This window comes from Nostoc sp. DedQUE09 (genome assembly GCF_034530915.1).
Classification (GTDB): domain Bacteria; phylum Cyanobacteriota; class Cyanobacteriia; order Cyanobacteriales; family Nostocaceae; genus Nostoc.
The window spans coordinates 1-45,442 of record NZ_JAVRCE010000065.1 but is presented as its reverse complement, the minus strand read 5'-3'; the positions used below and the strand labels follow the sequence as shown (position 1 = coordinate 45,442).

At 40.6% G+C, this 45,442-nt stretch carries 42 protein-coding genes and 1 pseudogene; 17 read left to right on the top strand and 26 right to left on the bottom strand.

Annotation, left to right across the window (positions count from 1 at the left end):
* The first annotated feature begins 130 nt into the window (after positions 1-130).
* The 5 genes from RMY27_RS28965 to RMY27_RS28945 all read left to right on the top strand — a co-directional run bounded on the left by RMY27_RS28965 (position 131) and on the right by RMY27_RS28945 (position 8,608).
* A complete protein-coding gene (locus tag RMY27_RS28965) occupies positions 131-301 on the top strand; it encodes a hypothetical protein (protein WP_322668291.1) in 171 nt (56 codons plus the stop codon).
* Between the two features lie 54 nt (positions 302-355).
* Positions 356-952 (top strand): tRNA-(ms[2]io[6]A)-hydroxylase, encoded by a 597-nt coding sequence (locus RMY27_RS28960; RefSeq protein WP_322668290.1) that lies wholly within the window; start codon positions 356-358, stop codon positions 950-952.
* An 18-nt stretch (positions 953-970) separates the two neighbouring features.
* On the top strand, positions 971-1,375 hold the full coding sequence (locus RMY27_RS28955; RefSeq protein ID WP_094353017.1) for a VOC family protein: 405 nt from the start codon (positions 971-973) through the stop codon (positions 1,373-1,375).
* Between the two features lie 46 nt (positions 1,376-1,421).
* Positions 1,422-2,633 (top strand): precorrin-6y C5,15-methyltransferase (decarboxylating) subunit CbiE, encoded by a 1,212-nt coding sequence (cbiE, locus tag RMY27_RS28950; protein WP_322668289.1) that lies wholly within the window; start codon positions 1,422-1,424, stop codon positions 2,631-2,633.
* Positions 2,634-2,989: 356 nt separating this feature from the next.
* Positions 2,990-8,608, top strand: coding sequence for an AAA family ATPase (locus RMY27_RS28945; RefSeq protein WP_322668288.1), 5,619 nt, complete (start codon positions 2,990-2,992; stop codon positions 8,606-8,608).
* A 92-nt stretch (positions 8,609-8,700) separates the two neighbouring features.
* Here the strand turns inward: RMY27_RS28945 and RMY27_RS28940 are convergent, their stop codons facing one another.
* The 4 genes and pseudogenes from RMY27_RS28940 to RMY27_RS35645 form a co-directional block, all read right to left on the bottom strand.
* Positions 8,701-10,248, bottom strand: a complete 1,548-nt coding sequence (locus RMY27_RS28940; protein ID WP_322668287.1) for an NAD(P)/FAD-dependent oxidoreductase — start codon at positions 10,246-10,248, stop codon at positions 8,701-8,703.
* A gap of 121 nt (positions 10,249-10,369) precedes the next feature.
* Positions 10,370-12,034: a tryptophan halogenase family protein gene (locus RMY27_RS28935; RefSeq protein WP_322668286.1), complete on the bottom strand. Its 1,665-nt coding sequence runs from the start codon at positions 12,032-12,034 to the stop codon at positions 10,370-10,372.
* 33 nt (positions 12,035-12,067) lie between these two features.
* The gene (locus RMY27_RS28930) at positions 12,068-12,781 is read right to left on the bottom strand and encodes a hypothetical protein (RefSeq protein WP_322668285.1); all 714 of its coding nucleotides are present in this window, start codon (positions 12,779-12,781) and stop codon (positions 12,068-12,070) included.
* Between the two features lie 503 nt (positions 12,782-13,284).
* Positions 13,285-13,464 (bottom strand): annotated as a pseudogene (locus RMY27_RS35645) (hypothetical protein); the annotation flags it as partial.
* 994 nt (positions 13,465-14,458) lie between these two features.
* Between RMY27_RS35645 and chlP the strand changes: the two are divergent.
* The 3 genes from chlP to RMY27_RS28915 all read left to right on the top strand — a co-directional run bounded on the left by chlP (position 14,459) and on the right by RMY27_RS28915 (position 18,519).
* Positions 14,459-15,679 carry a geranylgeranyl reductase gene (gene chlP / locus RMY27_RS28925; RefSeq protein ID WP_322668284.1) on the top strand — a complete coding sequence of 407 codons (1,221 nt, stop codon included), beginning with the start codon at positions 14,459-14,461 and terminating at the stop codon, positions 15,677-15,679.
* 467 nt (positions 15,680-16,146) lie between these two features.
* A complete protein-coding gene (locus tag RMY27_RS28920) occupies positions 16,147-16,713 on the top strand; it encodes a hypothetical protein (protein ID WP_322668283.1) in 567 nt (188 codons plus the stop codon).
* A gap of 453 nt (positions 16,714-17,166) precedes the next feature.
* Positions 17,167-18,519 carry a pentapeptide repeat-containing protein gene (locus RMY27_RS28915; protein ID WP_322668282.1) on the top strand — a complete coding sequence of 451 codons (1,353 nt, stop codon included), beginning with the start codon at positions 17,167-17,169 and terminating at the stop codon, positions 18,517-18,519.
* Positions 18,520-18,529: 10 nt separating this feature from the next.
* On the opposite strand, the gene RMY27_RS28910 is transcribed toward RMY27_RS28915, so the two are convergent.
* From RMY27_RS28910 to RMY27_RS28900, 3 genes are all read right to left on the bottom strand, one after another.
* Positions 18,530-19,144: a Uma2 family endonuclease gene (locus RMY27_RS28910; RefSeq protein WP_322668281.1), complete on the bottom strand. Its 615-nt coding sequence runs from the start codon at positions 19,142-19,144 to the stop codon at positions 18,530-18,532.
* Between the two features lie 348 nt (positions 19,145-19,492).
* A complete protein-coding gene (gene map, locus RMY27_RS28905; protein WP_322668280.1) occupies positions 19,493-20,278 on the bottom strand; it encodes a type I methionyl aminopeptidase in 786 nt (261 codons plus the stop codon).
* Positions 20,278-21,294, bottom strand: coding sequence for a Gfo/Idh/MocA family oxidoreductase (locus RMY27_RS28900; RefSeq protein ID WP_322668279.1), 1,017 nt, complete (start codon positions 21,292-21,294; stop codon positions 20,278-20,280). Before RMY27_RS28900 ends, map begins: the two co-directional genes overlap by 1 nt.
* A 768-nt stretch (positions 21,295-22,062) precedes the next feature.
* Between RMY27_RS28900 and RMY27_RS28895 the strand changes: the two genes are divergently transcribed.
* Positions 22,063-22,362, top strand: coding sequence for a ferredoxin (locus tag RMY27_RS28895; protein WP_194043152.1), 300 nt, complete (start codon positions 22,063-22,065; stop codon positions 22,360-22,362).
* A 276-nt stretch (positions 22,363-22,638) separates the two neighbouring features.
* On the opposite strand, the gene RMY27_RS28890 is transcribed toward RMY27_RS28895, so the two are convergent.
* A complete protein-coding gene (locus RMY27_RS28890) occupies positions 22,639-24,366 on the bottom strand; it encodes a SpoIID/LytB domain-containing protein (protein ID WP_416212376.1) in 1,728 nt (575 codons plus the stop codon).
* Between the two features lie 115 nt (positions 24,367-24,481).
* Here RMY27_RS28890 and RMY27_RS28885 point away from each other — a divergent pair, with 115 nt between their 5' ends.
* The 4 genes from RMY27_RS28885 (at position 24,482) to RMY27_RS28870 (ending at position 27,346) form a co-directional block, all read left to right on the top strand.
* The gene (locus tag RMY27_RS28885) at positions 24,482-24,745 is read left to right on the top strand and encodes a ParB N-terminal domain-containing protein (RefSeq protein WP_194043156.1); all 264 of its coding nucleotides are present in this window, start codon (positions 24,482-24,484) and stop codon (positions 24,743-24,745) included.
* 172 nt (positions 24,746-24,917) lie between these two features.
* Positions 24,918-25,409, top strand: coding sequence for a Dps family protein (locus RMY27_RS28880; protein ID WP_289799395.1), 492 nt, complete (start codon positions 24,918-24,920; stop codon positions 25,407-25,409).
* A 96-nt stretch (positions 25,410-25,505) separates the two neighbouring features.
* A complete protein-coding gene (gene grpE, locus RMY27_RS28875; RefSeq protein WP_322668278.1) occupies positions 25,506-26,171 on the top strand; it encodes a nucleotide exchange factor GrpE in 666 nt (221 codons plus the stop codon).
* Between the two features lie 848 nt (positions 26,172-27,019).
* Positions 27,020-27,346 (top strand): STAS domain-containing protein, encoded by a 327-nt coding sequence (locus tag RMY27_RS28870; protein WP_322668277.1) that lies wholly within the window; start codon positions 27,020-27,022, stop codon positions 27,344-27,346.
* Here the strand turns inward: RMY27_RS28870 and RMY27_RS28865 are convergent, their stop codons facing one another.
* From RMY27_RS28865 to psaK, 8 genes are all read right to left on the bottom strand, one after another.
* Positions 27,347-28,483 carry a PP2C family protein-serine/threonine phosphatase gene (locus RMY27_RS28865; RefSeq protein ID WP_322668276.1) on the bottom strand — a complete coding sequence of 379 codons (1,137 nt, stop codon included), beginning with the start codon at positions 28,481-28,483 and terminating at the stop codon, positions 27,347-27,349.
* A 361-nt stretch (positions 28,484-28,844) separates the two neighbouring features.
* Entirely contained in the window at positions 28,845-29,612 is a 768-nt protein-coding gene (locus RMY27_RS28860) for a DUF1350 family protein (RefSeq protein WP_322668275.1), read from the bottom strand.
* Positions 29,593-29,730, bottom strand: a complete 138-nt coding sequence (locus tag RMY27_RS28855; protein ID WP_322668274.1) for a hypothetical protein — start codon at positions 29,728-29,730, stop codon at positions 29,593-29,595. Before RMY27_RS28855 ends, RMY27_RS28860 begins: the two co-directional genes overlap by 20 nt.
* A gap of 353 nt (positions 29,731-30,083) precedes the next feature.
* Positions 30,084-30,803 carry a hypothetical protein gene (locus tag RMY27_RS28850; RefSeq protein ID WP_322668273.1) on the bottom strand — a complete coding sequence of 240 codons (720 nt, stop codon included), beginning with the start codon at positions 30,801-30,803 and terminating at the stop codon, positions 30,084-30,086.
* A 368-nt stretch (positions 30,804-31,171) separates the two neighbouring features.
* The gene (locus RMY27_RS28845; protein ID WP_322668272.1) at positions 31,172-33,103 is read right to left on the bottom strand and encodes a M48 family metallopeptidase; all 1,932 of its coding nucleotides are present in this window, start codon (positions 33,101-33,103) and stop codon (positions 31,172-31,174) included.
* A 6-nt stretch (positions 33,104-33,109) separates the two neighbouring features.
* Complete coding sequence (locus RMY27_RS28840; RefSeq protein WP_322668271.1) at positions 33,110-33,697, bottom strand: LemA family protein; 588 nt, start codon at positions 33,695-33,697, stop codon at positions 33,110-33,112.
* Positions 33,698-34,028: 331 nt separating this feature from the next.
* Complete coding sequence (locus RMY27_RS28835) at positions 34,029-34,280, bottom strand: hypothetical protein (protein ID WP_322668270.1); 252 nt, start codon at positions 34,278-34,280, stop codon at positions 34,029-34,031.
* A 116-nt stretch (positions 34,281-34,396) separates the two neighbouring features.
* Positions 34,397-34,657 (bottom strand): photosystem I reaction center subunit PsaK, encoded by a 261-nt coding sequence (psaK, locus tag RMY27_RS28830; protein WP_322668269.1) that lies wholly within the window; start codon positions 34,655-34,657, stop codon positions 34,397-34,399.
* Positions 34,658-35,340: 683 nt separating this feature from the next.
* Between psaK and RMY27_RS28825 the strand changes: the two genes are divergently transcribed.
* From RMY27_RS28825 to RMY27_RS28810, 4 genes are all read left to right on the top strand, one after another.
* Entirely contained in the window at positions 35,341-36,648 is a 1,308-nt protein-coding gene (locus RMY27_RS28825) for an efflux RND transporter periplasmic adaptor subunit (protein ID WP_322668268.1), read from the top strand.
* A 100-nt stretch (positions 36,649-36,748) separates the two neighbouring features.
* Complete coding sequence (locus RMY27_RS28820) at positions 36,749-37,489, top strand: SDR family oxidoreductase (RefSeq protein WP_322668267.1); 741 nt, start codon at positions 36,749-36,751, stop codon at positions 37,487-37,489.
* A gap of 235 nt (positions 37,490-37,724) precedes the next feature.
* The gene (locus tag RMY27_RS28815; RefSeq protein ID WP_322668266.1) at positions 37,725-38,438 is read left to right on the top strand and encodes a rubrerythrin family protein; all 714 of its coding nucleotides are present in this window, start codon (positions 37,725-37,727) and stop codon (positions 38,436-38,438) included.
* A gap of 247 nt (positions 38,439-38,685) precedes the next feature.
* The gene (locus tag RMY27_RS28810) at positions 38,686-39,879 is read left to right on the top strand and encodes an MFS transporter (protein WP_322668265.1); all 1,194 of its coding nucleotides are present in this window, start codon (positions 38,686-38,688) and stop codon (positions 39,877-39,879) included.
* A gap of 12 nt (positions 39,880-39,891) precedes the next feature.
* Here RMY27_RS28810 and RMY27_RS28805 read toward each other — a convergent pair whose 3' ends face one another.
* The 10 genes from RMY27_RS28805 to RMY27_RS28760 all read right to left on the bottom strand — a co-directional run.
* Positions 39,892-40,467, bottom strand: a complete 576-nt coding sequence (locus RMY27_RS28805; protein WP_322668264.1) for a TMEM175 family protein — start codon at positions 40,465-40,467, stop codon at positions 39,892-39,894.
* A 132-nt stretch (positions 40,468-40,599) separates the two neighbouring features.
* Positions 40,600-41,238: a Uma2 family endonuclease gene (locus tag RMY27_RS28800; protein WP_322668263.1), complete on the bottom strand. Its 639-nt coding sequence runs from the start codon at positions 41,236-41,238 to the stop codon at positions 40,600-40,602.
* 311 nt (positions 41,239-41,549) lie between these two features.
* Complete coding sequence (hisS, locus tag RMY27_RS28795) at positions 41,550-42,938, bottom strand: histidine--tRNA ligase (protein ID WP_322668262.1); 1,389 nt, start codon at positions 42,936-42,938, stop codon at positions 41,550-41,552.
* 336 nt (positions 42,939-43,274) lie between these two features.
* Entirely contained in the window at positions 43,275-43,481 is a 207-nt protein-coding gene (locus tag RMY27_RS28790) for a hypothetical protein (RefSeq protein WP_322653561.1), read from the bottom strand.
* A 58-nt stretch (positions 43,482-43,539) separates the two neighbouring features.
* On the bottom strand, positions 43,540-43,914 hold the full coding sequence (locus RMY27_RS28785) for a type II toxin-antitoxin system RelE/ParE family toxin (protein ID WP_322668261.1): 375 nt from the start codon (positions 43,912-43,914) through the stop codon (positions 43,540-43,542).
* Positions 43,907-44,146, bottom strand: a complete 240-nt coding sequence (locus tag RMY27_RS28780) for a hypothetical protein (protein WP_322668260.1) — start codon at positions 44,144-44,146, stop codon at positions 43,907-43,909. The genes RMY27_RS28785 and RMY27_RS28780 overlap by 8 nt, the downstream gene beginning before the upstream one ends.
* A 66-nt stretch (positions 44,147-44,212) precedes the next feature.
* Positions 44,213-44,380, bottom strand: coding sequence for a hypothetical protein (locus RMY27_RS28775; RefSeq protein ID WP_322668259.1), 168 nt, complete (start codon positions 44,378-44,380; stop codon positions 44,213-44,215).
* Positions 44,381-44,437: 57 nt separating this feature from the next.
* On the bottom strand, positions 44,438-44,890 hold the full coding sequence (locus RMY27_RS28770) for a hypothetical protein (RefSeq protein WP_322668258.1): 453 nt from the start codon (positions 44,888-44,890) through the stop codon (positions 44,438-44,440).
* Positions 44,890-45,156 (bottom strand): hypothetical protein, encoded by a 267-nt coding sequence (locus tag RMY27_RS28765; RefSeq protein ID WP_322668257.1) that lies wholly within the window; start codon positions 45,154-45,156, stop codon positions 44,890-44,892. Before RMY27_RS28765 ends, RMY27_RS28770 begins: the two co-directional genes overlap by 1 nt.
* Before the next feature lie 106 nt (positions 45,157-45,262).
* The coding region (locus RMY27_RS28760) for a hypothetical protein (RefSeq protein WP_322668256.1) at positions 45,263-45,442 on the bottom strand (180 nt) is incomplete at its 5' end.

Below are 45,442 nucleotides of genomic sequence, written 5' to 3'. Positions count from 1 at the left end.
AGGGGAGCAGGGGAGCAGGGGAGCAGGGGAGCAGGGGAGCAGGGGAGCAGAGGAGAAGTTACAGTAGGTTTTTCTTTTTTGCTCTTGCTCTTTTTGTTGCTTTACTGAAGCAGAGGTAAGTTTTACTTTTGTGTTTCTCGATCAAGGCAATCATCGGAAAAGACTGCAAATTATTGCCATGAGTGGGTTAGCTATGACTGAGGCATTAGTCCAAAATACGGGTATTGGTATCCAAGGCTTTTTAGCTAAACTCTTCACCGTCGAGCAGTTATTGAACTTTGTTCAAAGGATATTCCGTTAAAATCAATTTGCTACGATACTTAACCAAATTTAAATTCTGGAGTTTTGTGACTCTGTGCTTACTCAGTTATCGACTATCAACGCCCTGAAACAGCCTACTAGTTCTGCTTGGTTAGAACAAGCGATCGCTAATTTAGATATCATCTTACTCGACCACTCCCACTGCGAACGCAAAGCAGCAGGCGTGGCTTTGAACATGATGTTTCGCTACCCTTCCAATACTAAAATGGTACGGGAGTTAACTGCGATCGCTCGCGAAGAACTAGAACACTTTGAACTAGTAAACCAATGGTTAGAACGCCGGAATATTCCCCTAGCTCCCCTACCACCGCCTCCCTACGGCGCGGGTTTAAAAGCTCAAGTACGCCCCAAAGAACCTGAGCGATTTCTAGATTCCTTACTAGTCACTGGTTTAATTGAAGCTCGCTCTCACGAACGCTTGGGACTATTAGCTGCTCACTGTCCAGAGCCAGAGTTAGCAAAATTTTATCGTGGGCTAATGGCATCCGAAGCGCGTCACTACGGTATATATTGGGTTTTAGCTGCTACTTATTTCGACAAAGAAATTGTCATGCAACGGCTTGATGAATTAGCAATTGTCGAAAGCGAGTTGCTGGCGACTTTGCACCCAGAACCTAGAATTCACAGTTAGTAGACTAACCCAATAGATATGAAGCTTCAGCTAACACACCTGAGACTGCTTGTCTCCAATTATAAAGATTCTTTTCTGTTCTACCGGGATCTGCTGAAATTTGATGTCGATTGGGGCGATGAAGATAGCGGATATGCTGAGTTTAATACTGGATATCTCAAGCTAGGTTTACTCAAACAAGAATTAATGGCTGAAGTAGTCCCAAGAATTGAACAGCCTTCATACATTGTCAATCGAGATAAAGTTGTCTTGATTTTGGCAGTCGATAACGTGGATGAGGTCTATGAGCAAGTAAAGGATCAAAATGCGCTCGTTGTGACTCAACCACAAGATCGCCCAAGCTGGGGAATCCGCACAGCTCATTTGCGCGATCCTGATGGCAATCTGATCGAAATCTACAACAATCTCGGAATTATCAGTTAAAAGTTCGCTACCAACAAGGTTATAAAGTAATTAATCATGAATTAGCATGATACAGAAATGGCTTTCTATTGTTGGTATTGGGGAAGATGGATTACAAGGGTTAAGTGCGATCGCTCGTTCTCTAGTCGAGCAAGCTCAAGTAATTGTGGGAGGCGATCGCCATTTAGCAATGCTGCCTACAGACGATCAGCGTGAGAAACTAGTTTGGACATCTCCCATTAGCACTTCTGTAGACGAAATCATCCAGCGTCGCGGCCAGTCAATCTGCGTACTCGCAAGCGGCGATCCGATGTGTTATGGCATTGGTGTCACCTTGATGCGGCGAATTCCCATCTCTGAAATGACGATTATCCCTGCACCTTCAGCCTTCAGCCTCGCCTGTGCCAGGGTGGGATGGTCTTTAACTGAGGTAGAAACCTTGAGTTTGAATGGTCGTCCATCCTCCCTACTTCAGTCTTACATTTATCCGGGAGCGCGGCTGTTGATTTTGAGTGAGGGCAAAGAGACACCAGCGATCGTTGCTCAAATTTTGACAAATCGCGGCTATAGTGGCAGTAAAATCACTGTATTGGAGCGTATGGGCGGCGCTCATGAAAGAATTGTGGAAGGTACGGCTGCATCCTGGAGTGAAACTGAAGTTGCAGTGTTGAATGCGATCGCAGTTAATTGTATTGCTGATGCTGGGGTTATCCCATTACCAAGATTACCAGGATTACCAGATAACGCCTACCACCACGATGGACAGTTAACGAAGCGTGAAGTTAGGGCAATTACCCTTGCAGCTTTAGCACCGACACCAGGAGAATTATTGTGGGATGTGGGCGCGGGTTGCGGCTCAATTTCAATTGAATGGATGCGGAGTAATGCTCGGTGTCGAGCGATCGCGATCGAACAAAATTCTTCTAGACTACTATGTATTGCCGATAATGCCGCGACTCTCGGTACTCCAAGTCTGCAAATCATTGAAGGTAAAGCGCCCCATACCCTGAAAGACTTGCCAGTACCAGATGCGATTTTTATTGGTGGTGGGGTGACAGCAACGGGACTTTTTGATATTTGCTGGGAAGCACTGCGCCCAGGTGGACGTTTAGTAGCAAATGTTGTCACGGTAGAGGGTGAGCAAACTTTATTTCAATGGTATGAACGAGTCGGTGGCAATTTAACTCGTATTGCCATTCAGCGGGCGGAACCTATTGGTAAATTTTTAGGTTGGCGAGCAATGGCAGCTGTGACGCAATGGGTAGTAGTGAAGTCTTAAAAATTGAATAGTTAAAGTTACAAGTGCGTAGACGCTTCTCCTGTCGGAGACGCTATGCGAACGTATTGTCGCAGACATCGCTTTGGTAATTTTGTTATAACTTACATAACTTATTGCCTTGTTATACGCTGTATAGTTTGTAAAATGTACTTTGCTAAGAGCATAAAGAATTGTAAGTATATTCTCTAGCTCTACATACAGCAAAATAAATATCTGCTATACCTAAAATCTGCTGTAAATTGGTGATTAACACACTTGATTCATAGCACATCACAAAATCGCCCTGCTCACTGATAGTAGGAACTATCTCCTGGGTATACTAAACCAGAGAAAGAAAATTATCATAACTAGATGCAATGTTAATAGAATCAAATGAACTATTTCTCATACTTGGCTATCGCATTATTAAGCAATTATATTCAGGTAAAAAAACCTTAGTTTATCGAGCTATAAGAGAAGCAGATCAGCAATCAGTTATTTTAAAATTGATGCGTAATGAAAATCCTAGTTTTGCTGAAATTAATCAGTTTCATAATCAATACGCCATTACCAAAAATATTGAGATTCCAGGCATAGTCAAAGCAATAAGCCTAGAGAAATATGACAATAGATATATTATAGTAATGGAAGATTTTGGGAGTATTGCCCTTAATCTCTGGCAACAAGAAGAGCATAAAAAAGGAAAAAATTCTGTTTCATTGAGTGAGTTTTTCGATATTGCCATTGAAATTAGTGCAACTTTGGAACAGCTACATCACCATCGCATTATTCACAAAGATATTAAACCTGCTAATATTTTGATTCATCCAATAACAGGTAAAACCAGGATCATCGATTTTAGTATTGCTACTTTATTACCAAAAGAAATTCAATTTCTCACAAATCCCAACGTCCTAGAAGGAACTCTAGCTTATATTTCCCCTGAACAAACAGGACGCATGAATCGAGGTATAGACTACCGTACCGACTTTTATTCCTTGGGTATCACCTTCTTTGAACTCCTAACAGGACAGTTACCCTTTAGTACCGCTGAACCGATGGAGTTAGTCTACTCTCATATTGCCAAAGAGCCGCCAAAAGCTAGCTATATTAACTCCAATATTCCCACAATTTTATCTGATATTATCAGCAAGCTGATGGCAAAAAATGCCGAAGACCGATATCAGAGTGCTCATGGACTTAGGTATGACTTGGAGAGATGTCAAAATCAATGGCAAGAGAAAGGAAATATTACAGCCTTTGAATTAAAAAGTCGGGATATCTCAAATCATTTTGCTATTCCTGAAAAACTTTATGGTCGTCAAAGAGAGATTGAAATCCTACTCACTACTTTTGACCGAGTGGCCAAGGGAAACACGGAAATGATTTTAGTCTCTGGTTACTCAGGGATTGGTAAAACTGCTGTGGTGAATGAAGTCCAAAAACCTATTGCTAGACAGCGTAGTTACTTCATCAAAGGAAAATTTGACCAATTCCAACGTGATATCCCGTTGTCAGGATTGGTGCAAGCTTTGCGGGATTTAATTGAGCAAATACTCTCCGAAACAGATGCCCAAATTCAACAGTGGAAAACCAAAATTTTATCGGCATTGAGTACGCAATCTCAAGTAATCATTAATGTAATTCCTGAACTGGAAATAATTATTGGCAAACAACCTGCATCTGCTGAACTTACTGGTAGCGCTGCTCAAAATCGCTTCAATTTATTGTTCCAGAGATTTATCCAGGTATTCTCTACTAAAGATCATCCTCTGGTCATCTTTCTAGATGATTTGCAATGGGCTGATACGACTTCCTTGAAGTTCATTCAATTATTAATGGATGGAACTTCTTCTGGCTTTGCTAAGGATACAGAGAATCTATCTGAAAATAAAGGTAGTTTGCTACTAATGGGTGCATATAGAGATAATGAAGTCTCAAATTTACATCCGCTACATTTAACACTACAAGAAATTGTCAATACAGGAGGAGTAATTAATACAATTAAACTCTTACCTTTAAGTCAGATTGATTTAAATCATTTAATTGCTGATACACTGCGCTGTCCAGAAGCCATTGCTGTCCCTCTAACTCAAATGGTATTTTTCAAAACTAAAGGGAACCCCTTCTTTGCATCTCAGTTCCTCAAGTTATTATATGATGACGGATTAATTGAATTAGATTTTGATGCTGGGTATTGGAAGTATGATATTAACAAAATTAAAACTTTATCTCTTACAGATGATGTCGTAGAGTTTATGGGCATACAAATAGAAAAGTTACCCCAAAATGTACAAAATGTATTAAAAATATCTGCTTGTATTGGTAATGAGTTTGACTTAAAAACATTGTCACTTGTTAATGAAAAATCGGTAATAGATACTGCATCTGACTTATGGCAAGCATTACTTGAAGGACTAATTATTCCTCAAAAAGACGGTTGTAATTTTGCACCAGAAAATGATAGACAACTATTAAGTTTTTCAACTAGAGACTCAGAAAATTTCTCAGCAACTAATTCCCAACTTCCCAGATATAAATTCGTACATGATAGAGTTCAGCAAGCAGCTTATTCTCTAATTCCCAAAGACAAAATCAAGCAGATGCACTTAAAAATTGGGCTGCTTCTCTTGAAAAATACTCCAGTTGCAGAACGAGAAGAAAATATTTTTGAACTTGTCAATCATTTCAATATTGCAGCCGAATTTATCACCCATCAAGCTAAACGTAATGAGTTAGCTGAAATGAATCTAATAGCTGGACGTAAGGCTTTAGTATCAACAGCTTATTCATCGGCACTTAAGTATTTTACTGCTGGAATTGAGCTACTAGCAGATGATAGTTGGGAGATGAAATATGAGCTAACTCTAGCTTTGTATGAAATAGCAACAGAAGCAGCATACTTAGTTGGTGATTTTGAGCAGATGGAGAAATTGGCAAAGGTGGTATTAGCAAGAGCTAAAACACTTTTAGAAAAAGTGAAAGTCTATGAAGTAAAAATTCAGGCTTATGGCGCACAGGGTCAAGCATTAGAAGCTGTTAACCTTGCACTAGCATTTTTAAAATTATTAGGGGTAGACTTTCCCTGTAATCCTCAGCAGTCTGATGTTGAAATAGCATTAGCGGAAACAGCATCGCATCTAAGCGGTAGGAGTATTGAAGACTTAATTAATTTACCCCAAATGACGGACTCTCGGTCATTAGTAGTGATACGTATATTATCTAATATAACTGCTTTTACCTACACAGTTGTTCCCACATTGTTTCCATTAATAGTTCTGAATCAGATCAACTTATCGATTAAATATGGCAATGCATCTTTATCTGCATTCGTGTATGTTGCTTATGGGATTATATTGTGCAGTGTAGTGGGAGATATTGAGTCTGGCTATCGATTTGGCAAACTGGCTGAAAGTATGTTGACCAAATTTCAAACTCAAGAAGTTATGTTGAAGGTAATTCAAACATTTAATCAACTCATTAAACCCTGGAAAGAGCATGTTAAAAATACACTAAAACCTCTAATAGAAGTTTACTCTAATAATTTGGAAACAGGAGATTTAGAATTTGGGGCTTATTGTCTTTATACGTACTCCTATTATGCATATTTTATTGGTAAGGAATTAGTTCCTCTTGAGCGGGAAATGGCAACACATAGCAATGCTATAAAACAAATCAAGCAAGAGCGAGTTTTTCATTGGAATGAAATATATCGCCAGATGGTATTGAATTTGTTAGGTTCTTCAAAAAATTCTTGCTGTTTAATTGGTGACGCATATAATGAAAAAACAATGTTACCAATTCATATAGCGGCTAATGATGGAGTTGCAATTATTTCCTTGTTTATTTGTAAGATGCAACTATGTTACCTGTTTACAGATTATTCCCAAGCACTTGAAAATTCTCTGAAGGCAGAACAGTATTTATCTGCTGGTCTAGGAATGATAATCAGTGCTCAATTCTATTTTTATGATTCATTAGTACAGCTTGCTTTTTACCCTGATGTTGATGAAGATAAACAACAAAAAATTATCAAAAAAGTTATAACAAATCAGGAGAAAATAGCGCATTGGGCACATCATGCACCAATGAATTACTTACATAAATTTCATTTAGTAGAGGCGGAACGACATCGAGTTATTGGTCAATATCTTGAAGCAATAGATAGTTATGAATGCGCTATTTCCCTTAGTAAAGAAAATGAGTACATTAACGAAGAAGCTCTTGCTTGTGAATTAGCAGCTACGTTTTATCTCAAATGGGGTAAACAAAAAATCGCCCAATTATACCTCACTGATGCTTACTATTGCTATGTCCGCTGGGGAGCTTTAGCTAAAGTTTATGACTTGCAAAAACGCTATCCTCAATTACTTCTTCCCACAATTCAGCAAGAAGAACTTAGCTCTTCTTACAGTGACAACAATTTACCTGAACTGGGCCTACATCTATCTACACTTAGTAATAAATCTACTCTGGTGACGAATGAAACTGTCATTGGCTCCAATACTAGTATTTCAGATATGTTAGATTTGGGAACTGTCATTAAAGCTTCTCAAGCAGTATCTGGAGAGATTGAATTGGAAGCACTCCTTTCTACTTTAATGGAAGTTGTGATGGAGAATGCAGGAGCTTCTAAATGTGTGCTGATATTGAGCGAAGCTAATAACTTAGACTTAACTATTGCGGCAATTAGTTCTGCTTCCACTTTTAGAGATACTAATACAGAGTTTTTATCTATTCCTTTCGAGTCTACCGATCTTGTTCCTATTTCTTTGATTAATTATGTCAAACGAACCCAAGAAATCTTAGTAATTGATGACATTAAAGACAAAGCTTATTTTGCCGTAGATAATTATATTAACCGTGAGGAGCCAAAAAGCATATTATGTATTCCAATGCTTAATCAAGGTAAATTGCTGGGGCTGATTTATCTAGAAAATAATTTAACAACAGGAGCATTTACACGCGATCGCCTAGAAGTTCTCAAGCTCCTAACTATCCAAGCTGCAATTTCTTTAGAAAATGCCATTCTCTACAATAATTTGACTGAAGCGAATGAGCAATTGGAGGACTACAGTCATATACTAGAGGAAAGGGTAGTAGTAAGAACAGCAGAACTTAATGAAAAAAATCAGCATCTACAAGAAGCTCTAGAAGAATTACAAAGTACCCAAAGTAAATTAATTCAAAGTGAAAAAATGTCTTCATTAGGGCAAATGGTGGCGGGAATTGCCCATGAAATTAATAACCCGATCAATTTTATTCATGGTAATATCACTCACGCAAGTGACTATGTTCAACAATTGCTAGATCTGATTAATATTTATCAGCAACAATATCCTCATCCCTCAGCAATAGTGGAGCAAAAAATTGAGGAATTGGATGTAGAATTCTTGAGAGAAGACCTTCCAAGAGTTCTCGATTCGATGAAGGTGGGAAGTTCCCGTATCCGAAATATTATTCTGAGCTTACGTAACTTCTCTCGTTTAGATGAATCGGAAATGAAGCCTGTAAATATTCATGAAGGCATCGATAGTACTCTAATGATTTTGCAGCACCGACTCAAGGAAAAGAGCGATTGCCCAGAAATTCAAGTCTTTAAAGAATATGCGCAACTGCCGGATGTTATTTGCTATGCTGGGCAACTCAACCAAGTGTTTATGAATATTTTAAGTAATGCGATCGATGCTTTAGAGGACTACAAGAATAAAGAAGATTCTTCAAGCAAAAATCCTCAAATTCGTATTCGTACTGAACTAGGAGAAGCAAACACGTTGAAGATTCGGATTGCTGATAACGGTTATGGTATGACTGCACAGGTGATGCAGAAAATATTTGATCCATTTTTTACCACTAAGGCAGTAGGAAGTGGTACGGGGTTGGGGTTGTCAATTAGTTATCAAGTGGTAGTGGACAAACATAAAGGTCAGTTAAGCTGTGAATCAACTCCAGGAAAGGGAACTGAGTTTGTGATTGAGATTCCAATGCAACAGTAAAACAAGCCGTTAATACTGAAAAATTTACAATATTCAGCACTCTTTATAATACGGTTCGGTTTAGAACTTCATCGAACCGTATTATGGAGATATTAAGGAACGCTTGTTACCTCTACACTTGCCGCGATCGCAGAATCATTAAGAGATGGCTGTTGTTTTGCTTGTAATTCTTGTCGGAGATTCTTGTAGGCAGATGGATCTGCTGGCATTATCAACTCTCCAAGCAGGCTTCCTGGTTTACGGCGGGTGTTGAGATCCATATCCTGAAGCAATTCATCAATATAATGGAATGTAAAAGGAATTAAACATGCTCCGCTGACGAAAGCATAGGGTCTATCTTTCTTCCTCCATTCCAACTCTGCTTTTACATCCTCTAACATCTGTTGCGGGGATGGTAAGGGTATATTTCCTTTGACATACTCTGATAACCACCTAGCACCAATCTCTGCTGATAACTGGGCACAGAAAGTATAGTTATAACCAACAAAACCCATCTGTGGAACATGAGGGTGAATGAGATGGCGGTAAAGATGGAAAGTGCCTTCCTCATCAAATACATGCCTGTGGTACTTCTCTTCTAAAAAGGGGATATCCTGAAGAAAACCTGTGCCAAAGACAACAACATCTGTCTGTATTTGCTCGCCATTATCCAATTCGACGCCACCAGCAAAAAACTTGTTGATCTTTGTCTTCACAGCACGAATTTTGCCTGCGCGTACATGCTCAAAAAAGCCTTTAGGTACCAAGCCGATACTACAGCCGATCAATTTGTTCATCGGTTGTTTGGGCACCATCCCACAAGCATCAAGGGGAAACTGTAAGCGCAGGATAGTCTCATTTAGCCGCCAAAACGCCCACACCAGTGGCTTTCCAAAACTATGCAGCCACTTTTCCCATCCTTGAAGTTTATGATAGGGTATCCAAATTTCTGCAAACCGAGTCAGGAAAATATACTTGATGTTCAACAGACCAAGAAAAAAGTTAGGAACTTTCCACAGTGCTTGACGGAACACAAGGGTACATTCCTTGGCCTTGCTAGCTGCGAGATTCGCTAAATCGGTGGCTGATTTGCCAAAACCGACAACAACCACTCGCTTGCCCTCTATTACAGAGCCGTCATTAAAGTTGTTAGTATGTATTACCTTACCTCCAGCGGCAATGAACTCTTCCATCCCCGGCAAGTTAGGAATGTAGGGAATATCACAAAGACCATTGCACACAATCACAAAGTCGAACTCGTAATTTTGTTTTTTAATCTCCTTACCATCTTTTTGAAAGCTAACACTAACAATCCATCCAGGAGCATTTCCTGATTTGCGCTCCACTTTAGTTACTTTCGCACCGAACTGAATTTTTTCTGCTACACCAAAGTGTTGGGCATAGGATTCAAGGTAAGCGTATATTTGCTCTCCTGAAGGCCATTCTGGATAAGACGCAGGCATAGGATAGTCTGAGAAAGCATAGGTGTCTCTGGGATTTTGGATCGACAGTCCTGGGTAAGTTCTCGATCTTTCCCATACCCCACCAAGCCCCTGCCGTTTCTCGAACAATGTAACTTCGTAACCTTCCTCAAGAAATGTCTTGGCTGAGACTAATCCGCTCACTCCTGCCCCAATCACACATATTTGTTTCGCTGTCATCTTGGGTTCTCCTCAATTATGATCGGACTTACGCAAAAATACACGCAGTAGGGGCAATTCATGAATTGCCCCTACCTAAAAATCAAAGTTTTGACTATTTATTGTTTGTGTAAGTCCTATATTAAATTGGCACAGGAATTTGATATCCGCTATCGCTAACTAATGAAGTAGCTAAATGATTGTCACTGAGATATTCTGACTGTTCTTGAGACTTAATTACATAAGTTAAGTATTCATATTGAGAGGGCAGATTTGTGCTTAGGTAATTGGCTTTTTCCTTAATTGCCTTAAATTTAGCTAGCGCCTTCTCGTCGTCAAGATGCTCCAGCAGAGGTAAACTGCCTTCTGGCTTATGATTGAGTCCAAGTAACATTACCGAGTAAGAATATGTCTCGAAGCCATGAAAATATGGATTGATATTCTTTTTATTTGGTAATCTGCTTCTCCACAACTTTAACTTTTCTTGCAGTTGTGCAGGAACTTTAATTTCTTGCTTAGTTGCTTGCCAAAACTTTGTATCTGCTCGATCGCTGGCACGGTAATGGAGTACCAAAAAGTCCCGAACACCATCTAGACAGTTAGCGATCGCTCTATTATAGTTGCGGATCAACTCTTCATTGAACGACTTGCCTGGAAAGTGATTGACTAGCTCTTCGATTCCATGCTGAATAAAAAATATCCCAGTAGATTCCAATGGTTCAACAAAGCCACTGGAAAGCCCTATTGCTACACAGTTTTTCACCCATGAGTTTCTGTTACGTCCAATCCTCATCTGGATATGAGAGGCTTTGCAATTATCAGCGACATTTCCTAAATGCTGGCGAAATTCTTGTTCTGCTTCCTCCGCAGAGATGAAGGCGCTGGAATAAACATAACCTGTACCATCTCTACCATACAAAGGTATATTCCAGACCCAACCTGATGAGAGAGCAGTTGCAGTTGTGTAAGGGTTGATGCCATTTTTCTGAATATCGCTTGGTATCTGTATGGCGATCGCGCGATCGCACAGTAGCGACTCTGAATAAGAAATGAATGGCTCACCAAGAGCTTTGTTAATCAAAAGACCACGGAAACCAGTACAGTCAATGAAAAGGTCTCCACTGATAATGCCATGCTCGTTAGTGTTGAGACTGTCTATGCTTCCATCCTCAGTTAAATTTACATCTACCACATCATCAACAATTTGTTTCACGCCCCTCTGTATTGAATAGTCTTTTAAGAATCTAGCAATTAGATTTGCATCAAAATGGTAGGCGTAAGGATACTGACCTTCAGCATCAGCAAGTGTTATAAGATTTTTTTCAGAAAAATGTTTCTCTGAGAATAAATGTTCTACTCTATCATCAAAGATTTTGCCGTTAAGATATCTCGGAGACCTTTGATGATCGCACAGCGTCGGTGCCATGAAGCAGGAATAATCAAATGCCTCATTGGCACTCTTAAGTTTTAACCACCATTCAGAGATACTGAATCCATCAATAAAATCAAATCTTTCAAAAGGGTGGTAAAAGTGTCTTCGATCGGAATTCCAATCAACAAATTTAATCCCCATTTTATAAGTAGCATTGCATTTTGGCATCCATTCATACTCTTGTAATCCCAGAAAATCAAAAAATGACTTGATGCTACTAAAAGTTGCTTCGCCAACTCCAATTTTTGTAATATTAGAAGACTCTACCAAGGTAATCTGAACATTTTTTTTCAAGGCTTTGCTCAAATAAGCTGCCGTCATCCAACCCGCTGAACCACCACCAACAATTACAACATTTTGTACATGCTGTGACATAGTAAAATTTCTCCTTCCAGTTTGCTCGTTAATTTATGCAGCTTTCAATAGTTGCTCAATTTCATGGTTTTTGGCATATACTAAAAGACCATTTGTAAATTGAGTGAAAACTGTAAATAAGTTTTCAACCAGTTCAAAAGCTTCTTGTTGGGATGCTTCTGATAGTTGAATGTCTTGTAACCATCGATCTATTCCAGATGAACCTGTCATGTGACCAGTTTCAACATCCAAATGGAAATCTGCAAAATATCGGCATGGTTTTTGGGTAATTGCTTTAATTTCTTGGCCAATCTCTGCTGCTACAGAAAACATTATATTGCCCGTTGCTTCGGTAACTTCAATAACTATTATTTTTTGAATAGGAGTAGCTTGCAAAGTATATCGATAGAGTTGATAACTCAACCAGCGAGCATTCTGAGTTTCTTCACTCCAAAGAAATTTTAATGCATCACTAAATTGCAAGGTTTTGTCAAATTCTAGGTTCTTCAAATCTTCCAGAAACCACAGCCAATGATGATCATCTTCATAAGTATGTTTGTTAATTAATGTCTGAATTGGATCGGTTGTTGGTTCTACTCGCAAAAAATACTTATTCAGTTCACCAAAATTCATAATAAAATGAGCAGCACATGGTGCCCAAGCTAGCCTTTGTCTGGGATTTATACTTTTATCTTGCATAAAATAAAACAAGGGTAATTGAGCAAATTCTTGCTTCTTTTGTTCAATCAATGCTAGGACTTGTTGCATTTTTAATTGTGCCGATTTTCAATGTTTAATATTCAAGCAGAAGTAACTTTCCGACTTTGTTGTGGGAAGGGTAATCTGCTCAAGCTTTGGTTGTTCAATTCCCAAAGCTTTTTTGATAATCATTAGGTCAAAACCCACTATTTGAATAGCAAATAATGTCTAATTTGTGATATTGCAGGTTTAGTTAAGAGTGTGTAGATAATTGGTCTTTAAAGACACGATAAATCTCACCTCTACATCAGGGTTTTAGATGTATTGTGTTATATCGTATTGAGGCTAACGCTAAATTGTAACCAGGTAATTTACTGTTATTGATTTTTACTTTAACTTCAACATATCTATGTAATAAACGTAGTCTTTACTTAAGTACGCTTGTTAATAAAGGGTCTTATTGAGCGTTTCAAAAACCAAATCGGCTAGTTAGACCTTCTACCCTAGCTAAAACTTGAGTATATACTTGGAAAGATTTTTAGACTTGTTGTAGATAAAGATAGTATTAATAATTACTTACCACCCTCAAGTGTTAGTATAGACTCAGCAGTGCGCTCAAATTCTTCTGGTGTATATCGCAAATGTACTTGGGCACCAGACCAAGAAAATGTACCAGGAGTCACAGAACGGACTAAGTAATAGAGGGGATAAACTCCTGGTTTGAAGTGGCCGGCGTAGGCGATAATGCGATCGCCTTCTCTCTCTCATATCATGTTCGCATAATTAGTTATGATTTCCATAGTCATTGCACCCCACACGCCAGATGCTCCACTTGGGGAGACCCCAAGACCGCACTGGCTCCCCTTAATCCCCTCCCCGCTTGCGGCTACGGTGTACACACAAGTCGAATTACCCCCCTCAATCCGCCCTTGCAAAAAGCTACGGTGTACACACAAGTCGAATTACCCCCCTTAGTCCCCCCTTGTAAAGCAGGGCTGTTTCATTCCATTTCAAACAGGATTTGTCAAGATGGTTAGCAAGAAAATTGTAAGTAAGCGTGACGAAGAGATGAATATTTAAGCACTGAAATATCAGTAAAATAGTTGGTTTCATCGGCACGCTAGTAACAAAATAACTAATTTTTAATTGCTAGAACCCTTGATTTTTAAAGCTCTTTGGGGAATGAAACAGCCCTGCCTTTACAAGGGGAGGGTTAGGGTGGGGTAAAACCCTGGTTAATCAGCTATTTCAGACTTGTGTGTACACCGTAGCTTGGAAAGGGGGGAAAAAAGAAATCTAATTCCCTCCCCTTTCCAAGGCAGGGCTGATTCATTCCATTTCAAACAGGATTTGTCAAGATGGTTAGCAAGAAAATTGTAAGTAAGCGTGACGAAGAGATGAATATTTAAGCACTGAAATATCAGTAAAATAGTTGGTTTCATCGGCACGCTAGTAACAAAATAACTAATTTTTAATTGCTAGAACCCTTGATTTTTAAAGCTCTTTGGGGAATGAAACAGCCCTGCTTTCCAAGGGGAGGGTTAGGGTGGGGTAAAACTTACGCTTCAAGCTAAATGAGTTATTATGATTCCCACTGATAAATGCCATCCATCCCCCATCTCGCTTTTCGTATCGAAACATTAAGGAATATTGCATTTAAGCAGAAACCTGGAGGAAAAGCGCCAAATCACCCGAAAGACCGTGGTAGTATGCTCTCGGTAAATGTGAAGATTGGGAGAAAGACCTTTGACACTACGGGTTGCTGTTATTGGGTCAGGCCCTGCTGGTTCATCTGCCGCAGAAACACTGGCAGCCTCTGGGATTGAAACCTACCTGTTTGAGCGGAAGCTAGACAATGCAAAGCCTTGTGGGGGTGCAATTCCCCTCTGTATGGTGAGTGAATTTGACTTACCACCAGAGATTATCGATCGCCGGGTACGGAAGATGAAAATGATTTCGCCTTCCAATCGCGAGGTTGATATCAATTTGATAAATGAAGATGAATATATAGGAATGTGCCGCCGGGAAGTGCTGGATGGCTTTTTGCGCGATCGCGCGGCAAAACTAGGCGCAAATTTAATTAATGCCACTGTTCATAAACTTGATATACCAGGAAACAATACCGATCCCTATACCATTCATTACGTTGACCATACAGATGGGATATCACAGGGTATTGCCAAAACTCTGAAAGTGGATCTAATTATTGGGGCAGATGGGGCTAATTCCCGCGTTGCTAAGGAAATGGACGCTGGGGATTACAATTATGCGATCGCTTTCCAAGAGCGAATTCGCTTACCCGAAGATAAAATGGCCTACTATAACGACCTCGCCGAAATGTATGTCGGTGATGACGTTTCTACCGATTTCTACGCTTGGGTTTTCCCCAAATATGACCACGTAGCTGTCGGTACTGGTACGATGCAGATCAATAAAGCCAGCATCAAACAGTTACAAGCTGGTATCCGCGCTCGTGCTTCCGAGAAGCTAGCAGGCGGTAAAATCATCAAAGTTGAAGCCCACCCCATTCCTGAACATCCCCGTCCCCGTCGTGTTGTTGGTCGCATCGCTTTGGTGGGAGATGCTGCTGGTTACGTTACCAAGTCTTCTGGTGAAGGTATTTATTTTGCCGCTAAGTCTGGGCGGATGTGTGCCGAAACCATTGTAGAAGCATCTAACAGTGGTAGCCGTATTCCTACAGAAGGCGACCTGAAGGTTTACCTGAAGCGTTGGGATAAAAGATACGGACTCACCTACAAGGTGTTGGACATTCTGCAAACCGTGTTCTATCGTTCTGATGCTACCCGCGAGGCCTTTGTGGAAATGTGTGATGACCTCGATGTACAACGGCTAACATTTGATAGCTATCTGTATAAAACGGTTGTCCCAGCTAATCCCATCACCCAATTGAAGATTACTGCCAAAACTATTGGTAGTCTAATTCGGGGTAATGCTCTTGCACCTTAGGTAAGTGCAAAATACTGAAATTGCAACCAATAAAATTACCCAATACGGTTACAGTAGACCTCTTGTAAAAGTCCCTAACACCCCATCCTCAACCCCTTCCCGCAATCGTGAAAGAGGGGTTGAGAGTGGGGTTGTTATTTTTGATTTATGCAGGAGACTCCATGAGCTGCACTCACAAGGAACAATGAAAATAATCTAGGAATGATTTTGCGTTGTTTCAGCCTCTATTTTTAAGGCATGTCTAGTGAGGGCTACTAACAAATTAAGTTTTGTAGAAATTAATTCTCTTGTAATTTTTGCTTTGTTATTGTAATTTTCATAGAAAAAAAACTCAGTATTTTACTAGTAGTAGCTGTTGGCTATGTCGTTGCCCTGTAGAGCAAACCTAAACTCCTGAAAAGAGCGCGATCGCTACAGCTTGTGGTTGAGTTTGGTTTAATAAAAACTTTGCAGAAAATTACAAGATTATGATGAACAAAAAAGTTAAAACAAAAACTCAAAACTTTTGTAAACTTGTTTCAGTTTTTACAAGTATCTTTATAGTTTCGCCAGCCTATGCAAGCGATTGGCTTCAATGTGCAAATCTAACCCAGATCGATGTAAGCACTTGTCAGATTCTAAACTATCCAAGTGCTAGCTACGAATATGCGATCTCTTATAACACAACTGAGCCGTTACCAGTTGTCTGTAGTTTTTGGAATGTGGGAGCAAGGATCTATAACAAGCAACCATATCTAATTGTTTCTGATAATCCAACGGCAGGCATGAATTATGGAGGCTTTATTTTTTATAAAGGAACACAAGCCTCTGATGATGCCACATCTACATGTTCTGCTGGACAGTGGCGTCACAGATACTGGCAATTAACTCAGAACAATAGAATTGAACTGAATTTTAGTAACGGGTGTTCGGGAGCTGAAATCCCAGTCTTCTGTCGCGCACGCAAAGAAGCATCTATCAATAACATTTTGAACTTTGAACAAAAGAGATTAGCTCTGCTTCCTGACAGTAGTCTGCTAAAAAGTAATAGATAACGTGATGTGCAACTTTCTTTCAAACCTAACCCGCAACCCCTTCCATACTAGGTAATCGAAGCAAAAATCAAAGCCTCTCGGACTGTGGGCACAGGAATGGAAGCGAGGTTCCAAGAATAAGTTGCAGATCATATTCATCAAAATTCTTAATTGTGGTAACTTGCTGGCACAAGCTATAGCGCTTCTGGTTTGAGTCGAATACAGACCTAACCCCCAGCCCCTTCCCTGCAAGGGAAGGGGAGTAAGATTCAAAGCCTCTCTCCTTTTAGGAGAGAGGCTTGGAGAGAGGTCAAAGTTGGGTTGATCGGATTGCAAAGCTACCTCTGTGACGAAAGCTAACAAATCTTTGGAGCAGATAGTGTTTCTCAGTCGCATGGAATACAGGTCTTTGGTTTAGTGCAATTTCTGATAAAACAGATGTTGTTCTTAATCTACTGGGGCAAAATAGAAAACATGACGATTGAACCCGATTCCTCTAATCTACCAACCCCAGACCCAGCCTCCGAAAAGGATTTGCAGCCAGATGACTTTGACGGTGGTGCAGCTGAGAATAACCTAAGCTCAGAAGCACTAGCAACACAACAAGCCCTAGCTGTGATCGCCTCTTTGCAATCTCCACAACATACAACTGCTCTCAAACAAGCCCGTTCTGACTTCAAGCAACCCATTAGCAAGCAATTTACAGTTAAGCCAAGGGCATTGCTGATTATTCTAATCGCGATCGCCATCACCTTAATTGGAATTATCCTCAATAACTGGATCGTTGGCATTATCGGCACGCTGATAGCTTTGTTGTTATCCCTGGCGATATTATTGCCTTGGTTGCAAGAAGTTTTAGACGAGTGGTTTTCACCCCAAGAACGCACCCTATTTATTGCCTTTTTGGGACTAATAGTAGCCATTATCGGCACGATCAGGTTCACAGGTATAGGCGATCGCTTACTGCTTTTAGGACGCCAGATTAACTGGGATATTGCTGGTAGCCTCGCAGAATGGTTTGGCGCTTTAGGGCAAATTCTCATCGCCATCATTGCCGTTTACGTAGCTTGGCGACAATATGTCATTTCCAAAGACTTGACAATTCAGCAAAACCTGCTCACAGTTCAGCAAAATATTATCACCCAGCAACAGACAATCGATTCCTATTTCCAAGGCGTTTCAGACTTGGTATTAGATGAAGAAGGATTATTAGAAGATTGGCCCCAAGAAAGAGCGATCGCTGAAGGACGCACTGCGGCAATTTTGAGTAGTGTCGATGGCAGTGGTAAAGCGAAAATTCTCCGTTTTCTGTCACGTTCCAAGTTGCTGTCACCCCTAAAACGCGATCGCCTATTAGGTCGAGCCATTCTTGATGGAACTGGCGGATATGCAGAAGACCGCCTCGAAGGTGTGCGCGTCATCGATTTAGGCGTAATGCTAGCCGCAGCAGACCTTTCTGGTACTGATTTACGTTGGACTGACCTCAGCGAAGCTAATCTTGTCCGCGCTAATCTGAGCGGTTGTGATTTAGTAAAAGCCAACCTCTCCCGCACAATTTTATACAATGCGAATCTCGATGGTGCTGACATCAACGGTATTCGCCTATTCTATGGTGTAGTAGATAAAGCCTCACCCCGCAGTCGCACTGAACCACCAAATTATGAAACCGGCGAACAAACTGGCGCTGTGATCGAAAATGCCGATTTCAGCAACGTACAACGGATGTCTGAGTCTGCACGTTGCTACTGTTGCACTTGGGGTGGCGAAAAAACTAGAGGTACTATTCCTGGTGGTTGTGAAGGTATTCCTAATAAGTTGGGAAGATAGTTATAAAAAATCAGTTAGCCGCATTAAAGATTTGCTGTGCAGTTAAATTTAATTGGGGAAAGGTAGGTGATGAAATCGTGGTGTTACCTTGAAAGGCTGTCATTTGATATTCACCATCAACTAATTCGCATACAAAAATGGTAGGTTGTTTGGGATTACCGATGAACTTTCTTGCACCCAATGCAGCATAATCAGCAATCCAATATTCGAGAATTCCCATTTCTTCATAATCTCTAAGTTTATTGTAGTAATCATCTCGCCAGTTGCTCGAAACAACTTCAATAACTATTGGAACCGATGCCGCTTGGCTCACTGTTGACTGTTTTTGAAAAAGCGGTTCATTGTCGAGATTATCAAGATTTAGTAGCAACACATCAGGCGAATAAGCGGATTCGGCAGAAGGAGTTTTGACCAATACGGTTTTGGGAATTCCGTAAGGTAAATTAAGACGATCAAACTCCACGGTTAATTTCCGCGATAAAAAAGCAATAACTTTTTCATGTTGTCCGGTTGGAGGTGGCATTTCAATAATTACTCCTTTGTGTAATTCATAGCGTTTCCCATCGTTGGGATACCACTCAATAAATTCATTGAACGTGAGTAATTTGGGCAACGCTTGGGTCATAATCCTACCTCCGTAACAGAGAGCGCTGAAAAAACAAGAGATTTTACGACATCCTTGAGCGAACAAAATATAAGTCTTTCAGGAATTTTAACTAGTACAGCATGGCGGAAGTTAACCACCCCTGACGCTCGTTCGCTCTTAGCGTCTCCCCTTGGGAGAAGACTCGCTAACGCTGGGCTTACGGGTTCGGCAGTTCCTCATGGGGGAACTCCCAAAACCTTACTGCCTCACCATTTCAAATCTATGAAACGCTTAGGCTGTATTCATTTTTAATTTTTAATTCCGCCTTGCGGTACTAGTGGCTTTGCTTCCTTCCAAATGAAAGGAATTTTTTTCATTCTAATGTTGTCATACACCCCAGTAATTCTCGCCTTCCGGTAGGGTGAGGATTTCAACGCCATCTTCAGTTACAGCTAAGGTATGCTCACATTGAGCGGATAGTTTGCGATCGCGCGTTACCGCAGTCCACTTATCGCCCAGAACCTCGACTTCATAAGTACCTTCGTTAATCATTGGCTCAATGGTAAAAACCATCCCTGGTCTGAGGCGCTTACCCTTACCACGTGTGCCATAGTGGGGAATATCCGGTGCAGTATGGAAAATATTACTGATGCCGTGGCCAACGAAATCTCGCACTACAGAAAAGCCTTGTCCTTCAGCATACTCTTGAATGGCTGCACCAATATCGCCAATGCGTGCCCCAGGTTTAACTTCAGCAATACCCAAGCGCAAACACTCTTGTGTCACCTCTACCAGCTTTCTGGTTTTTGGGGAAGGAGTACCAACAAAAAATGTCTTCGATGTATCGCCGTGATAACCTTCAACAATTGGCGTTACATCAATATTAATAATGTCACCTTCTTTGAGAATTTGCTTGGCGTTGGGAATGCCGTGACAAATTACTTCATTTACACTGGTGCAAATTGATTTAGGATAACCCTTATAGCCAAGGGGTGCGCTTTTTGCGCCATGTGCTTGCGTCCAACGTTCGGCTTCATCATTTAGTTCAAGAGTGCTAACCCCTGGCTTCACAAAGGGTTCTAGATGCTGGAGAAGTTTAGCAGCTAAACGCCCAGCTTGACGCATTTTCTCTATTTCTCGTTGGGATAAAATAACAATTAGTTCAGTTTTCATTAACTTTTATCTAAAGTATCTTTCATAAACATAGTTAACCCTGTCTGTGCAGCTCTTTGTGCAGTATCAGCAACCTTTAAGGTATATAAGCTCTGCTCTGGGGTAACGTACAAAGGAGTCCCGTCAAAAAGATGGTCTAACACCATACTCGTGTCTTTAACGAACAAACCCCGGCGAGGGCCAACTTCTATAGGTGTTGTTTCCCCTGGCTGGACGAATATCCCGGTGTCGCCATCAAAAATTAAACCACCTTTTTCACCGTGAACTTCAAACTTGCGTTCTGATTGCCAAATACTTTCGCCTTTGCCATACACGACTTGGGCTAAAAGTCCACTGTTAAAGGACAGTTCACTAGTGCAGAAACAGGTTTGGTAGTATTCCGGTTCTATTTGCCAATATCGCTGGTGAGAGTTAACAGTAAATACTGTACCAAATAAATCTATGAGACGATGTAGCCGAGACAATGCCCCCATTAAGGGAAAGCCAAAAAACTCATGGTTATAAGTCCATTTGCGGGGTGCAGGATTTTGAGGATTAATGGTGCTGTAGCGAACATAAAACACTTCACCAATTTTGTCTAAGTTTTTCTTCAAAGCTTGATGCAAACCACCCAAAAGTTCCAGATGTTCAACGTGCAGGAGTTTTTGTTGTGCTTTGGCTAAGGCAATCAGTTCCTCAGCTTCTACCACATCCAACGAAAGAGGATACTCTACAATCACATGTTTGCCGTTGGTAAGTGCTGCACGAGCGATCGCACCATGATCTCGATTAATAGTGGAGATCGCTACTAGGTCTATATCTTCACGTTCTACGAGCTCTTGCCAAGTATTCAAGACTTGAATCTGGTACTCTCTGGCAAAGGTTTCGGTTTTTTCTCTGGTATGACCAACAACTGCGACTATGTGCGATCGCTCATCACGGAGCAATGCCTCAGCCCGAAACTTTGCCGCATACCCAGTACCTACCAAACCTACACGCACTCTTGGTTTTTCCAAAGCTGCTTCTGAATTATACATGATCCTCATTAGTTCTGTTTTTGATCTTCCCACGCTTCTAATGGTGAGATTCTCTCTTCATGGGGTTCACCAGTCTTAATACTTGTCGGGTTTTGGGGAAAAGGGAAAGAAAAAACCTTTAACCTTTACCCTTTAACCTTTTCCCCAAATCCAATTCCGACTTAAAAATGCACAAAGCGTGCAGTATTGTCACCAGTCTAGACTCTACAACATTCGTCCTACCCCCTCAAGGACAATAAGACTTTATTTGCAGCTAGATAGAATGACGTGTACTCAAAATGGAAGACTTCAAAAGAAAAAGCCTTTTTTACTCCATAATGTTAGAAATTTGTCAATACAATGAACAAAAAATGGCAAAAGAAAAATTAAATCTCTACTGTACTGTTATGTTTCTTTCATTGATAACGAGCGCATTTAAATCAGATTAAAAAATGAAACAGCCCTATTTTTTAAAGGAGTTGGGGAATCTCTTCTACGTAAGTCCTACAAAATACTGGTAACATTAACCTTACTCATGTTTACTTTTCGAAAATATAACTTTTTCTAATCACAACCTGACTAGGGTAGAAAATAATATAAAGAAAACTTATCGGGATTAAGTAACTAAATTTCATTACTAATCGGGTTCAATTTCCAGTTATATCGTTTAATTTTTCTCGTAGTATCAGAATTGAAGCAAATTTAAACCAGCGGCTAATTCCACAGAACTGCCGTGACCTTTGCCTTAAGATAACTTATACTGCCGTTTGCAAAAGAGAGGATTCCTCGATGCCAACTTATAAAGTGACACTAGTCAACGAAGCTGAAGGGCTAAACCAAACACTTGACGTTGATGATGATGTCTATATTCTAGACGCTGCCGAAGAAGCTGGTCTTGACCTGCCCTACTCTTGCCGTGCTGGTGCTTGCTCGACCTGTGCAGGTAAAATCACCAAGGGTACTGTCGATCAGGGCGATCAGTCATTCTTAGATGATGAACAAATAGAAAAGGGATATGTACTGACTTGTGTTGCTTACCCAACCTCTGACGTCACAATCGAAACTCACAAAGAAGAAGACCTTTACTAAGAGTTAAGCGACTCAAATATAAACCTCTTGCAAGAGTTACTAATGTCGACAAAATAGAAGCAAAATATTTAGAGTTAACACTCTTGCAATGCAATATCGTGTCTACCTCTAAAAGCGACTTTGACAAAAAGTCTAATTTTATAATGAGCAGGAACACAGTAAATTTTGTGTTCCTGCTTAATTTTTTAAGTATGGAGTTTCCTATCTATTCTATAATTTTGGCCTCTTTTTAACTCTCGACTCCTAGTTCACAGATGCAACTTGAATGCCAAGAGCTCAAAGCTTAATTTCTTTGTTGAGAATTTGAATTTGAGTACTAGGATAGTAAAACTGGAGAATTTTTGGACTTGACCAACCTAGTTTTGCTAAATTTTGAGCGCCAGTTTGACTCAAGCCGACACCATGTCCTAATCCACCACCAATAAAAGCGTATCCCCAGAGTTCCGATTTGCCTTTGTTTAAGGGTTGGATGTAAAAAAGCGTACTTGTAGGGGCTGCAAAAGCACTGCGAACTTCGTCTTTGTGCAAAATAAAGGTGCTGCGATCGGTTTTAACTGCAAGTTCAAGGATACGTCCACTTTGGCTTCGCTCCACTACTGCCATAGCCTGAATTGTTTTAAATTTGGCATGGGGACTGTTTTTCACTTGTAAAAATTTCTGCAAGTCCTTGATAATATCCTTTAAAGGGGTTTCTTTATGCCAACGAAACATATCCCACTTGCTTTCATTAAATCCTTGTTGCGTATTAATAAATTTCTGGAAATTCTTTTCATCTGCTAAGTTCTGCTTAGACAAGTCCCAAAAATTGGTCGGAGCATCTAGTACAGGGCGCAAATAGGGACGATCGTCGCCATTCCAGACATCGCTAAAGGAAGCGGTGACGCCACCAGTGGTAGAAGAATACAGGGCGTCTACGAGTTCATTTTTATAAGTTAGTACTTTACCCCTGGTTGAGGCGATCGCTTGGTCTGTTTTGGCAGCTGCTCCCTTCAACCCATAATAAACTTGGCAATGAGTATCAGCACACAACTGATAGTTATCTGCGGCAAACCTACGTAAATTTCTCAGGGCATAAGTTCGGGCAAGAATTGCCTGAGCTTCTAGCGCCGCTTTTGGTGCATCTATTCCTATTTCGTAAGGTACAACTCCACGCAAATAAGTTTCTAAGGGTACTTGGTTAACGAGAGTGTATGTGCCATAGGCATTTGGCTGCAAATTCAATCGACCGGCATAAAGACGAGCATTTTCTGGTTTCTCGCTTTTATTTACCCGAATCAAGTTTTTATCAGTGCTAATTTCCAAGTCCTTCGGGCTATAGCGATTACCATCCACCACCCAACTTACTCGCGGCACTTGCTTCAAAACTTTAGTATCAAGATATACTTTTTGTTGGGTAGAAGCTTGGATGTTTTGTAATAACAAGCGTCGCAGTAAAGGGGTGCTGTAAACATCTCGTTTAGCCCAAACCTGCCAGCGTTCTGGCTGGGCTATTTCCACTTCCATTCCCTGAGAACGCCATTTTTTAGCACTGTCTTCCGCAGTTTCAAAAGTCCGATATGTGCCCAAAACTACTACTTCTTCGACTGCTGACTGGGGTAAAGCTTGCATAACTGTTTCCAGCTTTACAGGATTTTTCGTAAACAGGATTTGCTGCTTATTGCCCGCTTGAAATTTTAGCTTTAAGCGATCGCCTTTCATGGGTTCCAGTTGCAGCTTGGCTGTGGCTTCGGCGCCAAATCGCTGCACAATTCCAATTTTCAGTTCTATATCCTGGATGTTGCTCTCAGGCCCTGATGCAGCAGTCAGTCCCAATAGACAAAATGTTGTCAGTACAGTGTGGGGAAAACGCCAAAACGAAAATTTCATGGCTACCTGATAGCGTTCGTGTAGCGTCTGCAAGAGTTGCGATCGCGAGTCATCTCTCGTAGAGAGGGTCTTCTGCCCCTTAATGAGTCGTTGGAGCTGATTTTCCAATTGCTTTGTAGCGCGGTTTTTTTGTCGCATGAATGCTCCAATGATACCATTACCAATTTTGCCCTCAATATTAGTTGCAAAACGAAGTCATAACGACTATGATTTATTTAGAGGCAAAAAACAGAACTAGTTGGATAAACTCTTTATGGTTAGAGTCCAAGAAATTCCATTAAATCAGATAAAACGGCCATTGCCCCGTACAAACGATCCAAATAAAGTACAAGCTTTAATGGAATCGATTGCGGAGATTGGGCAGCAAGAACCTATTGATGTCCTAGAAGTAGATGGACAATATTATGGCTTTTCTGGTTGCCATCGGTATGAAGCTTGCCAACGTTTAGGCAAAGAAACCGTTTTAGCAAGAGTCCGTAAAGCACCCCGTAGCGTTTTAAAGATGCACTTGGCATAGAAAATGGGAGTGGGGAATAGGGAGCAGGGGAGCAGAGGAGACAAGGGGACAAGGGGGACAAGGTGACAAAAGTTTAGAACTTACAATCAAGTCTTTCTCCTTGTCCCTAAGTCCTCTTTCCCATGCCCAATTTCCAATCCCCAATTACATATAACCTAATTAGGAGAAAATTATGTCATCGAAAGTAACAGTCAAAAATGTAAATATCGGCATTGACGAGGCGAGTAGGGCTAAAATTGCCGATGGTTTATCTCACCTGTTGGCTGACACTTATACACTGTATCTGAAAACTCATAACTTCCATTGGAATGTAACGGGGCCGATGTTTCAAACATTGCATTTGATGTTTGAAACCCAGTATACAGAATTAGCCTTAGCAGTTGATTTAATAGCCGAAAGAATTAGAGCGCTTGGCTATCCTGCACCAGGAACCTACAGCGAATATGCCAAACTAAGTTCGATTCCAGAAACTCCCGGAGTTCCTAAAGCTGTGGAGATGATTCGCGAACTTGTGGAAGGACAAGAAGCCGTAGTCAGAACTGCACGGTCTATTTTCCCCGTGATAGAGGAAGTTAACGACGAACCTACCGCCGATTTATTGACTCAGCGGATGCAAGTACACGAAAAGACAGCTTGGATGTTGAGAAGTTTACTGGAAGAATAGGAATTAGGGAATAGGGAATGGGGCATAGGGCACAGGAAATAGCGGATAGAGAAAAAACTTAATCGCCAATGCCCAATTCCTAATCCCCAATCCCCAATGCCCAATACCCAATCCCCAATGCCCCATACTCAAAAGTTGCAAACTTTAATGCAACAGGTAGGTATTTCTAGTTTTAAAGCACTGAGTCGCGCTGCTGGTGTCTCAGAGCGTCAAATTTTGCGCTTACGCCAAGGAAAGCTAGAGCAGATGCGGGTAGATGTGTTGCTCAAGCTGTCGCCAGTGCTACAGATGCCATTGAATGAATTAATCGCAACTTTCTCAACCGTAGAGTTTTCACAAGAGAAAACAGCGCCAACTCAGGAATTGTTACAAGAAATTACAAATTTAAGAAGAGAGTACGATCGCTCGCAGCTTCAATTAGAACAACAGCGAGAAATATTACTACAAGAACTCCAGCAGTCGAGTTTGCAACTGCTGGAGTCTTTATTATTGCAATGGCCAACAGCAGCACAGAAAGCGCAGGAAAATCCCCAGCTAGCAGCAGTGAAAATAGTACCGTTGGTGCAAAAACCTCTGGACAAGCTTTTACAGGCGTGGGGAGTGGAAGCGATCGCACCTGTGGGAGCAGAATTACCTTACGATCCCCAACTGCACCAATTGCTGGAGGGAACTGCACAACCTGGAGAAACAGTCAAAGTACGCTACATTGGCTACTTTCAAGGTGAGAAACTGCTTTACAGAGCCAAAGTGAGTCCTATTTGAGGAAGTGAGAAGTTAGAAGTAACAAATTCACAACTCTTTACTTTTTGTATTGTCTGTCGAGAAATGACAGATATTGGGAATACTCAAGATAGCTGAGGCGATCGCCTTCAGAAAACTTCTTTTAAAGCCTTGGTGTCGGTTCTAGCTTGCTTGGCACTGTTGAAACCTAAATTTTTGGCTCTAGAGCGGTAGTCCAGAGGTAAATGATTTCAATTATGTAAATAATTGGACATAAATAAATATAGATCCTAGTTACTATCATGAGTACTCAGGGAGGAAAAGCTACTGCTAGACTCGGTTTAGCTATGTGTAGGCGTAGCGAGCCGTAGGCATCGCTGCAACAAGTTTAATTCTGAGTTGCTTAATGATAATTATTATCATGAGATTTATTGAAGAATCTCAGTTTTGTAAAATTTTTGGTAAATCATCTGAAAAGCAGTAACTTCAGCTTGTATGTAAGTATATATTTAAATCCATGAGATGCAAGTAAGTCGGCGTTAAAAAATTAACATATATGACAAAACATCAAATCAACGAACGACTTATAAATTGGTCATTACAACATTTTTACAAAACTAAATATACCAGTTGTTTATCATGCCAACTTACTTAGCTTGTTTCTTTATAATTGGTCTATTTCTAGTAAGAAAACTATAATTAATTAAGCTAACTAATTGTTTTGATGGCAAAAAAATAGATTCAAAATTTTATAATTAATCTTTATCTATCCTGATTAATTATGAATGATTACTCTATAGGTAATCTTAAATTTTATTTTACAAGTATTTTTAAATGTTCTATAATAGCGAAATCAGAGTATTATTTACATAAGTCAGAGTGACATAATTATGAGAGAACAAGTAAAAGTTATTAAACTCAGTGGTAATTTGAACGCCACAACTTCACAAGACTTTCGACAAAATATCACTGATATTCTAGAAAGTGGTGCGAAAATTGTGTTAGTTGATTTTAAAGATGTAACGTTTATGGATAGTTCGGGTTTGGGAGCTTTAGTATTAGCTTTTAAAACCTTGCGAGCAGCGGATACTAAGCTTGTTCTCTGCTCAATTAATGAGCAAGTCAGGATATTATTTGAACTAACTAATATGGATAAAGTATTTGAAATCTTTCCCAGTCAAGATGCATTTAATCAGGTTTTAGTCTCTAATACGTAATTAATCAAATTTCATTTGCAAAATAGATAAATCATCATCAAAAGCATCTTTGGAGTTCAAAGCTATTAAATAACTGAGTACGCGATCAAGTTGGCTATCAACAGGATCTTGTAAGCTAACTAGTAGCTGAATAAAAGCATCCAAACTCCAAAGTGTGCCGTCTGATTTAGTGATTTCATAAGCGCCATCACTAAAAATGTAAAGGGTACTGAATTTTTCAATATTGTAAAACCCATCAACATATTTTGCCTCTGGAAACATACCAACTGGCATACCAGGGGTTTTCAAGAGTTGAACTTCAGACTTTCTTGGAGAGGTGCCAGTAACTAAAACTGCTGGTGGATGGCCTGCACTAGCATAAATTAACTGACGGTTGATTCGGTTGTAAACTCCGTACCAAATTGTAAAGTACTTGTCATTTTGATAATTCATCTGAAAAGTGTCATTCAAAGCCTTCAATACATCACTAGGTTGATAGTAATTCAAACCTTTGAGCGCACGGGAACGCAGCAGATTTAGCACTGAAACAGAAGGAAGAGTAGCTTTGAGTCCATGTCCGGCCGTATCGAGTAAGTAAATTGCCAAATAGTCATCATCGAGCCAATAGTAATCGAAACAGTCACCGCCGAGTTGTCGCGAGGGAATGAATCGGAAATTTATATTGAAGGGTTCGGTCATGGAAAGAGGTAGCAGCGATCGCACATATTCTGCTGCTTCTGACATTTCTGATTCTAGAAGCAACTTTTGAGCCTGCAAATCTCTACTCAACTGATGCAGGCGTAATCCCGCTCTTACGCGTGCTTGTAATTCATTATGCTCGATAGGTTTAGAGATAAAATCATCAGCACCAGCATCTAAACCTTTGACACAATCGGCAACGGAATCTAAGGATGTTAATAAAATAAAGAATGTAGTGAAAAATTTGGGGTTTGTCTTAATGCGGTGGCAAACTTCTAGTCCAGTCAACCCCGGCATGATCCAATCACAAATAATTAGTGCTGGACGATAAACTAGTGCCTTTTCTATTCCTTCCTCGCCGCTACTGGCAGTAACGACCTCATAACCCTGTTTTTCCAACATCCTTTTCAGGAGTATTTTTATTGAATGGTCATCATCAATTATTAGTATTTGAAACATATAATTTTTTTGAAAACACTCATTAATAATTTTTTGTCAAACTAGAAAATAAAAATATGATATGAGCTAATAAGCTAGTAGTATCAATACACAGAAAAATGCTGCTATAGCGCTTATCGTACCCTGTGGATGCTCCTTCTGGGGAGACCCTAGCGCAAACGGAGAACTCGTAGAGTAGTTCTTATGCGTCTATGTATGCAATAGAATTTGACTACTCTCTCTTTTTAAGAGAGAGTACCTTACGTTGGGGCAACAGGCATAAGGAGTTGAGGGTTTGGTCTTTATAAGACTCAAATGAGAAGCACTATAACTCATTTCTATTTACTCATGGAATTTACGACTGTTTAACAGTCATAAAATATTATGGCGCTCCCAAAGGATTTAGCCATAAAAGAATGTTGCTTTTTAACTGGTTTAAGTCGCGGTATGCTTCTTGCTTGAACCATTGTCCTAAAGCGTCAAAGGGGGTAAAAGATGTTCCCGTTTGCCATTTAATATCTTGACCTAAAGGTGTTGTATGATTTCCTGGTAACGTTTGTGCTGTCACCATTTCATCAAAACGTTCTTGTAAGATTTTGGTTAAAGCTGCCGATTGATCGATGGTGTCATTACTAAATTTTATTAATAAATTGCGCCGGATACTGTAACATTCTTGGACAAGTTTGTTAGTTTCCAACGGCGATGGGGTAAACTCGATTTTCAAAGTAGAATTGAATTGTTCTACTAGAGGAATAGCTTCTTTAGCGGCGTAGTTGTTGAAGGATATTAAAATATTGCCTGCACGTTCTACTTTAAAAAGGCTACCAATCAGCAAGTGGAGTTTACAGCCCATACTGTGCCCAACGCCGTAGATGGGAAAGTAAAGCTTGCGTAATGCCCCAGAATCATGCAATCGTTCGAGGGTGCGGTCAAAGTTTAACAGCACGGATTTTGCGATCGCAGTATGATCCAGTGTATTGACGAAAGGGGTAGCAATTACAACATAGCCTTTACTTGCCAGTTGTTCGAGTAACCAGCGATAAGTGATGTGTGGTGCAGTGGCGACAAATGCACCTCCCAAAAAATGAACGATACCTATGGGATTTCGGGGAATGATTACCCAGTTCCCTCTAATTTCTTTCCAGTCCATGCGGATAAGCGATCGCTTTACGAATATTCTTTATGGTAGACCGGGGATTGCAACCGTGGGAAAGATTATGGAAAAAGCCATTGATAATCTCTGGCAAGTAGATCGGAAACCAACCCAATACTTCTCGGGTTTTGGGGAAAAGGGGAAAGGGAAAAGGGAAAGAAAAAACCTTTAACCCTTACCCTTTACCCCAAACCCGATTCCGAGTTAAAAATGCACAAAGCGAGAAGTATTGGAAACCAACCCACCCAGCAGCGTCTATGCATTAGACCTCTTGCAAAAGTGCTTTTGGCAAGAGGGGGAAAAAGGGGTTCATGTTAAAGGGGAAGGGGACAATACAGAACCTTTCCCCGTTCCCCCTTACCCTTTTCCCCACAAATGCCCAGAAGTCTATTTATCATAAGCACCTACGCTTTCTCCAACTCTTTCTAAATCCCCATTACAAAACTTAATTACGAATTACGAATTATCTTAACGTTGAGTCTGTAATCTTTTCATCTCGTATTGCACATCTAATGCAATTTGTAATGCTTCATTGAGTAATCTTCCATGCTCAGTAGCCTCCTCTGTTACTTGCATAGCTGTTAAAGTTGCTAAATTGTTGACAAATAGTTCTGTATTACTCAGGATAAAATTCTTGTTCTCTCTCAAAATCCTTTCTGTTTTTAAAGCTCGAACTAAATCAGCTTTGGTGAGTTTAAGTGCTTCGATTACATCCTCTCTTTCCTTTATAATCACTTCTGGATTACCAGCTTCTTCTATTTGGTCATTGATATCTATAACTCTAATAACAGTATTATATCTATTAACCTCATTTAATAGGATTTGCAAAGATTTCGTCATATTAACTTTAACAAGCTTACTTCTACTTTTCCAGATCAAATACAAGATACTTTGCGTCAAACCACCAACCCAAAGCGCTAAGAAAATTAATAATATCCATGATGGAATTGTTATCCATGTAACAAATATTTTAATAATGATGTCAAATAAAATATATACGAAAATAAATGTAGAAAATCCAATAAAGACTACAGTTGCTCCTTCAGAGCTTTTAAGTTTTTGTATATATATATTTGCTAATCTCTTGAGAGGATTTGTAATAATTAAAAGTTCCCCATTGACAGGTAAATTAGTCAGCTTTTGCAGATCGTTCTGACTAATTTCCAAGCCCTGTAAATCATCCCGCACAGCTTTTCAACCCTTGCCAGAATAGTTATTTAATCTAATATAGCAATCAAATTTCTAGAATGCTGGCATTTTGTCTAAACTTTTTCGTGCAGTTAATACTTATAGGCAATATCAATAATTTTTGTACAATATGATACTATTTTGCCAAGATAACTATTTACAGCAGAATTCAGAATTCAGAATGGGCTACGCCCCGTTGCGCTAACAGAATTCAGGAGTAAAACACGCTTTCTACCTGGGTAACAGACTTAGCTTGTGTACCTCACCAACTTGAAATTGTTCTAGCAAACAGTCATTTAAGAATGGAAAAGTCCGCAAAAACGGACTTTATTTATTGAGTTATAAATAATCGTGTCTTATTCGTTACATTAACTTCGTTTTGGAGAAGGTTGTTTCTGTTTTGAAACACCAGGCTGAGAGTTTAAGAATGGGGGAATAGGACAGTCTAGCGTCATGGCGATCGCTCTGAGTAAATCTGCTTCTGAAGGAGTAACTTTGTTATCTAATAGTACCGTGTGGGCGCAAGCATCAACAATAGCTTGTTTGAGTTTGGGAGTGGCAAGCCGCAGGCGCTCAATACTTTTCTTTAGTTCAGTAAAATTACAACTTAATGGCATTTCTGGTTTTTCTTGCTCTCCGGCTTTGGGAAGTCGAAAAACTCCAGAACGAAAAGCATAGGCGATGTCTTCAGTAGACGCATTAGGTTGGGAGTGTCCGACACGGGCAATTACGGACAATATTAATAGACTATCTGGCCAAATCTGTTCGATTGAGGTGAATTCTACGGTTGTAGTAGATGTAGGATTTATACTAGGTTGCAGACGATGCCACAGTATTAACTGCAACACAAAATGCCACAGCGATAAACTTCCGGTGGCTACAACTAAACCGTGGACGCATTTGCACAGCCTTTGGCATTCTTTGGCAGAGTTTTGGCGCAATACGGGTACTGCTAAATCCACAAGTGGTAAGCGAATTTTGGGATCTAACTGATTAATTTCGCTACTTAATTGTAGGGTTTTGTCTACCAACTCAGCAGACTGCACCTCGCGTAACCAAGCAATTTGACGTTCTTGAATTTGGAGATTTTCTGTATCTAACGCTAACGCAAAAGCGATCGCCATTGCGCTTTGCTGCTCTCGCGCGCCCAAACGCAGGGATTCTGGTAACTGCGATAACAGCGCTTGAGCATGGGCAAAATGCTCTGGTGTAACGCTTCCAACTTGGTTTACAACCTTTTCTGGCGTGGCATTGCTACCGCCAGCAAAGCCCATTGTTAGGGATTCCTGGGAAGGGGAACGCATCTGATTGCGAGATGGCATTGCTGCTAAATTGCTGACGTTCAAACCCCCAACGCGGCGGATACGTTCTGCTAGAGGTGGGTGGGTAGAAAACATATCTTCCCAAAAAGAGGGGTTGAGGGCATTGCCAAAAAACATGTGGCTAGAGGCTTCTGCACCCGGCGATATTAACCGTGAATCCATCTGTTGGAGTTTTTGAAAGACTCCCGTAAGTCCATTGGGGTTGCGAGTGAACTGTACGGCTGAAGCATCGGCAAGAAATTCACGCTGGCGAGAGACGGCGGCTTTAATCAGGCGTCCGCAAAGTAATCCAATACCGCCAATTGCCATCAGTGCCAAACCAAAAGCCCAGATAGGTAAACCCTTGTCTTCCTTTCCTAAACGGAAGCTAGCGCGAAGACGCCACAGCAATTCCCCCGTTAAGTAAATGAACAAAATCCCATGCAGTAGTCCCACTAAACGCAAATTCAGCCGCATATCTCCATTGAGAATATGACTGAATTCGTGGCCGATAACTCCTTGTAGCTCATCCCGGCTCAGGTGTTCCAAAGTTCCACGGGTAACTCCAATTACAGCATCATTGGGCGTAAATCCGGCAGCAAAGGCATTAATGCCGGTTTCTTTGTCGAGGAGATAAACTTGTGGGACAGAAATACCAGAAGCGATCGCCATTTCCTCGACAATATTTAATAGTTGTCGCCCTTGTTCATCGGCCATCTCTGGTAGCAGGAGTCTTCCTCCTAACTCTTGGGCAATTACGCTTCCGCCCTGCCGGAGACAGGCAACTTTGTATAAACTTCCGACTGCGATCGCAATTATTGTAATCCCAGTCACGTAGAGAAATAACCCTGGATGCCACCAAACACGAGGAGCCATGCGAAACAGAAATAAACTGGCAAGATAAATTGCCATAATCATGACTGCGATCGACAGGGAAAATAACCCGATTAATTGTTGCGTATTTTGGCGTGCCCGATCCTGATGTTCAAAGAAATTCATAGACACCTAAAAAGACACACGTGGAGCATTTCTCATTTCTGGAGTAGCTTCGGGGAGCAATTCTGCAACAGTAAAGTTAAAAGTATTTGCCACAAGGTTGCTAGGAAAAGATTCGCTCTTGGTGTTGTAAAGTGTCACAGCGTCATTAAAAGCCTGACGGGCAAAAGCAATCCGGTTTTCAGTGGAAGATAGTTCTTCCATTACCTGAGTCATGGCGCGATCGGCTTTCAATTCTGGATAAGATTCTGAAAGTACCATCAACCGACTTAACGCACCTGTCAGTGCCCCTTCAGCATTGCCCAACTGTTGCATCGCTTGGGGATCTCCAGGATTTTGTGCGGCACGACTGCTAGCATTAATTGCAGAATTTCGGGCGGCAATAACTGCTTCTAAGGTTTCTCGCTCATGTTTCATATACCCTTTAGCAGTCTCCACCAAGTTGGGAATTAAATCATAACGGCGCTGTAATTGAACATCGATTTGAGAGTAAGCATTTTTGTAACGGTTCCGATACTTAACTAAATCGTTGTAGCTATTAATGATAATTACAGCAACAATGGCAACTAAAGCAACAGAAAATATTAAAAACCCCATATTTTTAGATTATTTCCATCAAGTACTTACTTTTTTGCAGATTTACCAATCACGGTAATCCTTAATATCCAGCAAAATTTGTGTGGATATAAAGATGAGTCTACTTGTAGCAAGTTGGCTTCGTCGTCTGTAAAATTAGTTACGCAATTGCACTGAAGATAGATAGATTGTAAAATTTTTTAACACAACTACACATACACAGAGAACATAGAGGCAAAGAAATACAGAGACAAGAGAAATAACTTACAACAATTCCCAACTATTTCTATCTCTTTTTTCTGTGTACTCTGTGCCTCTGTCTGCGGTTGATTAAAAATTCTAGCCAGATATGTCACCTATAAATCTGCATAAATAGGGAATAACCACTGACAGCAAAAATAAAAAGGATGGCGGCAGGAAAAATTACTACATCCCTGACAATAAATAAAATCCAATCTTTTCTTAGTTCTTGTTTAAACTTGAGTTCTCGCAGTTTTCGCTCAAGTTCTACGTCTTCTGGTGACTGCAAGTTGACAGGTGACAAATTTAGCGGATTATCCCCTTTGCTGGCAATTCTTTTTGATAAATCTGTTATATCTGTCATGCTGTTGAGATACTGATATTACTTAGTGTCTCATAAAAAAGAGCCAGAGAATTAGTTCTCTGGCTCAAAGCTGGAGACAAAAGAATCATCAAATAAAGGCTAAATTGGGTAAGAACCTAGATTCTTCCCAGGTTATGCAACCCTAAAATAGCGCCCACACCTAAGATATGGCCAAAGGCAGCACTTGCTAAAAACGCTGGTACACCAAAATTACCAAGGAAATTGGCTGAGGGTAGTTTTGGTTCTGCGTTGGGATACTTGATGCTAGATTTGCCAAAGGCAATGGCAATGATATTAGCAATAATCATAATCAGTCCAACTGTAGGACTCCATTGCAGAGGTGTGGTTGCAGCAGCGAGTAAGGTTGAAGTTAACACCTAGATTTGCTCCTGAAATTTATTAATGGTTGAAAACATAATCTGAAACTTTCCGAAGCAAATTCAAGAAATTACCCGATTTTGCATCAATATTTAACAGTTATTCTTACTACTTAATACAATACAAGTTCAACGCAGCGAGCTGATTGTGCTAGCTGTTTGTATTTCAATGTCTGAAACAAGCAAGCCATTAGTATTGATTTATACTTACAGTAGAGTTCAAGAGTAAAATACGCTTGATACCTGGGTAACAGACTTAACTTGCGTACCTCCTGAACTTAAAATCTGCTGTAGATATAGCAAAGTGCTGAGTGCTGAGTGCTGAGTGCTGAGTGCTGAGTAAGAACCCGGTCGTTTCAAGCTTTTGAGCAATCAACACTGTCCTAACCTATGTGACTACGGCTATAAAAGTGATTCCGATAAAATTATTGTATCTATAGAAATCTGTGCAGGAGTTATGAACAAAATCATCCCTAACTTTTTGAAGGATACAGTTGAAGTCAGAAATTTAAGGAGCGGATTCACCTTTCGGTAGATTTAGACAGAATCATCAAAACTGTATATTTGGATGGGGTAACACATAATTTGGCGCAAAACCTCATGCTAAATCAGTAATTTCAAGAACGACAGATGAAATTTTGATTGAATTCTAGTTAATTTGTTCCTTAAGTTCCTCAAAAGCCATGACATCCCCTGAGCCTCAAACTGATTTTGGAGAAAAAGCTCCACAAACGTCATTTGAGCCACCTTCTGGAAAACGGCGGTGGCTTTGGTTGAGTTTAGCCGCACTCCTATTATTAGGAAGCGGAGCAACTCTATGGCGTTTACTCACTCCACAAAATTCAGCACCTTTAAATGTTAACGCTCAACCTCAAGGGGTAAGAGTCAAAATATCAACAGTACAAAGCGGCATAATTGAGGAAAGTTCAGATTTTATTGCTAGTCTAAAATCCCTGCGCTCAGTCACGCTCCAGCCGAGAATTCAGGGTCAAGTTACCCAGATACTTGTCAAATCAGGAGATCCAATCGTCGAAGGAGCGGCAATTCTCCAAGTAGATCCTACACCACAGGCAGCGATCGCTAGGAATAATCCTGTACCTCAAGCATTTTTAATGCAACTGGCAAATGCCCGTGCCACACTCAAATCTTTAGAAGCAGAACGACCATCCTACGTTGCGAATCTGCAATTGTACCAGCAGAACTACGATAAGTTTGTCAACCTAGCTGAACAAGGAGCCGTGTCTCGACAAACTAGCAATCAGTTTGCTAATCGGCTCGCCAATGCTAAGACTAGTCTCGATGCAATTGATTCCAGGATTCAAGCACAACGAGCCACCATCTTAGAGGCTGAAAAATCTTTGCAGCAATCTAATGTAAATACTCAAACACAACAGCCCCAATCTGACAAAATTACCGCTCCTTTTAGTGGCACAGTTGGCAATATCCCTGTGAAAGTCGGTGATTTAGTTAATACTTCTACACCATTAGTTAATATCACGCAAAATCGACCTTTAGAAGTGAATATCTCTGTGCCACTACAGCAAGGGCCCCAATTGCGTAAGGGTATGCCAGTAGAGGTGATGAACACACAAGGTCAAAAACTAGGTAGAAGTAGGATCTTTTTTATTGCACCTAATGCCAGCAATGAAACACAAACGATATTGATTAAAGCACTTTTTGACAACACTAATGGTCAGCTACGTGCAGATCAATTGGTTAGGACTAGAGTGTTTTGGAATCAGCGCCCCGGAGTTTTAATTCCCACAACAGCAATGACTCGTGTAGGCGGGGACACTTTTGTTTATGTAGTTGAAACGGAGACATCTCCCCAAGGTGTATCCCAACAAGTAGCTCGACAAAGGCGAGTAAAGCTAGGCGAGATCAAAGGTAATAATTACCAAGTTATTGAAGGATTACAGCCAGAAGATAAAGTTATTATTTCAGGGTTGCTCAATCTCAGGGATGGTGTTGCGATCGTTCCAGAATTTTAATTAAGGGAAGTAGAGAGGCGATCGCTAAATTTAACCTTGGTACAGTGCCTTTAACAATAGATAATCATTTTAGTTAACCAAAATTAAACTCGATTAATCTATGGCATCAATAACCGGGAAGGTTGCAATTATCACTGGTGCATCGCGGGGAATTGGACGAGCGATCGCACTCAAGTTAGCTGGGAACGGCGCATCTATTGTCGTCAACTATGCGGGGAATGCAGGCAAAGCACAAGAAGTTGTTGCAGAAATTGAAAAGTTGGGAGTAGAAGCGATCGCTATCCAAGCTGATATTAGCAAAGTACCCGACATCAAAAGGTTATTTGAACAAACACTTGAACGTTTCGGTAAAGTCGATATTTTGGTCAACAATGCCGGAATTGCCTTCTATAAACCAATTACTGAGGTGACAGAAGAAGATTTCGATGCGATTTTTGCCATTAATGTCAAAGGCACTTATTTTACTTGCCAACAAGCCACGCAACACATGTCAGAAGGAGGACGGATTATCAACTTTTCCTCATCAACTACGGCGATGATGCTGCCAACTTATAGTGCTTATGTAGGAACCAAGGGTGCTGTTGAACAAATCACGCGGGTACTAGCTAAAGAATTAGGTGCAAAAGCGATCGCAGTTAATGTTATTTCTCCTGGCCCCACGGATACAGAACTGTTTCGAGAAGGCAAAACACAAGAACAGATAGATCGTTTAGCCCAAATGGCGGCTTTTGGCAAACTGGGAGATGTGCAAGAAATCGCCGATGTAGTAGCGTTTCTTGCTAGCGATGAAGCTAGGTGGATCACTGGGCAAAATATTCGTGTCAACGGTGGAATCGCGTGAGGAAAAGCTCTCCTCTAAATCAAAAATATAATTTGTCAGTTGGACAATTTTTCGGTTTTATAATTGTCCAAGTAGGAGAACACAGCCGTGCTGGCTTCCGATTAAAACGGATTGCTAAATCTGGGATGACAAAGTTTGTATAAAGCATTTATAACTTATACAAATAATGGCTGATTATCCGGTTGTAGAGTCTGTGCTTTTGCACTAAATATCACTTATCAGGCCTTAAAAAAATATGGATTTGTCCAACTTTACTACACTCCAAAACTTAGAAGCAGCCTTCGGTGGTGAATCGATGGCAAATCGTAAGTATCTGTTTTTTGCAGATGTAGCGCGTCAACTTGGGTTTACAGACTTAGCGAAACTTTTTAAAGAAACAGCAGATCAAGAAACTGAACACGCTTTTGCACATTTTAAGTTACTGCATCCAGAACTTGTGGTAGAAGATGCAGCGGCTTTAACTGATGAACAAAAGCGGGAAATTGTATCTCGCTGTTTATCTTTGGCAATTGAAGGCGAGACTTACGAACATACCACAATGTATCCAGAGTTTGCCGCAGATGCCCAACGCGATCGCGACAATCCCGCAGCTGAAGAATTTCTCAAACAAGTTCAAGAATCTACCGATCATGCCAACACATTTCGGGAAGCTGCCCACCGTTTTGGCTTGTTAAAATTCATCGAAAATTATCACGCCGATCGCTACACTGAAGCCTTAGAAGTATTAAATGGTGGACAAACATCAACTAGAGTTGCTGGTGAAGATCCTAAAACTCGTAAGTGGATTTGTAGACAATGCAGCATGATTTACGATCCCGTTGCTGGCGATCCTGATTCGGGAATTGCGCCTGGGACACCTTTTGAAGAAATTCCTGAAGACTGGGAATGTCCAATTTGCGGTGCTAGCAAAAAAACCTTTAAACCATTTGAAGAAAAAGTTGCAGCTTAAGACGACAATCAATTAGGCACTTTTTTAGCAACTAAACGCGAAGCGTCTCTTGAGACACTTCGCGTTCATCATTAGACTTCTTGGCATTTGTCGGGGTAAAGGGGAAGGTGGAACCCCTCTGGGGATAAGGGGCGGGGGAAAAGGGTAAAGAAACTCAAAATCCTTTCCCTTTAACCTTTTTCCTTTTCCCTCTCTTACAAAAATATATTTTTGCAAGAGGTCTATTATTTATACACAGGGTTTTATCATGCACTTACCAGAAGATAACAGCCAATCTGAACGACAGAAACCAGTTTATCTAGAGCTAAATTTTCAGATTATTTGTGCAGTTGTACTAATTGCTGTTATTGGAGTTTCTAGCGTGACTCCTGCTTTTCCTAAGTTAGCTAAAGATTTAAATATTAACCCGAAAAATTTGGGTTTGTTGATTACAGCATTTACATTCCCATCTCTGATTTTAGGGCCAATTATTGGTATTCTTGCCGATAGATTAGGCAGAAAGAGAATTATCGTTCCTTCACTATTTATATTTGGCATAGCTGGTACTGCTTGCGCTTTCGCCCGTGATTTTAATTTATTACTATGGTTGCGCTTGCTGCAAGGAATTGGTGCTGCTTCTTTGCTTTCTTTAAGTATCACCTTAATCAGCGATTTATACACAGGAAACAGACGGACTACGGCAATGGGTTACAATGCCAGTGTCAGCAGTGTCGGCACATCAAGTTATCCAATAATCGGTGGTGCATTGGCTACAATGGGCTGGTATTATCCCTTTATGTTGCCGATATTAGCGATTCCTCTTGGGTTGTTGGTGTTGTTTGCACTTAAGAATCCCGAACCAAAAGGCGAGCGCAACCTCAAAGAGTATTTGAGCAATGCCATAAAAGTTCTGAAAAATCGTCAGCTATTTGGAATTTTTATTGCCAGTGCTGCTAACTTTGTATTTCTTTATGGTGCTTATGTCACATATTTACCACAACTGATTAACGATACCTTTAAAGCGCCACCCACAATTATTGGATTGCTCCTTTCTAGTGTTTCCGTGGCAATTACAATTACATCTTCCCAGTTAGGTAGATTAGCGAGAAGATTTCCCGCCACAACTTTAATTAGTGCATCTTATGTTTTCTATGCATTAGCAATGTTAATAGTTCCCTTTGTGTCAAATATCTGGTTACTATTAATTCCAAGTACAATTTTTGGGATTGGGCTTGGTATTGGTTTTCCTAGCAGCCAAACACTTTTAGCAGATTTAGCACCAAGAGAATATTTGGCGACGATTATATCGGTAAACGGGACATTCTATGGATTAGGACAAACATTAGGCCCGTTACTGATGGGTTATGCTTTTGGTTTTGGCGGAATTAGTAGTGTGTTTTATGCCGCAACTGGTTTTGCTGTTTTGATATTTTTTGTGTTTAGGTATTGCACTTGTAGGTAATTTGTAATTCGTTTAAGAAGTAAGAGTCTTTTCAATCCGACGATCGGGTATTAGCCAGATGACTGCGACTAAAGCGTATAATGCACAGGCAAACCATGAGTTCATTAAGGCAAGTGGAATTGCTACAGCATAGATAACTACTGATACTTTTCCTTTGAAATCTTCACCAACTGCGATCGCTAGAGTCGAATCCTTGCCGTGGTAAGAAATCAGGACGCGGGTAAGAATAAAGTAAGCGATCGCATTCAACAATAAGACCGTACCATAAAGGGCAACTGGTATGGGAGCAAAGTGATTCTCGCCCATCCAACCAGTGACGAAGGGGATGAGTGACAACCAAAACAGCAGATGCAAATTGGCCCAAAGAATACGTCCATTAACATGTCGGACTGCTTGTAGTAGGTGATGGTGATTGTTCCAGTAGATGCCGATATAAATAAAACTCAATACATAGCTCATAAATACCGGGATTAGTGGACGTAGCGCAGCTAAATCCAACCCATGCGGTACTTTGATTTCTAGCACCATGATGGTGATGATGATGGCAATCACCCCATCGCTGAATGCTTCTAATCTCCCTTTTCCCATGTACGCATTCCTTTTCTATTTACTTGAGAGTTAAGTTGTGACACTTTGTACTTTATCGTACCAAGTAGCCGCCGTTGATGAAGATTCTCTGCGTTGGCGTAGCCCGCCAAGGGCATCGCAAAATCAAAATCTTTAATTCTCACTTGCCAATTTCCGCCGTAATTCCCGAATAGCAGCGCTAGTATTGCGCTCGTAGGCAATTTTTAGAGACTCTGTGACTACTTCTGACACATTGGTGTTAGGGAAATAACGGCTACTGGTTTCAACAGTGTAGCGATCGCCCTGCAATCTGTAAATTACCAGCTGGTTTTTCCTAAACAACCAAACTTCTGGTACTCGATAAGGTAGGTAGTCATTAACATCGGTGTAGCTGGTGATGTCTATTTCCACCACTAAATCAGGTGATGGATCGACACCCCAATTAATTCGATCTTTACCTGCAATTGCTTCCCAGTTTTCAATATAAAAACAGTAGTCTGGTTCTATACCACTTTCTTGTGGTAGTTCCATTGTGATTGGGGTAAATGCCTCGTATTCTCGTCCCAAACAATCGAGCAAAACTTTGACTACATCTGCAATTACACTTACTTTGCGCCCATGTTCTGGTAGCGGTGCCATCAAGAGAATTTCTCCATCTCGATATTTAATACGAGGCGAGGAGCGATCGCCTAGTTGTTCATTGAGTGCTTGATAATCTTGCCAGCTTCCAGGTAGACGTACTACCGCACCTGGGGGCAAATGGATTGTATCGGGTGTGACAACAGCAAACATATAACTGAACCTCCACCTCAACTGTAATGCTTTACAGCAGAATTCAGAATGGGCTACGCCTTGCTGCGCTAACAAAATTTAGGAGTAAAACACGCTTTATATCTGGATAACAGACTTAGCCTCACAACTTGAAATCTGTTGTAAATATTAATTGCTGCGGCTGAAAAATACAGCAGCTATAACAATTAAACCTAAAAGTGCTAAAGGAACCCAGAGATTAGGGACATCTGACAAACTCATAAAGGACTTCCAAATAAGTATGATATATGAGGCAGATTGCAATAGACAGTTGCTACTTGATAAATCAACTTTTAAGAAAGCCTTCTTTTAACTTCTTCAGCTAAATTTTCTAATAGTACTTCTACTTGCTCGCCTGTTTTCAAATCTTTGAGCGATGACTTTTGCGCTGCTGCTTCTTCAGAACCAATAATTACACAAAATTGAATTCCTTGTTTGTCTGCTAATTGAAATTGTTTACCCAAGGGACGCTTATCAAAGTTAGTTATGACATTAATTCCCGCCTGACGCAAATGTTGAGAAACTTTTAAATAAGTAGGCATTAAATCTTCTTGCATATTCACTACCATCACTTGGGCTGGTGTAGCAGCTAAAGTACTGAGAATCCCGGCTTTTAATAAACGACTAATTAAACGAGTTAAGCCAATAGAAATGCCTACACCAGGCATCTTTTCGCCCAAAAATACTCCAACTAATTCTTCATATCTCCCGCCAGAACAAATACTACCTAAAGCTTCATGTCCTAATAGAGTTGTTTCGTAAACTGTGCCAGTATAGTAATCAAGACCACGGGCAATGGATAAATCAATACAGAAACGGTTTTCGGCAACTCCGAGATTACGCACCCCAGTAATTACCGTTTCTAATTCGGTAACTCCTAAACTCAATTGCTCGGATTCTGGCAGATTTTGGGCGAGATGCTTGAGCTTATCTAAGACTTCATCAACGGAACCGTCAATTTTAATAAACTCAATAATTTTTTGTGATTGTTCGGCAGCAACTCCTTCTTTATCTAAATCTTGTTTGACTTTAGTCTCACCAATCTTTTCTAGAGTATCAACAATACCAATACAAGATTTTATTTGATTTTCGGCAATACCCAATGATTTAAAGAAACCAGTAAGAACTTTTCGGTTATTGATGCGAATCAGAAAATCACCAATATTAATTGCTTCAAATATCTCAGTGATAATTGCAGGCATCTGAGCATCATAGAGCAAGCTGAGTTCACGACGCGCAACTACATCAATATCACACTGGCGGAACTGGCGAAAACGTCCATCTTTTGCTCGTTCTCCCCGAAAAACTATATCGGTTTGGTAGCGGGCAAAGGGAAAGGTTAATTCATTTAGGTGACGGGCAATATACGCCGCTAAAGGAACTGTTTGATCGAACTTTAAAGCTCTTGCTTCTGAACCTGTTTCGCCCGATCTATCTCTCTCGGCTTGTCGATTTGGTGGCAATATAGGATCAATTCCGTAAATGATATTATCGCCTTGATTACCTTTAGCTTGCAGCACTTCTAAACGTTCTACAGCAGGTGTTTCGATGGGCGTAAATCCATAGCTTTCAAAAACTCTACGGATGATATCTAGCAAATATAATTCTAGACGCTTTTCGCTAGGAAGAAATTCTGGAAACCCGCTAGGGGTAGAAAAGTTTATTTTGTCACCTTTGGCCATGCGTGTACCTTACTAAGTTGAGATTGGAGATAAAAGCCTAACGACTGGAAGTCGTGGCTACACAAACAAAGTCGGCACAACGACCGACTCAGTGACCACCTGCGCGGACTGGAGAATAATAAGCGTTTATCTTTGAGGGGAGAAATGAAATTATAACTTGATGTGAAGCATAACGAATTCCGCTTTTTTTTCAACCGATGCCTGCGGCGGTCACTGAGCTTTGTCGAAGTGCGGGCTACGCCTACGCATTTATCGTCAGCTTCTAATGCTCTTCTGTATCCACACCAATATCTTTCGTCAGTCCTGCCGCCTGTGATCGCTCGTTAGTTGACGGTTTTATTGTCCACGCCCTGGCTTACAATCTGCAAAACCCAACGCCTCTGTATCGAGAAAACTTGCGATCGCCATCTCAATAACTGCTTCGATTGGATATTCAATTTCAGTAGCACGAGCAATTAGAGCGGCGCGAATTCTTTCAGGTAAGCATCCTAAAATAACTTCGGCATCATTGGGGGAAAGTTGCTCTTGGGATTTTGCTTGCATCGCTTTACTACCCTTCGGTTGGAATTTGAACGTTGTAAGGAGGTTCGGTGGCTCTTGTTTAGATATCCTCTTTATCTTTGATTGCGCGTTGCTCATATTCTGTAATGATGCTCTGAATGTCATCTGCGGCAATATCGACTTGTTCAGATTTTGCATAAATAGTCAGCAAAATAATTCCCGTTGCTGTCTTGACATAGTAAATCAGACGATAGCCGCCGCTTTTACCTTTTTGAGTGTCGCTATTTCGGACTCTTAACTTGAAGACCGCATAACCAACCCCAGGTATTTGATCTCCTGGCAACTCTCCCTGTTCAAGTTGTTCGATGACAGGTTGTATATCATTCCGAATACTGCGATACTTCTTGGCAAGAGTGCGTAGATTTCGGTTGAATGTTGGCGAAACTTCAACTTTAATCAAAGGCTGTTCAGTCATTTTCAAGCCCTTCCCAAAGTTGAGCCACTGGGATAGTTTGCCCAGTCATGGCTTCGTGCCAAGCTTGCCGGAAATCTGTTAAGACTTCTGCTTGAGATTGATCGTTTAGAACTTCCTCTTCTGGAATTAGAACAATAACTTCTACGCGGCTATTCTTATCTGTCATGAGAGGATGATCTAAGGTTAGTTGTCCTTGCTCATTAATCGTTGCCATGACTTTAACTGCTTTCATTGCTATTCCAAAATGTTAAGTAGTAGTGGTTAGGTTAATGCCCAAGGTTTTTGCTAAACTCGACTTTCACGCTTTCAGCTCCAAAAGTTGAAAGATGGACTCACGGCGAACCAGTTCAGTTGTTTTACCTTCAGCGATCGCTTGCTCCATTGCCACGTCTTCAATAATTTCTGCCAGAAATTCAGAAACTTCTTTTTGATTGTCACGAATTAATTCAATAATCGCGCTTTTCAAGATTTTCTTAACTTGATCTGGGTTTATAGTAATCTCAGAGATTGTGACTCCGTTAGGTTAGTTTGAGTTTGATAGATTGATTTCTAACGTTTCAAGTTGCTGATTGATCCAAGTGGTTGCTGTCGCCTCATCAGTTTCGATCGCTCTTTCTACTCCTGTTTTAGCAATTTCTAGCAGTTGCTTGGATTGCTCACGCTTTTGGTGAGAGACTTCAACTTTGCTTCTAATTTTCTGCTGAACGGAATCTGGCGCATCCCAAACTTGAAATTGGGCAATGTCTCCGGGATAAACTCGAATAATTCCTGATGAACTTTGTAAATGCTTTTGTACTTGTAGCTGTCCTGCAATACTGTTGATGTAAATTGATAAATATACTGGATCAAGTTTGTCACTTCTCAAAACTGTTACTTCTGTATCCGGTAGGGCTTCTTGTTCATAAAAATATGGCGCACATCGCCCAATCGTACCTACACCAGTCCCATTAAACAAAACATCATCTTGTTGGATCACTACGTCCTGACTAATGAACCACCAACAGCATACACGGCATCATAACCAATCCTTTCTGCCCAAATTGCTGCATCAGGATGTTTTGCTTGCAAACGACGCCTTGTTACCAGCAAATCATCACCAATTTCATATTCACCTGTTTCAACATTGATGGAAATTAATTTGCCAATATTCTCTACTGTCTCAACTTGGGAACGGATATGTTTTTCGTAGAATTCTTTACCACGTTGGATAATTTCTTCGTCACTTAGTTTCGGATAAGACATACAGGCAAGCTTCCAAGTAAAGCATTTGGTTAGGATCGCCCTATTTATTATATAATGTGCAACTTATTGTTAAACGACAAGGAAATAAACAGCGATGCTTGTCATCTCATATTCCCGGCTGTTTTTGCCATACTTTAATAGCAGACCACTGACCAAGTAAACGAACAGACTTGTGTTCTGAACCAATGGCCTCGTGTTCTGAACAAATGGCCTCGTGTTCTGAACCAATGGCCTCGTGTTCTGAACGAATGACCTCGTGTTCTGAACGAATGACCTCGTGTTCTGA

Coding starts and splice junctions, on each gene's coding strand:
- RMY27_RS28955 (WP_094353017.1), top strand. CDS start 971: ATGAAGCTTCAGCTAACACACCTGAGACTGCTTGTCTCCAATTATAAA.
- cbiE (WP_322668289.1), top strand. CDS start 1,422: ATGATACAGAAATGGCTTTCTATTGTTGGTATTGGGGAAGATGGATTA.
- RMY27_RS28945 (WP_322668288.1), top strand. CDS start 2,990: ATGTTAATAGAATCAAATGAACTATTTCTCATACTTGGCTATCGCATT.
- RMY27_RS28940 (WP_322668287.1), bottom strand. CDS start 10,248: ATGACAGCGAAACAAATATGTGTGATTGGGGCAGGAGTGAGCGGATTA.
- RMY27_RS28935 (WP_322668286.1), bottom strand. CDS start 12,034: ATGTCACAGCATGTACAAAATGTTGTAATTGTTGGTGGTGGTTCAGCG.
- RMY27_RS28930 (WP_322668285.1), bottom strand. CDS start 12,781: ATGCAACAAGTCCTAGCATTGATTGAACAAAAGAAGCAAGAATTTGCT.
- RMY27_RS28920 (WP_322668283.1), top strand. CDS start 16,147: ATGATGAACAAAAAAGTTAAAACAAAAACTCAAAACTTTTGTAAACTT.
- RMY27_RS28915 (WP_322668282.1), top strand. CDS start 17,167: ATGACGATTGAACCCGATTCCTCTAATCTACCAACCCCAGACCCAGCC.
- RMY27_RS28910 (WP_322668281.1), bottom strand. CDS start 19,144: ATGACCCAAGCGTTGCCCAAATTACTCACGTTCAATGAATTTATTGAG.
- map (WP_322668280.1), bottom strand. CDS start 20,278: ATGAAAACTGAACTAATTGTTATTTTATCCCAACGAGAAATAGAGAAA.
- RMY27_RS28900 (WP_322668279.1), bottom strand. CDS start 21,294: ATGTATAATTCAGAAGCAGCTTTGGAAAAACCAAGAGTGCGTGTAGGT.
- RMY27_RS28895 (WP_194043152.1), top strand. CDS start 22,063: ATGCCAACTTATAAAGTGACACTAGTCAACGAAGCTGAAGGGCTAAAC.
- RMY27_RS28890 (WP_416212376.1), bottom strand. CDS start 24,366: ATGCGACAAAAAAACCGCGCTACAAAGCAATTGGAAAATCAGCTCCAA.
- RMY27_RS28885 (WP_194043156.1), top strand. CDS start 24,482: ATGGTTAGAGTCCAAGAAATTCCATTAAATCAGATAAAACGGCCATTG.
- RMY27_RS28880 (WP_289799395.1), top strand. CDS start 24,918: ATGTCATCGAAAGTAACAGTCAAAAATGTAAATATCGGCATTGACGAG.
- grpE (WP_322668278.1), top strand. CDS start 25,506: ATGCCCAATACCCAATCCCCAATGCCCCATACTCAAAAGTTGCAAACT.
- RMY27_RS28870 (WP_322668277.1), top strand. CDS start 27,020: ATGAGAGAACAAGTAAAAGTTATTAAACTCAGTGGTAATTTGAACGCC.
- RMY27_RS28865 (WP_322668276.1), bottom strand. CDS start 28,483: ATGTTTCAAATACTAATAATTGATGATGACCATTCAATAAAAATACTC.
- RMY27_RS28860 (WP_322668275.1), bottom strand. CDS start 29,612: ATGGACTGGAAAGAAATTAGAGGGAACTGGGTAATCATTCCCCGAAAT.
- RMY27_RS28845 (WP_322668272.1), bottom strand. CDS start 33,103: ATGAATTTCTTTGAACATCAGGATCGGGCACGCCAAAATACGCAACAA.
- RMY27_RS28840 (WP_322668271.1), bottom strand. CDS start 33,697: ATGGGGTTTTTAATATTTTCTGTTGCTTTAGTTGCCATTGTTGCTGTA.
- RMY27_RS28835 (WP_322668270.1), bottom strand. CDS start 34,280: ATGACAGATATAACAGATTTATCAAAAAGAATTGCCAGCAAAGGGGAT.
- RMY27_RS28825 (WP_322668268.1), top strand. CDS start 35,341: ATGACATCCCCTGAGCCTCAAACTGATTTTGGAGAAAAAGCTCCACAA.
- RMY27_RS28820 (WP_322668267.1), top strand. CDS start 36,749: ATGGCATCAATAACCGGGAAGGTTGCAATTATCACTGGTGCATCGCGG.
- RMY27_RS28815 (WP_322668266.1), top strand. CDS start 37,725: ATGGATTTGTCCAACTTTACTACACTCCAAAACTTAGAAGCAGCCTTC.
- RMY27_RS28810 (WP_322668265.1), top strand. CDS start 38,686: ATGCACTTACCAGAAGATAACAGCCAATCTGAACGACAGAAACCAGTT.
- RMY27_RS28805 (WP_322668264.1), bottom strand. CDS start 40,467: ATGGGAAAAGGGAGATTAGAAGCATTCAGCGATGGGGTGATTGCCATC.
- RMY27_RS28800 (WP_322668263.1), bottom strand. CDS start 41,238: ATGTTTGCTGTTGTCACACCCGATACAATCCATTTGCCCCCAGGTGCG.
- hisS (WP_322668262.1), bottom strand. CDS start 42,938: ATGGCCAAAGGTGACAAAATAAACTTTTCTACCCCTAGCGGGTTTCCA.
- RMY27_RS28790 (WP_322653561.1), bottom strand. CDS start 43,481: ATGCAAGCAAAATCCCAAGAGCAACTTTCCCCCAATGATGCCGAAGTT.
- RMY27_RS28785 (WP_322668261.1), bottom strand. CDS start 43,914: ATGACTGAACAGCCTTTGATTAAAGTTGAAGTTTCGCCAACATTCAAC.
- RMY27_RS28780 (WP_322668260.1), bottom strand. CDS start 44,146: ATGAAAGCAGTTAAAGTCATGGCAACGATTAATGAGCAAGGACAACTA.
- RMY27_RS28765 (WP_322668257.1), bottom strand. CDS start 45,156: ATGTCTTATCCGAAACTAAGTGACGAAGAAATTATCCAACGTGGTAAA.